Genomic DNA, 57509 nt, shown 5'->3' with positions numbered 1-57509 from the left:
ATACCGGCCTGTTCGCAATCTCCGACGCGGTTTCCGCCGATACGTCCGAGGCCCAGCCGCCGCGTGCCGGGCAGGTTGCCCAGCACGACAAGAGCGCCTACATCCAGCACCTGCTCAGCTATGTCGATGCCAGCAGGCTCAAGCCGCTGAAGCTGGTGGTGAATGCCGGTAACGGCGGCGCGGGCGCGATCGTCGACCTGCTGGCCCCGCACCTGCCGTTCGAGTTCATCCGCATCTGCCACGAACCGGACGGCAGCTTCCCCAACGGCATTCCCAACCCGCTGCTGCCGGAGAACCGCGCCGCCACCGCCGATGCGGTGCGTGAACACGGTGCCGATTTCGGCATTGCCTGGGACGGTGACTTCGACCGCTGCTTCTTCTTCGACCACACCGGCCGCTTCATCGAGGGCTACTACCTGGTCGGTCTGCTGGCCAAGGCGATCCTGGCACGCAATCCCGGCGGCAAGGTCGTGCATGACCCGCGCCTGGTCTGGAACACCGTGGATATGGTCGAACAGGCGGGCGGTGTGCCGGTGCAGTGCAAGAGCGGCCATGCCTTCATCAAGGAAAAGATGCGCGCCGAAGACGCCGTGTACGGTGGCGAGATGAGCGCCCACCACTATTTCCGCGAGTTCGCCTATGCCGACTCCGGCATGATCCCGTGGCTGCTGATCGCGCAGCTGATCTCCGAGAGCGGCCGCTCACTGGCCGAGTGGGTCGAAGACCGCATGGCGGCCTATCCGTGCAGTGGCGAGATCAACTTCAAGGTGGCCGATGCCAAGGCTGCCGTGGCCCGCGTGATGGAGCACTTCGCGGCGCAATCACCGGTACTGGATCACACCGACGGCATCAGTGCCGACTTCGGCGGCTGGCGCTTCAACCTGCGCAGCTCCAACACCGAACCGCTGCTGCGCCTGAATGTCGAAGCCCGTGGTGACGCCGCGCTGATGCAGGCGCGTACCGACGAAATTTCCCGCCTAATCCAGCAGTAATCAAGGACGACCATGAGCATCATCCAGCCCGTCATTCTGTCCGGTGGCTCCGGGACCCGCCTGTGGCCGCTGTCGCGCGAGGCGTACCCGAAGCAGTTCCTGCCGTTGGCGGGCGAACTGACGATGCTGCAGGCCACTTGGAAACGGGTGGCGCCGATCGCCGCGCATGGCCCGCTGGTGATCGCCAACGAGGAGCACCGCTTTGTCGCTGCCGAGCAGCTGCAGCAGGTCGGCGCCGAGCCGGCGGCCATCATTCTGGAACCGGTTGGCCGCAACACGGCGCCGGCAATCGCGGTCGCAGCCCTGGAAGCCACCCGCGACGGGGCCGATGCGCTGCTGCTGGTGCTGCCCTCGGACCATGTGATCACCGACGAAGCCGCCTTCCGCAGCGCCGTGCAGGCCGCCGCCAGTGCCGCCGAAACCGGCAAGCTGGTGACCTTCGGCATCGTGCCGACCGGTCCGGAAACCGGCTACGGCTATATCAAGGCCGCCGATGGGCAGGGTCTGCGTGCGGTCGAGCGCTTTGTCGAAAAGCCCGACCTCGAGACCGCCAGCGGTTACGTCAGCAGCGGCCAGTATTACTGGAACAGCGGCATGTTCCTGTTCAAGGCCTCGCGCTACCTGCAGGAACTGGAGCGCTTCCAGCCCGGCATGCTGGCCGGCAGCCGCCAGGCCTGGCAGCAGGCCCGCCGCGATTCGGATTTCACCCGCCTGGACAAGGACGCCTTCGCCGCCGTTCCCTCTGATTCCATCGACTATGCCGTGATGGAAAAAACCGCCGACGCCGTGGTGATTCCGTTGGACGCCGGCTGGAACGATGTCGGCTCGTGGACAGCCCTGCGCGATGTCTCGCAGCAGGACGGCGATGGCAACGCCCACCAGGGCGATGTGATCGCCATCGACTGCCGCAACACCTATGCCTATGCACAGCGCCTGGTGGCACTGGTCGGCCTGGATGACGTGATTGTCGTCGAGACCGACGACGCGGTGCTGGTCGGCAGGGCCGACCGCATGCAGGAGGTCAAGACCGTTGTTGGTCAGCTGAAGTCCGAAGGCCGCAGCGAGGCCACGTGGCATCGCAAGGTCTACCGCCCGTGGGGCGCGTACGATTCAATCGACAATGGTGCACGCTTCCAGGTCAAGCGCATCACGGTCAAGCCCGGCGGCACACTCAGCCTGCAGATGCATCATCACCGCGCCGAGCACTGGATCGTGGTCAGCGGCACCGCAGAAGTGACCCGCGGCGACGAAGTGATCCTGCTCAGCGAAAACCAGAGCACGTACATCCCGCTGGGCGTGACCCATCGCCTGCGCAACCCGGGCAAGCTGCCGCTGGAACTGATCGAAGTGCAGTCCGGCAGCTACCTTGGCGAGGACGACATCGTGCGCTTCGAGGATACCTACGGGCGCAGCTGACCCGGCGCCCGCTGGAGGCGACCGACCGTTGGTCGGGGTGGGTGCCGACCGTTGGTCGGCACGCCGCCTGCCGGGTCAGGCAATCTCCGCCATCACCCGCTTCAGGCCATCCTGCCAACTCGGCAGTACGATGCTGAAATCCTGCTGCAGCTTGCGGTTGTCCAGCACCGACCAGGCCGGGCGCTTGGCCGGGGTCGGATACTCGGAACTGGGAATCGCCTCGACCGCCGGCACCTTCGCCAACACGCCGGTAACCAGCGCTTCGGCGAAGATCGCTTCGGCGAACCCATGCCAGCTGGTCTGGCCGCTGGCGGTCAGGTGCCAGGTACCGGACAGTTGGCCCGGATGCCGCAGCGCCTGCGCAGTAACATCAGCGATCAGCGCGGCCGGCGTCGGCGTACCGACCTGGTCGGCCACCACACGCAGCTGGTCGCGCTCGGCGCCGACGCGCAACATGGTGCGCAGGAAATTTGCCCCATGCGAGGCATACACCCAGGCCGTGCGGAAGATCAGGTGGCGACCGCCGGCTGCGCGTACCGCATCCTCACCATCGCGCTTGCTGGTGCCATACACACCCAGCGGCGCGGTCGGCTCGTCCTCGCGGTACGGCGCGGTGCCCTGGCCATCGAACACGTAGTCGGTGGAGTAATGCACGAACGGCACGCCATGGGCCGCACACCAACGCGCGATCATGCCAGGCGCCTGCGCGTTGGCCGCAAACGCAGCTTCCACATCCTGCTCGGCACGATCAACGGCGGTATAGGCCGCAGCATTCACCACCACCGACGGCTGAAGACGGTCCAGCAGGGCCGGCAGGCTTTCAGGTTGGCCGAAATCGGCGGTTTCGCAGGCGCTGCCATCCGGCAGAGTGCCGCTGCGGGTGGTCGCGACCACCTTGCCCAGCGGCGCCAGCGCGCGCAGCAGCTCCTGGCCGACCTGGCCGTTGCCACCGAACACCAGCACGGTCATGGCGCGCCCTGGGCGGCGGTGTAGACCGGCAGGCGGTCTTCGGCGATGTCCTTCAGGAACGGCGCATTCTCGTCCTTGGCCGACAGGGTCGGTGCACTGACCGGCCAGTCCACGGCGATGTCGGCATCGTTCCAGCGCACGCCGGCGTCGAAGTCCTTCAGGTAGACCTCGGTGCACAGGTAGCTGAACACCGCGCGCTCGGACAGCACTGCAAAGCCGTGGGCGAAGCCTTCCGGAATCCAGAACTGCTTCTTGTTCTCCGCACTCAGCACCACCGCTTCCCACTGGCCGAAGGTCGGCGAGCCGCGACGGATGTCGACGGCCACGTCATAGACCTCGCCTTCCAGCACGCTGACCAGCTTGCCCTGCGGGCGCGGCCACTGGTAATGCAGGCCACGCAGCACACCCTGCGCTGACGTCGACACGTTGCTCTGCACGAAGCGATCCGGCAGGCCCAGCGCGGCAAAGCGCTCGGCATTCCAGGTCTCGAAGAAATAGCCGCGGGCATCGCCAAACACCGCCGGCTCGATCACCACGCAACCGGGCAACTTGGTTTCAATCACTTTCACGGAACAACTCCACGCAATGCGAGCTTGTGCAGGTACTGGCCGTAGCCATTCTTGATCAGCGGCGCCGCCAGCGCTTCGAGCTGTTCGGCGTTGATCCAGCCCTGGCCGAAGGCGATTTCCTCCGGGCAGCAGACCTGCAGGCCCTGCCGGGTCTGGATGGTCTCGATGAAGTTGGACGCTTCCAGCAGCGACTGGTGGGTGCCGGTATCGAGCCAGGCATAGCCGCGGCCCAGTGCTTCCAGATGCAGGTTGCCTTCGGCTAGGTAGCGCTTGTTGAGATCGGTGATCTCCAGTTCGCCACGGGGCGACGGCTTCAGGTCGGCGGCATGCGCGCTGGCATTGCCGTCATAGAAGTACAGGCCGGTCACCGCATAGTTCGAACGCGGATTCTCCGGCTTCTCGACCAGGTCGATGACCTTGCCGCTCTTGTCGAATTCAGCCACGCCGTAGCGTTCCGGATCATTCACCCAGTAGCCGAACACGGTGGCACCGTCGGTGCGCTCATCGGCGCGCTTGAGCACCTCGCGCAGGCCGTGGCCGTGGAAGATGTTGTCACCCAGCACCAGGCAGCTTGGCTTGCCGGCCACGAAGTCGCGGCCGATCAGATACGCCTGGGCCAGCCCATCGGGGCTGGGCTGCACGGCGTACTGGATGTCCATGCCCCACTGCGAGCCATCGCCAAGCAACTGCTGGAACAACGCCTGTTCGTGCGGGGTATTGATGATGAGCACTTCACGGATGCCCGCCAGCATCAGCACGCTGAGCGGGTAGTAGATCATTGGCTTGTCATACACCGGCAACAGCTGTTTGCTGACGCCCTTGGTGATCGGATACAGCCGGGTGCCGGAGCCACCGGCGAGGATGATGCCCTTGCGCTGGGTCATGGTGTCTCCTGGGTTCAGGCCGCGGTGCCGATGCGCTGCAGGCGGTAGCTGCCGTCCAGCACGCCGTTGACCCATTCCTGGTTGTCCAGGTACCAGTCGACGGTGAAGGTGATGCCCTGCTCGAAGGTGTAGGCCGGTTCCCAGCCCAGGTCGTTCTTCAGCTTGGAGGCATCGATCGCATAGCGGCGGTCATGGCCGGGGCGGTCGGCGACGTAGGTGATCTGGCTGCTGCGCGGCTGGCCGTCCGCACGCGGGCGGCGCTGGTCCAGCAGTGCGCAGATGGCCTGCACCACTTCGATGTTCTGCTTTTCCGAGTTGCCGCCCACGTTGTAGGTCTCGCCGACCTGGCCCTTGGCCAGCACGGTGCGGATCGCCTCGCAGTGGTCGGAGACGAACAGCCAGTCGCGAACCTGCTTGCCATCGCCGTACACCGGCAGCGGCTCGCCGGCCAGCGCCTTGGCGATCACCAGCGGGATCAGCTTCTCGGGGAAGTGGTACGGGCCGTAGTTGTTGGAGCAGTTGGTGGTCAGCACCGGCAACCCGTAGGTGTGGTGGAACGCACGGACCAGGTGGTCCGAGGCGGCCTTCGACGCCGAGTACGGGGAATTCGGAGCATACGGCGTGGTTTCGCTGAACTTGCCGGTCTCACCCAAGGTGCCATACACCTCATCGGTGGACACATGCAGGAAGCGGAAGGCCGCGCCCTGCTCGGCCGGCAACGCCTTCCAGTAATCGCGGACCGCTTCAAGCAGCCCCAGGGTGCCCACCACGTTGGTCTGGATGAAGGCGCCCGGGCCGTCGATGGAACGATCGACATGGCTTTCGGCAGCGAAATTCAGCACGGCGTCCGGCTGGTGCTCGGCCAGCAGGCGGGCGACCAGATCACGGTCGCCGATGTCGCCCTGCACGAACACGTGGTTGGGGTTGCCGTCCAGGCTGGACAGGGTCTTCAGGTTGCCGGCATAGGTCAGCACATCGAGGTTGATGACCTTGACGCCGCGCGCGACGGCCTCGAGAACGAAGTTACCGCCAATGAATCCGGCGCCGCCGGTGACAAGCCATGTGGGCACTACCTGTTCTCCTGATCGAAATTCATCCAAGGGGCGCTATGAAGCGCCCGACACAGCGGCACAGGATACATGTGGTTCGTCTTCACGACTGCCTGCGTGACGTGAACGACGCACTCGATTCACACGAGCCATGCCGCACCGCAGCATAACCATACGCATTCGCATGGTCCGCTCAAGCCAGCTAGAATCGGGATCCCACCCCCGAACCGGTTGCTGTGCGAGGACCGGACGTTCTCCCCAGTTATTGAAGGACCCCGTACCAGATGAAAATCCTCGTCGCGTACAAGCGCGTGGTGGACTACAACGTCCGCATTCAGGTCAAGCCGGACGGTTCCGGCGTGGTCACCGACGGCGTCAAGCTGTCCCCCAATCCCTTCGATGAAATCGCCCTGGAAGAAGCCCTGCGCCTGCGCGACAAGGGCATTGCCAGCGAAGTGGTGGTCGCCACCATCGCCCCGGCCGATGCCCAGGCGCACCTGCGCAACGGCCTGGCCATGGGCGCCAATCGCGCCATTCACGTCGTTACCGACCAGGCCATCCAGCCGCTGACAGCCGCACGCACCCTGCTCAAGCTGATCGAGAAGGAACAGCCGGACCTGGTGATCCTGGGCAAGCAGGCCATCGACGACGACGCCAACCAGACTGGCCAGATGCTGGCCACGCTGTGGGGCCGCCCGCAGGCGACCTTCGCCAGCAAGCTGGAGATTGCTGATGGCAAGGCCACGGTGACCCGCGAAGTCGACGCCGGCCTGGAAACGCTGGAAGTGGACCTGCCGGCAGTGGTCACCACCGATCTGCGCCTGAACGAGCCGCGCTTCATCAAGCTGCCGGACATCATGAAGGCCAAGGCCAAGCCGCTGGAGACCCTGCAGCTGGCCGATCTGGGCGTTGAAGCCGCCGATACCTTCAAGACCACCCAGTATGCCGCGCCGTCCAAGCGCAGCAAGGGTGTGATGGTCAAGGACGCGGCTGAACTGGTGGCCGCACTCAAGCAGAAGGGGTTGCTGTAATGAGCAGGATTCTCGTCATCGCCGAACACCACGACGGCAAGCTCAACGCCGCCACCGCCAAGACCGTAAGCGCTGCTGCCGCCATCAGCGGTGCCAGCATCGACGTGCTGGTGCTGGCCGCCGACCCGGCCGCCGTTGCCGCTGAGGCCGCGAAGATCGCTGGCGTCGCCAAGGTTCTGACCGTGGCCAACGCTGCCAACGCGCAGGCCATCGCCCAGGTGCTGGCGCCGCAGATCGCGCAGCTGGCCAAGGGCTACACCCACGTGTTCGGCCCGTCGACCACCTTCGGCAAGGACCTGATGCCCTGCGTGGCCGCCCTGCTGGGCGTCAACCAGGTCTCCGACCTGATGACCGTCGAAGGCAGCCACACCTTCAAGCGCCCGATCTACGCCGGCAACGCGATCATCACCGTGGAAGCCCCCGCCGACCAGATCGTGGTCGCCACCGTACGCGCCGCGTCGTGGCCGGAAGCCGCCCAGGGCGGCAGTGCCGCCATTGAAGCGGCCAGCGTCGATGCTGCCCTGCCGAGCCACACCCGCTTCATCGGCCTGGCCGCCGCTGCCAGCGACCGCCCGGACCTGCAGAGCGCCAAGCGCGTGGTCTCCGGTGGCCGCGGCGTCGGTTCGGAAGAGAACTTCAAGGTCATCTTCCAGCTGGCCGACAAGCTCGGCGCCGCCGTCGGTGCCTCGCGCGCCGCGGTCGATGCCGGCTACGTGCCCAGCGACCTGCAGGTGGGCCAGACCGGCAAGATCATCGCCCCGGAGCTGTATGTGGCGGTGGGCATCAGCGGTGCGATCCAGCATCTGACCGGCATCAAGGACGCCGGTACGATCGTGGCGATCAACAAGGATCCGGATTCGCCGATCTTTGAGATTGCCGATATTGGGTTGGTGGGGGATCTGTTTGCGATCCTGCCGGAGCTGGAAAAGGCGCTTTGATATCCTTGGGCGGCGACACCGCCCAAGCCATACCGCCCCGTATCCGGATGTTCAAGGACATCCGGGTATCTGCAGACCTCCATGAACCAGCGACTGCTTCGCTTCGTGATCTCCGGCGGTTCCGCCGCCGGAGTCGAATACGCCACTTTCATCGCTCTGCAGCTCACGCTTGGCAGTAGCTGGCTGCTGGCAAGCCAGTCGATAAGCTTCGGCTGCGGGTTCATCGTCAGCTTCGCGCTGAACCGACGCTGGGTTTTTCAAAGCTCGGGGCACCTCGGCAGCGAGCTGGCCACCTATGGTCTCGTTGCAGCAATCAACCTGGGCCTGGGCAACCTCGCCATCTACCTGCTGACAGGCCCTGCAGGAGTGCATCCCCTGCTCGCCAAATTCGCGGTGATGGGCATGATCGCGGGTTGGAACTACCTAGTCTTCTCCCGCTTCGTATTCAGGGAATCGGCGTAGTTCGTCCGTGCTCCTGGTGTGCCCTGAGTAGCGCTATCCTATCGTTGTAGTTGGCGATACACTGCCGGTTTGACTGAATGCGTCAGATCTCGACGCATTGCACCGGCGGGGGCCGTATGTCAGCACCAATTCCAGCGTTCATTTCGGTTGTCTACGTACTTCATAATCAAGCGTCCCGCTTGGAAGTTCTGCTGTCGCACGCATGCACTGAACTGGCCAACCTCGCCACGGATTATGAAATCATCGTAGTCGACAACGGGTCTTCAGATGAGAGCGTGGCATTGCTTCGCCGCCTCACCTCGGAAGACGGACTACCAAACGTTCAAGTGTACGTACTTACGAAAACAGTTGCCTGGGAGACGGCGGCTTGGGCAGGTGCGGAAGGGGCGTTGGGCGATTTCGTGGCCGTGCTTGACCCGCTGACTGATGATGTCGGTTTCCTGCGCAGCATGCTGGAACCTGCGACGGCCGGCATTGACGTGGTCTTTGCCAGCAATCAGATGAAACCACGGCTTTCGGCCAGCTACCGCGTCGCAAACGCGGCGTTCAATCTCGTTTTCCGGTGGCTCAACGGTGTCAACCCAGGAACCGAAGCGCCCCAGTATCGGGTGCTGAGCAAGAAGGTCATCAATTACATCCTCCAGCACCCTCGACCTGCTGCCATCTACCGGCTGCTCCCGGTAACCGCTGGCTTTACCCGCGCCAACCTGAATTACCGTCACGCACCGACAGCCAACCCGCCGAAAAAGCTAGGGCAAAGCATCGATCGCGGAATGCGGCTGCTTGTGTCGAACACGCGCCTGCCCATGCGACTGGTTACCATACTCTCCACTTTCGGCGCTGCGGCCAATTTACTGTATTCGATTTACGTGATCGCCGTGGCCGCATTCAAACCTGATGTGGCACCGGGCTGGGTCAGCCTTTCACTGCAGCAGTCGGGCATGTTCCTGTTGGTTTCGCTGGTCCTGCTTGTGCTTGGTGAATACATCCTTCACATGGCATCCCTCACCAGCGAGGGCCCCTCTTACCACGTCGCCCAAGAGTTCACCAGTGCCCGTCTGGATCGCCTGGAAAGGATCAACGTAGACCATTCGCCGCTCCGTCGTGAGAATGTCTGACACCTCTTTGCCAGCCCAAATGGATGCCGACGCCGTCGTCATTGGTGGCGGATTCTATGGCGCGGTGATTGCCAGCTATCTGGCCAGTGAGCGCGACATGCGGCGTGTGATCCTGATCGAGCGTGAACGCAGCCTCATGCAGCGCGCATCGTTTTCGAACCAGGCACGCGTACACAACGGCTATCACTACCCGCGCAGCTTCACTACCGCCTACCGCAGCCGGGTAAACCTGCCGCGCTTCATGCGGGAATGGGACTCGGCGGTCCAGACCAACTTCGTCAAACTGTACGCGATCGCGCGCCGCAACTCAAAGGTGACTTCCGCGCAGTTCGTGCGTTTCTGCCAGTCCATCTCAGCCCCTCTTGAACCTGCTCCGCCGGCGTACCAAGCACTGTTCGACAGCCAGCTGATCGAACGGGCATTCATCACAGAGGAGTACGGATTCAACACGGACGTGATCCGCCAAATGATCGAACAACGGCTGCAAGCCAGCGACGTCCGCACCGAGCTCGGGTGCGAAGTCGTCTCGGTTGCTCCACTCGGCGACGGCGCGATCCAGGTGAATCTACAGAAGACCGGTGGCGGCGATGAAAGCCTCCTCCGCGCACCATACGTATTCAATTGCACCTATGCAGGATTGAACCTGATCAACGGTCCCCATGGCGGAACCGAAGCCAGGTTGAAGCATGAGATCACCGAGATGGCCCTTATCCAGCTGCCCGGCGCACTGGAGGGGATGGCGATCACGGTAATGGATGGTCCATTCTTCTCAATCATGCCGTTCCCCGCGCGCAAGGCAAGCACCCTTTCACATGTGCGCTATACGCCGCACAAATCGTGGATGGATGACGCCTCCCGTGATCCTTACATCGAACTGTCCGACTACCCCAAGGCCAGTCGCTATGACCGCATGCTGAGGGATGTAGCGCGCTACGTTCCGGCGATGTCGTCGGCAGTCCATCTCGAATCTCTCTTTGAAGTGAAGACGATTCTGATGAAGAACGAGGGAGACGATGGCCGTCCGATCTTGTTCGAAACCTATCCTGCCCTGCCCGGTTTCGCATCAATCCTCGGCGGCAAGCTCGACAACATCTATGACGTCATCGCTCATCTGGACACCGTTTCGTTCAAGATTTCGACCACTGTCTAGGGCCTAGCCGCCCGCAGTACAGTCGCCTTCCCATGGTCGCCTCATCCAGCGAGGCTCATCCAGGATTCCAGGAGATTCCATTCATGTCACTCGCGCTGATCGGCCACACCGGGTTCGTGGGTTCAACACTGAAGCGCCAGACGGCCTTCGACCACCTGTTCAATTCCAGCAACATCCAGGATATCGATTCCAATACGTATGACACGGTGATCTGCTCGGCTGCCCCGGCACAGAAATGGATCGCCAACCGCGAACCGGAAGCAGACTGGGCCAATATCCAGAAGCTGATCGGATCGCTGGAAAAGGTCAAGTGCAGGCACTTCATCCTGATCAGCACGGTGGATGTATTCGCATCACCAATCGCCGTGGATGAATCGACGGTCGTGCAGACCGAAGGCCTCCATCCTTATGGGTTGCATCGCCGCCGGCTCGAAGAGTTCGTCGAGTCACGCTTTGCTTCGCGGCTGATCGTTCGCCTACCCGGCCTGGTCGGACCCGGCCTGCGCAAGAACATCCTGTTCGATTTCCACAATGACAACAATGTCAGCGCGATCGACAGCCGTTCTCGCTTCCAGTTCTACCCGATGGTGAATCTGTACGGAGACCTGATCGCTGCGGAAAAGGCGCAGATAGATCTACTCCATCTAACCAGCGTGCCGGTCAGCGTCGCAGAAGTAGCGCGTGAAGCCTTCGGCGTGGCATTCGACCATGCACCCGAAACGTTGCCGGCGCTTTACGACATGCGCAGCCAGCATGCACTGGATGGCGCAGGAGCGCCAGGATACCAGTACGACAGGCGGGCCACCCTTACCGCGATCCGGGCATATCACCAGTCCGAGCCTCGCAAGGCAGCGCTGGAATGAGCATTTCGATTTCCAACATCGCCTGGGACCGCGATCAGGACAGTGCCGTCGCGGACTTGCTTGGAAGGCATGGCGTGCACCACATCGACGTCGCACACAGCAAGTATTTTCCGGCGCCTTCAGAGACAGCCGATGCCAGCATTGACTACGTGCGCAGATGGTGGGCTGACCGTGGCGTAAGCATTGCGGGAATGCAAGCCCTTCTGTTTGGAACCCAGGGGCTGAATGTGTTTGCCGACCAATGCGTGCAGCAGCAACTGCTGGAGCATCTGCGCCATGTGTTCAGGATCGCTGCCCGGCTTGGGGCTGGCCGCCTTGTGTTTGGCTCGCCACGCAACAGAGATCGTGGCGATCTGTCGGTAGAGGCCGCCAACCAGATCGGGGCCACCTTCTTCCACCAGGCGGGCGATCTGGCCCAAGCAGAAGGTGTCGTACTTTGCCTTGAGCCGAATCCCGAGCATTACGGAGCCAACTTCATGACGACCACGGCCTCGACAGCCGAGGTGGTTGCACTGACCGGCCACAGGCACATCCAGATGCAACTCGATACCGGGGCAGTCTTCATGAATGGAGAAGAACCCGCACACCTACTACCACGCTATGCCCCGATCATCGGCCACGTCCACCTCAGTGAACCAAACCTGGCCGAATTGGGCTCGATGACCAGCGATCATGATCCGCTGGCCGCACTGATAGGGAAGCACCTCGGCACGAGGCCTCTTACCATCGAGATGCTGCCGCCCAACGATGGTATCGCCGGAATCGAGCGCGCGCTGGTCTTCGCGCTCGGGCAGTACGGTGCCGCCCAGAGCGGAGAGCATGCATGAACAAGTGGCTGATCCTCCTCCTGGCCATCTTGTGCAACGCCGCTGCCAGTGCATTGGTCAAGGTCGCGGTAAGTGCTCCACGCCAGTTCCCGTCGCTGGAAGATCCCGTCGGGGCACTCCGCAACTGGCCCTTCTGGGCCGGCCTGTCGCTCTATGGTGGCGCCTTCGTGCTTTATTCAATGTCATTGGGGAGGCTTCCGCTCAATGTCGCCCATCCGATCTCGACGGCAGGGGCCATCGCTGTCGTTGCCTGCATTTCAGTGGTTGTGTTCCGCGAAGCCATGCCTTGGACGACATTGGCTGGCATCGTGCTGATTCTGTCCGGCGTGATCCTGATTACCTTCCACGCTCCCCGCTGACTTCATTACCTACGAATCCGAAATGAGCACATCCCTACCCGAAGCACAGCATTCATCACCGCCCCGCCTGCGCCAGGTTCCCATCTACCGGTGTACCGTGTTGGCTCCGAAGCATCGGAATCATGCCGTGGTCATTCCGGTGATCAACGAAGGCGAACGCATCCGCTCGCTGTTGATGCGCATGAAGGAAGTCGGCATCGCCGATATTGCCGATATCATCATCGTCGATGGCGGAAGCACGGACGGCTCCTTGGCCGAATCTTTCCTGAAGCAACACGACGTCAGCGCGCTATTGGTCAAGACCGGGCCAGGGAAACTCAGTGCACAGTTGCGTTGCGCCTACGATTTCTGCCTGGACGCCGGCTACACCGGAATAGTCACCATTGATGGAAACAACAAGGACGATCCCGCACCCATCCCTGCGTTCATCGAAGCGCTCGAACGGGGAGTCGACTTCGTGCAGGCGTCGCGTTTCAAATCAGGCGGCTTTGCCGAGAATACGCCTTTGTCCCGTTACATCGCGATCCGCCTGATTCATGCACCACTGCTGAGTCTTTTCTCCGGATTCGGCTGGACCGATACAACACAGGGATTTCGTGCGTACAGCCGCAGCCTCCTGGTGGACCCTGGCATCGACGTATTCCGCGATGTATTCGACGGTTACGAGCTGTTGGCCTATCTGTCCTACCGTGCCCCGAAGCTCGGCTTCCGCTGCGTTGAGCTGCCGACTGCACGTTGCTACCCCAAGGGTGAAGTACCCACCAAGATCAGCAGCTTCCGCGGCAATCTGAAGGTCATGCAGGTGCTGCTGGCAACCATCGCCGGCCGCTACAACCCTGCGCACCGGAGCAAGGCATGAATCCGTTGCGGATATCTGATGACCGTGAACGCGACTGGACGGCGGTAGCTGCCATCGCGCTGGGCATGTTGGGATTGCTTGCGGTTCTGGCTTATCAATATCGGCTGCTGCATTTCATCGAATGGGGTGATGAATCGGAAACCATCGTCGCGGCCAAGATGATGGTGGCTGGCAGCTCACTCTATCGCGACATCTTCAACCACCACGGGCCGCTTACCTTCCTACCTGGGATGGTCGTTGAACTGGTGGGCGGTCATTCCATCCCCGCACATCGCGTATTCATTGCACTGCTGCAACTTGGCGCTCTGGCGAGCCTGTTCTTCTCTCCACTGATCCGCGACAAGCATGTCAGCGCCCGTGTCACCTACGTACTGCTGGTAGCCACCGTCTACGTCGGCTTCCTGCCATCGAGTTTCGGCCATTCCTACATCTATCAGGTGATGTGTGGGCTGATGCTCAGCCTTGCATTGTCCAGCTGGCTTCTGCCGCTTCTGGTTGACGTCCGCACTTGCGGCAAGGTGGGAACAGTACTCGGCAGCGCACTCGTCGCCTCGCTGCCATTCCTTGCTGTGACGTATGTTCCCGCTGCAGCGCTGCTGCTGCTGGCGTCGTTGCGACGGGACAACTGGCGCAGCGTGATGATTGGGGCAGCGGCGGGCGTCGCATTCAACCTAGTCTTCCTTGTAATGGTGGGCTCGGTGAAGGGCTTCATCGCCTTCCACCTGTACATGAATTCAACGCTGCTGTCGCAGTATGGAGGTGGACAAACCAGCTGGCAGTACATCGCGTCGGCGTTCTCCACTGCCACTTCCGACCTTGGCAACCTTACCCTGCTCACACTCATCGTCGTGTCACTGACAGCTGCAGCCACCAGGGTGGCGGGCTTTCCGTGGCGGCATGTACTTGTGGCATTGGCCCTGGGCTCGCTGCTGGTACGGGGTGGCGGTTTCCATGGCCTCAGCTACGCATATGCTGCGTTGGCGGTCCCCCTGCTGCTGGTCGCCAGCGCACCTGCCCAGGCGCCACGCAAGCGTAGTCTTCTGCTGGTGCTGTGCTGTGTCCTGCTGGCGCGCCTTGTCGTTGGCGGCCCCGGTGAAAAGCAGCTGATGAAGGAGCGCCGCATACCGGAGACCACCGAGTTCGCCGAGGTTGCCCGAGCCCTGACCGAGCCTGGAGACAAGGTACTGGCCTATTCGTTCCAGAACTTCCAGTACATCGCCTCGAACCGGCTTCCTGCTTCCGGCTACTACTTCTATTTGCCTTGGCAGCGCGACTACCTCGACAAGCCGATTCTGGATATCCGCATTGATCCCTGCAAGGACATCCAGACCGGCAAACCCAAGCTGATCATGCTGGACGAATGGAACGTTTGGGATCGCTACGCCTGGTCGACTTACGGTGGTTGCGTCATCGACATTGTCGCCCGCGAATATGTGCGCCTGCCAGGTACCCCCTACTATGCGCGTCGGGATCTCGCCGAGAATATCGGACTGGCCCCATCGGTTCCTGTCGAGCTGATCCCAAGCGCTCCGGTGCAGCCGGGTGATCGATTCGACCTGCCCGATCCCGCTCCTTCCAACAAGGGCGCGACGCTACGGGTCGGATTCATGCTCGGGACACACGCCCGCCGTAATGAGGGGATTGCCACCCTGACCACCACGGATGCGGCCGGCTCGAAGTCGACACTGGGAAATCTGCCGCTGGCGGATGTAAAGGACAACGCATTCGCCTACTTCACTGTTCCTGCCGGTATCAGTGGTGATCTGGCCATCGACATCCAGGAAGGCGGCGGGGTCAGCGTATGGGAGGCCCGCAGCAGCGATGGCGCCACACAGCCCTGCATTGCCATCCAGTTCGAGCATGGCCCCCCTAGCTTCACACCAGGTTGTCCGGTGGATGTTGGGTTGCTGCTCGGACCGACGCACCATTAACTCATTAATCCGCCCAAGCCGGCCAGATTTCTCTCTGGCCGGTTCTGCCGCCGCCTCGAGGTCTTCCATGCCGTAAGAAGGGCATTAACTGCTGGGTGCGAACATCAGTCATCCCAGATCCAGCATCGAACGACCGGTGGTCATCTGCGCGCTGCGAATCGAAGCAAACTCAACCGCGCCGAAGTACCCCACGATGCCATGCACGGTTTGGTTCTCCAGTGCGCAACGGAACACCAGGCGTTCGCACGCCATACCCATGCCCGCATCGGCGCTCCCTTTGAGGAAGCTCCGCCTCGTGTCCATCAGCCGGTACTGCAGCGATCAGCGTTGAGTGGAGATCATCCAGCGAGAACCAGATTCCTGCGGACAAGTTGTCCGGGCAGGCATGGAAGACCGCATGAAGCGTAACCATCACCCATTGCTAGCTGATGGCTTGCCGCGCTTCCTTGCTCGACAAATGCACATGTGCAGCGGGCAGTGGGTATCGACACGCTCGCGGCCGTCGACCACCTTACTTATCCACAATGCTAAGCAGCGCCATGCGATTAGACATGGGGCGGAATTCCCCCGATCGAGCGCGCCGCAGCACACGACTCCACCCTCGGTGCATACTTCTCTGGCAGCCTCCAACGAGCAGACGTGCAGGCTGCTGACGCGGCAGGTCAGCGCCGAAGTCCAAGCAGAGATCGATGAATCGGCGTCACCGGCTGATTGGCGATGTCGTAGCTGAGGAAGGCGAGCAGGAACTGCAGTCCGCTGACCACGGCGATCGAAGGGAGCACCACCGTTCCCACAGGCGCAGAAATACCTTCGCCTGCGGCTACAATCCAATGCCAGCCGCCGTAAAGTACGCCTCCGGCGAGCAGTGCCAGTGCGGCAACCAGTTCCAGCGAGGCGATGGTGAGATCGCGAAGGTAATAGCGATAGGCGATGCGCTTGCAGAAGTTGCGGGCATGCTTGAGCGCGAACTCGCCGAGTACCTGACTGATCTTCAGGTTGCTCACTTCATCGCCATAGCGCGCATCCATCGGGACATCCTGCACCACAGCCTGCATGGCATTGAGCCTGAACAGGAGATCCGTTTCAAAGAAGTAACGCGTGCTGATCGCCTCCATCGGCAACCGTTGTGCAACAGCGGCGTGAATGGCGGTGTAGCCGTTGGTTGGATCGAACAACCGCCAGTATCCACTGGACGCTTTGGCCAGGAAGGAAAGCCCCAGGTTGCCGACGCGCCTCAGCATCGGCATCCGGCTGATGTGTGAAAGATCCCAGAAGCGGTTTCCCTTGGTGTAGTCGGCCTCGCCGCTGAGGATCGGTGCCACGAACAGGGGCAGCAGTGCCGGGTCCATCTGGCCATCGCCATCGATCTTCACAATCACGTCCATGCCATCGGCGACGGCCTGCCGGTAGCCGGTCATGGTGGCGCCCCCCACCCCCTGGTTGACTTCGTGGTAGAGCACGCGCACCCGCGGGTCGGTATTGTTCGCCTCGATGTAACGCCCGGACTGTTCCGGGCACGCATCATCCACGCAATAGATGGCAGTGACTTCCGGGCCGATGGTGGCGATCACTTCCAGGATATGCCGGATGACCTTGTAGCTGGGAACCACGACTGCGATCGCCTGTGACCGAGCGTGCTGTGTGATGTCCGTCTGTCCGAGCATTGCCCTCTCCAATTCGTTGTTGTCCATCACCGCTTCACGGATCCAACCTGTAGAACACCAGCCCGTCCGGGCCCACGGCGACCGGCTCTTCGCTGGCGCCCAGTTGGCGGTAACCGGTCAGACAGTACTGCCCATCCATGACCCGCGCATCACTCTGTCCCGGCCAGCGGTGTGCCAGCAGATGGGTGACGCCCGCTCGACGGAGCATCGCACGGGTCTGCTCCGCCTGCGAACGGCAGAACATTGAACGCAGGTCCCTAGCGAAGTAGCCGTAGCCCGAACCCAGCCTGACGTTGAACAGGTAATCACGCTGGGCGAACGGCAGATAGGGAGTGACATACATCGACGGCAGCACCCAGTCCTCGCGTCCGTTAAGCACGATCGCATAGGCAGGCGCCAACACGACCGCGTCGTCTGGCAGTTGGCTCTCCGCGCGCCGGAACGCACGCACGTCCGCCTCGGTGATCGGGAACGTCCAGCCCTGATCGGCCGGGGTTACTCCCTTGATATCCACCAGGACGAAGGCTGCAACCAGCACCACCGCCACGCCACCCGCAAGCACGTTTATCGGCACGCGAACCCAGCGCCGCGCTGGGAACCCCGGGCAGCGCCACTGCAGCAGCGCATCTGCAGTCATCACCAGCGTCGCCAGCAGCAGGGACCAGTGCAGGAGCACCGCGTACATGCTCAGCAGGCCGATGTAGCGCTGCGTGTACGTGCTCAGCAGGCTGGCTTCAAGCGTTTCGTGCCCCAATGCAAGCGTGGTGATGTTCGACACGCGAAGTGCCACGGCCACGGCAATGATCAACGCGATCTGGGCAGCCAGCAGCAGCGAGAATGCGCGGCGGCGCCGGATCGCCTCAGGCGCGATCGTCAGCATGGCCACCCCAAGCACGGAGGTGATCGCAATCAGCAGGCGCGTCACCGGCAACAGCCGCTGCCCCATCAGCTGCTGTGACTCGGGCAGATACTGCATGCCGAAGCCGGGTTGGGGCCCATACCACAGCTCCCAGCGCAGCACCTGCATGATGTGCTCGAGGAACGCATCAGAGGTGCGGCTGAGTTCGGTCGGGATGGCCAGCATGTGCAGCCCCAGTGTCTGCTCCACGAACTGGCGTACCGGTGGCAGCGCTTCCGCTATCAGTTGCAGGTAGTAGGGATCGGTGACCAGCAACAGGCCGCCGAGCAAGCCGCCGCCGACCATGCCCAGCAGCGGAACGGCAATCTTGCCGCGCATCGCCCGGGCACGCCACCACAACGGGGCCATCAGCAGCAGCCAGGCCGGCAGACTGAAACTGAGAAAGGCAATCGCCAGCGATGGATTGAGCTTGGCCGCCATGGCGCCGGCCAGCGGCAGGCTCAGCCAGGCCAGCAACCACGAACGAAGCGAACGGGCAGGCTCGAGCCAGGCGAACATCGCGCACAGGACCGGCAACAACAGAGTCGAGAAGGCCGCCAGCCGCCCGGTGCTGTTGAGATCGTCCACCGGGTACAGGAACATCGTGCCGCGCATGATGGCGTAGCCCAGAACCACCGCGAGCAGGGCCGACCACATGCCCTGCGCAGGGTGGGACAGCGCCCGCGCCCGCATCCACAGGAAGATCACTTCCACGAACGCGAACACGGCCAGTGTCGCCTGCAGCACCGGCTGGATCTTCAGGAACGGGCCAATGTGCGCACCCAGCCCTGGCCAGGCCCACAGTGCTGCGAACAGGTGCAGCATTTTCGGGTACTTTTCCAGCCAATCTGTATGGCCTGCAGTCAGCTTCGGATAGCCCGCATTGAACAGATCGAGGGCGAATGCAATGTGCTGATGCGTATCCAGGCCCAAGGCACCGGCGCGCAGGGAATAGTGCGTCGCCGACTTGAGCAGCACCAGCGCAGCCAACAGAGCGAGAAGCAGCCATGCCGGGCCGCCGAGGCGGCGCGCCTGGCTTGCCTCCGGCGCGCACGGCTTCCGCCATATGACGGTGACGGAAGCTGCGACCACGGCCAGGCACATCAGGGAAAGACCAAGAGGCAGGCCCAATACCCGCCCCCAAACCCAGGTCAACGGTGCCAGCAGCAGCCAGAGCACCACCAAGCCTGTCTGGCCCAGCAACACGCGCACGAAGATCGCCGGCGACTGCAGCACTGCATCCAGCCGGAACATCCGGGCGACCAGCTCGCCGAGGCCCACCATGCCGGCAAAACCAACGGCAAGCAGCAGCAGGAACTGCGCCTGCGCACCACTGTGCACAAACGGCACGGCGAGCAGGGCCAGGATCACGACCGGCAACAGGTAGGCGCGCAGAGTCTGGCCGCGCACCGGCCACAGAGGGGCATCATTCACAATCAAGATTCCATCCTCAACCTCACGCCTCAAGGCGCACGACGCAAGGCGTCTATTACATCTTCGGCGATTCTGTCGAAGCTCCCCGCGCGCAGCAGCGGATGTTCCAGGCACGCAATCGAACCCGGCATCATCTGCCTCCGTTCGCATGCATCGACCTGGGCCATCAATGCCGTACAGATCGCCTCCGGAGTCATCGATTCCAGCGAGACGATGTTCTCTGTCGTCTCGTCCAGGCGTTTGTTGTCATAGCGATTGGTGACCACGCCCATTCCGAACGCGGCCATCTCCAGCGGTGGATAGCTGGGGTGTGGCGACACCATCAAGGACAGTCCCAAGGCCGAAGTGGACAAGAGCTCAGCGTAGGCATCGATGTTCAACTTGCCCAGTGCCTTCAGACTGAACGGTCCCAGGTCCAGGTCGGACTGCAGCTCACCGGGCGCGGCGACTTCCCACTGGGCTGCCCGTGCGTCCTTCCATCCCCACAGGCGCAATCCTTCACAGATCAACTCGAACGCATTTCGCGGCGTACCAGGGCGCGCATAGACCACGATGCGGCGATTACGCGCAGCCGGCGCATTGCGGACCTGTTGCAGGGCCGGCCGAAGGCCGTCATGCAGCACCGGCTCGAACACCGAGCGCTGCGCGTAGCGCAGATCGTGCTGTTCAAAGAAGTCGGCAAGCAGGCCCGTATTGAAAATTCCGATGTCACGATCGCAGCGGTAGGTACTCAAAGCCAATGCGTACTGGCTGGACCATGGATAGAACCCTGGCTCGAAATCCTGGATCAGGTAGACCATCGGGCGGTCAACGCCGCCATTGTTGCCCTGCCATTGCAACATCCGCTGGGCCGCGTATGCGGTCCACCATGCGGTTGCCACCCAGATGTCCTCGCCGGCCACCGGCAGGGTCTTCTGGTAGCGATCGCTGAACGGCACGATCTGCCGCATCGCCGTGGAGGTCTGGTCTGCAGGCACCAGTACGTGGTCGGAGAAGCGCGAAAGCGCTTCTTCATCCGGTGAACTGTCGACCAGGATGATCCGCGATGCAGGGAAGAACCGGCACAGCTCGCGGTAGATCAGCACAGCGGTATGGATGCCGCCGAAGTAATGTTGCTTGTTGATCGACGGCAGCACCAGGTTCAGCCGCCGCCCCTCCCAGGGGTCGTGCCGGGGGGTACAGGGAGTGATCTCGGCAACGTGGGTATTGGGCGTGGGCGCACCGGGAGCGCTTGCATCCAGGCGCGCGGCGACGCGCCGCAACAGGTTACCCAGGCGGCTCATTGCACGGCCCCGCGCAGACGGGGCGATGAAGCCATGTAGTCCAGGTTCGGGCTGAAGAACGGATCGCCCTCTTCGCGATACGGCGAGTACGCTTCGGCCGAGCGCACGAAGTCGCTCTCGGGGATTGCACGCGGATCACGCGTCTTGGACTCGTGATGGATCATCACCGCACGTGCGACGTAAACGGTGGCAAGGCCGCGTGCATGCGCACGCAGGCACAGCTCCACATCGCTGCCGCAGACAATGAAGGATTCATCGAACCCGCCCAGCGACTCGAACGTGTCACGTGCCACCACCATGCAGGCGCCCGTCACGGCCAGCACCTGGCGCTGCAGCACCGGGGAAACGAACAGGTTCTGGTTGTGCACCGGCGCTTCACCCTTGAATACATGGTCGGCCCAGCCGCCCATGCCGATCACCACGCCGGCGTGCTGGATGGTGCGATCGCCGTACAGCAGCAACGGGCCGCACACGCCCACGTCCGGCCGCAGCGCGTTCTCGGCAAGCCGTTGCAGCCACTGCCCATCGATGATCTCGGTGTCGTTGTTGAGGAACACCAGCACCTCGCCACGCGCTTGCCGCGCAGCCAGGTTGTTCAGTGCCGACCAGTTGAACGGCACATCGGCACGGATCACCCGGAAGCTCTCGCGGCGGGACATCGCCTCCAGCCACTGCAGGGTCTCGGCCTGGGTTGAACCGTTGTCGACGACGATGATCTCGAATGCACGGTAGTCGGTCTTGGCGTACAGCGATTCAACACAGGTCCGCAGCAGGTCCAGGCCATCGCGGGTGGGAATGATGATGCTGGCCAAGGGGCCCTTGTCCGCGTATGGGTAGCGCACGTCGTAGCAGAACAGCTGCTCGCCGTCGTCAACCTGCGCGCCGGGGTGGGTTGCCTGCACATGCTGCTGCAGCGCGCGACGACCGGCGTGATGCGCGTAGGGCTTGGAGCCGGCATTGGCCGCGGTGGAACCGGCGTGCGCGCGCCAGTGGTAGAGCACCTTGGGCACATGCGCGATGGTGGCGCCGGCGGCGGCACAGCGAAGCACCAGATCGTAGTCCTGCGAGCCATCGCAGTCGCTGCGCAGCCCCCCCAGCTGCGCCACCAGCGCAGCATCGAAGCTGACCAGGTGACCCAGGTACATCTGCGACAGGAACAGGTCCAGATTCCAGTCGGGCTTGAAGTACGGATGGCGGAGGCGGCCGTCTTCGCCCAGCACATCGTGGTCGGTGTACACGACCCCTGCCGAGGTGGCCACATGACAGGCAACCACCGCAGCCAGTGCATCCGGCTCCAGCAGGTCGTCATGGTCCAGGAAGGTGATCCAGCGCCCCTTGGCCAGTGCGACCGCAGCGTTGGTGGTGGCCGCAATGCCCTGCCGCTCACTTGAGCGCGAAACACGCAGGTTCGGCAACCGCCGCGCCAGTTCTTCCAGCACGCGTGCCACATGCGGTTGATCGGACGCATCGTCGTGGATGCACAGTTCCCAGTTCAGGTACGTCTGTGCTTCGACGCTGGCCACGGCCTCGCGCAGGAACACTTCCGGCGTGTTGCAGACAGGCATCACGATGCTGATCAGGCCAGCGTCCGCCGGAATTGCGGCCGGCGCCTGCTGGCGCAGCCATTCGGCGTAGACGTCCGGCGGCGTGGTCGCTGCTGCCGTGTGCGATCCATTGGCATAGGCCAGAATCGCCCGGGCCAGATGCTTCGGCCCCTTGCGTGCGGCGCGGGCCAAGGCAGAGAGGATGGTGCCGAAAGAGACACCCTGCCCCTGTGCGCGACGAATGCTCCAGTAGATTCCGCGAAGCAGATTACCCATCTTGGACATCAGGCATTACCTCGTTGATTCAGTACGGTCACTTCCCGCTTGCCCCATCGCTTCAAGACACGCCCCAACCCACCAGCGCGCCAATGACCAGGCCGCCCAGCGTCAACCCCACCATTGCGGCTTGCCACTTGCGGCGCGAGCGCTGGTAGTCCGCCGCGCGCTGCTGCAGGCGCTGCTCGAGCTCGCGCTCCACATCCAGTGCCTGCAAGCGGGCGGCCTCCGCGGCCTCCGCGGCCTCCACCAGTTCAGCCATGCGTGCCTGGGCGCTCTGCAACTGCTGCAGCTCATCGGCCACACGCGCCTTCAGCTCCTGCTCGCGCTGCTGCCAATCCAGCTCGGCCTGCTGCCACTGGTCGCGCCTTCGCAGCCACCCGGCATCGGCCTCGTCCTTGGCCTGCTGCAGCTGCTGCGCATAGGCGGCGGTGGCGCCCCACTCGCGCTTGGCCACGGCAAGATCGGCGATGTAGGCGTCCAGCAGCCGCGCCGTGGATTTCCATTCCTTCTCGGAGTTGGCGGTACGCACCGCCAGCTCACGCAGGCCGCCGGCGAGACCGCTCAGCAGCGCAGTCGCCTCCGCATCGAGATCGGCACGGAACGGCGGGTTGGCCTGCAGGCGCGCCGCGTCGCTGGGCAGGCGCACCGCCACGCAGTACTCGCGATAGGGCTGGTCGCTGTGATCGCCGGCGAACACCCGGCTGTTGTAGAGACGGTCGGCGGCGCTGACCAGCGGCTCCAGCTCGGGGAACTTCACCTTGATGAAATGCGCACCCATCAGGCTGGACCACAATGCGGCATTGCCCTGCCCGAAACGCAGCACCGTCATGCCGGCGCTTTCAAACGCGGCCACGATCTCGGCGGTGTCCACCAGGCCGAATTCCTTGTGCTCCTGCAGCCAGACATAGTCCTCGCCGAACAGCTCATGCCAGCGCCCATTCGCATCGACTTCAGCGTCACGCACCCACGGCTGATCCGGCGGGAAGCCGACGATGACCGCACGGCTGGCGACACGCGCCATTTCGGCCGCGGCCTTGGCACGCAGGGGCGCGGGAATATGCTCGAGCACATCCAGCGAGACCACCGCGTCGAAGCCCTGCTCGGGGAACGGCAGCGCGGTGGCGTCAGCCACCACGAAGTCCTTCTCGTCCCCTTCGGCATGCAGGTCGGTGTACAGGAACGTTGCCTGTGGCAGGAACTGCCCGAGCAGACGCTGACGGTTGGCCCCTACTTCCAGCACCCGCGGCGCGGGCAGATCCAGCGCCTGCAGCAGATGCGTCGCCGCAGCGTAGCGCTGGTAATGGTCAAAGGGAATTTCAAGCAGCGTCGGGGTCATGGACCTTCCACTCATGCGGGATATAGACCACGCCCTCACTGAAGTAGGGCGCAGCCACGGTGAAGACACTGGCTTCGGACAGATAATCCAGGCAGACCAGGCCCTTGTCGGTGAACAGTCCCACATCAACGCGGTAGCTGCCGGTCAGCAGGGTCATCGACGGGATGCAGTAGCTGACGCGGTGCGAGCCGCGGGAGGTGGGAATCACCACCCGCTCAAGATAGGTGTTGGGGCCAAAGATATGCAGGCCGTCCATGCCCTTGATCGCTACGCCGAGCAGCAGGCCATCGACCACCTCATCGCCGACGGTATAACTGATGTCCACCGTCAGCGGCTCGAACGGGGCCAGCATGTCGGTGCTCAGTGCAACCGTTTCAAGATGCGCGGGGATGCTGCCCGGGGCGGGTGCCTGGCGCACTTCGGCATCCTGCGCCACGGCCAGGTCCTTGCCCAGTTCGTAGTCGCGGAAACGGTCGGCCACGAAGCTGGCTTCACCGTGCAGCTTGACCTTGCCACCTTCCAGCCACAGCGCGGTCTGGCAGAAGCGCTTGACCTGCTCCAGCGAATGCGACACGAACAGGATGGTGGCGCCGCGTGCACGGATCTGTTCGATGCGCGCAAGGCATTTCATCTGGAAGCGGATGTCACCCACCGACAGTGCTTCGTCGATGATCAGCACATCCGGTTCGGTGTGGATGGCCACCGAGAACGCCAGGCGCACGTACATGCCGCTGGAATAGGTCTTGACCGGCCGGTCGAAGAAATCGCCGATATCGGCGAAGTCGATGATCGACTGCAGCTTGTCGTCCACTTCCTTGCGGCTCAGGCCCAGCAACGAGGCGCTCAGGTACACGTTGTCGCGGCCGGAGAAATCCGGATTGAAACCGGCCCCCAGTTCTAGCAGCGCGGCAAAGCGCCCGCGGATGCTGACCGAGCCGGAGGTCGGGCGCACCGTGCCGCACAGGATCTGCAGCAGGGTCGACTTGCCGGCGCCGTTACGGCCTATGATGCCGACGGTCTCGCCCTTCGGCACGACCAGGTTGATGCCGTCCAACGCGCGGAAGGTGCGGCTGGCCCGGTCGCCGGAAGGCTTGAGCAGCGACAGCAGGCGGTCGCGCGGGTTGGCGTAGACCGGATAGTCCTTGGTCACGCCCAGCACTTCGATGGCCGCGTCAGCTGAGGCCTGCAACGTGGTGGTCTGGGGGTTGTTCATAGGACGTCCGAGAAGCCGCGCGAGAGGCGACGGAAGAGCGCGAAGGCCAGCATCGCCGCCACTACCGAAAGCAGGAAGTGGGGCAGCAGCGCGGCCAGATCAGGCGCCGAATTCTGCACCGTCACCGCGCGCAGCTGTTCGATGGGCGTGACCAGCGGGTTGAAAAGCACCAGGCCCCGCGCCGCCTCGGGCATTGCATGCGCCGGGAAGAAGATCGGGCTGAGGAACAGCAGCACGCTGCTGAGGATGCCGACGAACTGGCCGATGTCGCGCAGATAGACCCCCAGCGCCGACAGCGACCATGCAATCGCAAGCAGCATGGGGGTCATTTCCAGCAGGATCAGCGGCGAGGCCAGCGCCCATGCCGACGGCAGCCCCGACTGCCAGGTCTGCGCGACCAGCAGGATGGTCAGGCCGATGCCGGCGGTGGTCAGCGCTGCGGCCACCTTTACCATCGACAGGACCGGCAACGGGAATACCACCTTCTTCACGAAGTTGGGCTGCCCGGCGATGATACCCGGTGCGGTGATCAGCACTTCCGACAGCAGCGTAAACGGTACCAGGCCTGCAAACAGCATCAGGGCGAAGTCGCCGGTGGATTCGGCCCCCGCCCATCGCGCCTTGAACACGCCACTGAACACCAGCGTGTACACGCATAGCATCAGCAAAGGTTGCAGCACCAGCCACAGAACACCCAACGTGGTGGTGCGGTACCGTGCTGCCAACTCACGCCCCAGCAGCTGGCGGAACAGGAACAGGAGATTGGCGTGCTTCTGCATGAATCAGCGGTTCCCTGCCAATGCCCGCTCCAGATCCACCTGCAGATCCCCCAACTCCTCAACACCCACGCTCAGCCGCACCAGCGCATCGCTGATGCCCAGCTGCTCCCGGCGTGCGACCGGGATCGAGGCATGCGTCATCACCGCCGGGTGGTTGACCAGGCTTTCCACACCGCCCAGCGACTCGGCCAGGGTGAACAGCTCGGTCTTCTCGCAGAAGCGCTTGGCCGCCTCGAACCCACCCTTGAGTACGATCGAGACGATGCCGCCGTAGCTGGCCATCTGCTTGCCGGCCAGCTCATGCTGCGGGTGCGAGGCCAGGCCGGGGTAGATCACCTTCTCCACCGCCGGGTGCTTTTCCAGCCACTGGGCCAGGGCCAGCGCGTTGGCGCAATGTGCCTTCATGCGCAGCGGCAGGGTCTTCAGGCCGCGCAGGGCCAGGAAGCTGTCAAACGGGCCCTGCACGCCACCCACCGAGTTTTGCAGGAACGCCATCTGCTCGGCCAGTTCGGCGTTGTCACCAACCACCACCATGCCGCCGACCATGTCCGAGTGACCGTTGAGGTACTTGGTGGCCGAATGCAGGACCAGGTCCGCGCCCAGTTCCAGCGGGCGCTGCAGCATCGGCGAGGCGAAGGTGTTGTCGACCACCACGATCAGGCCATGGCGCTTGGCGATGGCAGCGACCGCGGCGATGTCCACGATCTTCAGCATCGGGTTGGTCGGGGTCTCGATCCACACCATCTTCGTCTTCGGCGTGATCGAGGCTTCGAACGCCGCCAGATCGGTCAGGTCGACGAAACTGAAATCCAGCCCGGCGGTGCGGCGACGCACGCGCTCGAACAGGCGGAAGCTGCCGCCGTAGATATCGTCCATCGCCACCACGTGGCTGCCGGCGTCCAGCAGCTCGATCACCGTCGAGCTGGCCGCCATGCCCGAAGCGAACGCAAAGCCACGGGTACCGCCTTCCAGCGACGCCACGCAACGCTCATAGGCGAAACGGGTCGGGTTGTGCGTGCGCGAGTACTCGAAGCCCTGGTGCTCGCCCGGGCTGGACTGGGCATAGGTCGAGGTGGCGTAGATCGGCGGCATCACCGCACCGGTACTGGGGTCGGGCGACTGGCCACCGTGGATGGCCAGCGTGGCCAGGGCCAGCGCACGGTCGGGCGAAGAGGAGTTGGACATGTCGTTTCCTGAATGGCGCCGACGTGCGGCGCCGTCAAAGGATCGGGAGTCTATCAGCGCAGCCTTAACGAGCTTTGACGCGAATAAACCGGAATTCAGCGGTAAACTGCCGTGATCGGCGGCTTACTGCACGCGACGGCGCAGGTAGTTCAGCAGGTCGATACGGGTGATCAGGCCCAGGAAAGCATCGCCGTCCATCACGATCGCCACCTGGCCGCGGTCGAACACCGGCAGCAGGGCCTCGATCGGCGACTTCACGTCCAGCCGGTCCAGCTTGCTGACCATCGCCGTGGCAACCGTGTCGCGGAAGCGCGCTTCGTCGCCATAGACATGCAGCAGGACGTCGCTTTCATCGACGATGCCGACCAGCTGGTCACCGTCCATCACCGGCAGCTGCGACACGTCATACAGCTTCATGCGCTGGTAGGCGGTGGTCAGCAGGTCGTTCGGGCCAATAACGACAGTGTCGCGCTGGCCGTACGGACGCAGGATCAGGTCGCGCAGGTCGCCGTGCTGCGGGCGCTGCAGGAAGCCGTTGTCCAGCATCCAGTAGTCGTTGTACATCTTCGACAGGTACTTGTTGCCGGTATCGCAGACCAGTACGAGCACCTTCTTCGGCGTGGTCTGCTCCTTGCAGTACTTCAGCGCTGCGGCCAGCAGGGTGCCGGTGGACGAACCGCCGAGGATGCCTTCCTTGCCCAGCAGCTCGCGCGCGGTGTGGAAGCTCTCGGCGTCGCTGATTGCATAGGCTTTCTTGACACGGCTGAAATCGGAGATCGACGGCAGGAAGTCCTCGCCGATGCCCTCCACCAGCCAGCTGCCCGACTTGTCGTTGAGCACGCCGTCGTTGATGTATTCGGCCAGGATCGAGCCGACCGGATCGGCCAGCACCAGCTCGGTCTTGGGCGACAGCTTGGCGAACGCGCGCGACAGGCCGGTCATGGTGCCGGAGCTGCCGCAGCCGAACACGATGGCGTCGAGGTCACCCCCCATCTGCTCCAGGATCTCCGGGCCGGTACCGAATTCGTGCGCTGCCGGATTGTCCGGGTTGCCGAACTGGTTGATGAAGTAGGCGCCCGGGGTCTGCTCGGCGATGGTCTTGGCCAGGTCCTGGTAGTACTCCGGATGGCCCTTGGCCACGTCCGAGCGGGTCAGGCGGACTTCGGCGCCCATCGCCTTCAGGTTGAAGATCTTCTCGCGGCTCATCTTGTCGGGAACGACGAGGATCAGCTTGTAGCCCTTCTGCTGTGCCACCAGCGCCAGGCCCAGGCCGGTGTTGCCGGCGGTACCTTCAACCAGGGTCGCGCCCGGCTTCAGGTCGCCACGCTGCTCCGCCGCCTCGATCATCGACAGGCCGATGCGATCCTTGATCGATCCGCCCGGGTTGGCGCTCTCCAGCTTCAGGTAGAGCTCGCAGACGCCGGTGTCCAGGCGCTGGGCCTTGACGATCGGGGTCTGGCCGATGAGTTCGAGGACGGAAGAATGAATGGGCATTCGGAGGACTTTCGATTCGCGCCGCGCAGGGCCGGACCGATGATTATCCGTCGGATGGCGATGAATGTCAGGTCGTTGCGCCGCGGGGCCGGAAGCCCGCAAAAAAGGGATGCGGACGGCCCCGGATCGACGAGGAGACCGGTGCCGCCCGCATCGGTGAGTTGTGCCTGAAGGCCAAGGCACCACCGCCTGTGGTGCCTTGGCGCGGCCGCCTCATCGGCGCGGCCGCGATGCCAGGGCAGGAGCCCCCGGCAGGGCCATCGATGGCCGGGTCACGCCGTTCCGGGCGCGACGATGTGCGTCAAAGCGTGGGGGACGTCGTTGGGAGCGGTGTTTCGTACATTCGCAGAAGACGTTGCTTGGCCAGCAGCTTCTCGCGCTTCATGCGACCCAGGGTGACATCATCGATCGGGAGTACACCCAACTCCGCGTCCATGCACTTCTTGTTCAACTTGCGGTGCTGGTCATGGAGTGCCCTGAACTCCGGATCACGCGCGCGACGTGCGTCGATCTCGCTCTGGGGCTGATCTTCAAACATGATGGACCTCCTTCGACAGATACACGAACGCCCCGGCCGAAAGGCACGGGGCGTTGTTCATGGAGGAGCGCCGGTCGATGGCCACCTGGACGCCTGCAACGACCTGCGGCACTGGCCTGCGCACGTCGATCTGCTGCGGTTCGCGCCCTGCTTGCATCGGCCCGGCCCTCCCATCGTCCGGTCCGCGGCATTGCGTCCCGGACGATTGACCCTACGCCTGCTCAAGGCGGGGTACAAGACCCCTGCGTCAAAAAGACCGAACCCCGCCGGGCGGGGTTCAGGCTGAATGCTCATCACAACGAAAAACAAACAATATCAATGCATTACGGGGCAATGATGACCTCGGCCGAGCGCGCCCGGGTGGACGCAGCCTTCTTGCCGCTGACCTGGATGCGGTTGCTGGCGACACCACCCGCGACCAGGGCGTCGCGCAGCGCTTCGGCACGCTTCTGGCCCACGCCGTTGGCACTGTCGTAGGCCTCGATGCGCAGGCGGCCCTTCTTGCCGATGTTCAGGTACTCGGCCAGGGCCTTGGCCTGATTGCGGGCCCCACTGGACAGGCTTGACGCGCCGACGGCGAATGCGTCACCAGCGAAGGTGAAAACTTCGCCACGGCCATCGAACTTCGAGCCCGGCAGTTTCTGCCCGGACACCAGTTCGGCTTCCTCGCGGGCCAGCTTGGCGGCGTTCTGCTGTGCGGCGCTCAGACGCTGCTGCTGCTTGCCGGCCACGCTGGTCAGGGCGTTCTCGGCGTCCTGGCGGGCCAGGGTCTCGGCTTCGGCGGCCTGGCGCAACCGTTCGGCCTCCTCGGCCTGCATCTGCGCCTGCATGCGCAGCTGCTCGGCTTCCTGGCGGGCACGGGCCGCATCGCGGCGGCTGGCCTCGATCAGCAGGTCGCTGCGGGTCCGATCCAGGCGGTCCACCTCGCGCGCGGCCAGTGCGGTGCGCACGGCGGTCTCGGCGATCTCGACCCGGCGCTCGGCCAGGTAGGTGGCCAGCTCCTGATCGCGGCGCTTGGCCTTGTCCAGGGTGGCGATGGCCTGCTGGGCCTGCATGCGCTCGAAGGCGCCCAGCTCAGCGGTATCCGGGTTGGCCTGGATGGCCATCAGGCGCTGGCTCAGCTGCGCCACCATCGGGTTGTCGGCGGCCATGGCCAGGGTCGGCAGCGCCAGCAGCGCGGCCAGGGTTGCGGCGGTCATCGGCTTCACCGGCGGTCCTCCCCGGTCGACAGCTGGCGTTGCAGCTGGTTGACCTCGTTGCGGCGCAGCTGCAGCTGCGCGCTGACGGTGGCTTCCTCGCTGCGGACGCGGGCCAGGTCGGCATCGGCGGCGGCGCGCAGGGCCATTGCCGGCGCATTCTTGCGCTCGCGGCGGTCGCCTGCGGCGCGCTGGGCCTGCTCCAGCCCCTGCCGGGCCAGCCCGATCAGGTCCGGGGCGTACTGGTCGGCATCGGCCTGGGTGGCCTTGTCGACCGCCTGCCGGGCCTGCGCCAGTTCCAGGGCGGCGTCCTGCGCCCAGGCGGGGGCAGACAGTGCGAATGCAAACGCCATCACATACAGGCCATGGCGCATTCGTGCGAAGCTAAGTCGTTTCATTGGGGAGGCCGTACCGGTTGTCGGTTCACGGCCATTGTCGTCAAGCCGACACCGTGCTGGCAACGGGCGTCGGCCGTTTCGTTGGGGAAAATTCGCAATGGATATCGGCTACTTCCTGAAGCTGATGACCGAAAAGAACGCTTCGGACATGTTTTTGACCACCGGGGCACCGGTCTACATCAAGATCGAGGGGAAGCTCTATCCGCTGGGCAACACCGGCCTGCCGCCGGGCATGGTGAAGAAGATTGCCTACTCGCTGATGGACGAGGGCCAGGTGCCGCAGTTCGAGCGCGAACTCGAGCTCAACATGGCCATCGCCCTGCCCGACGCCGGGCGCTTCCGCGTCAACGTGTTCAAGCAGCGGGGCGAGGTCGGCATGGTCATCCGCGCCATCCGCAGCCGCATCCCGAGCATCGAGGAGCTGAACCTTCCGCAGGTGCTGAAGGACGTCATCATGACCCCGCGCGGGCTGGTGCTGGTGGTGGGGTCCACCGGCTCCGGCAAGTCCACCTCGCTGGCGTCGATGATCGACCACCGCAACAGCACCACCACCGGTCACATCCTCACCATCGAGGACCCGATCGAGTACCTGCACAAGCACAAGATGTCGATCGTCAACCAGCGCGAGGTCGGCCTGGACACCCATGCCTTCCACAACGCGCTGAAGAACGCGATGCGTGAAGCGCCGGACGTGATCCTGATCGGCGAGATCCTGGATGCGGAAACGATGGAGGCGGCGATCGCCTTCGCCGAGACCGGCCACCTGTGCCTGGCCACCCTGCACTCCAACAACGCCGACCAGACCATCGAGCGCATCCTCAACTTCTTCCCGGAAAGCGCGCACAAGAACGTGCTGATGAACCTGGCGCTGAACCTGCGCGCGGTGATCAGCCAGCGCCTGGTGAAGAACAAGGAGGGCCGACGCCTGCCGGCCACCGAGGTGCTGATCAACACGCCGATGATCCGCGACCTGCTGCGCCGCGGCCAGGTGCACGAAATCAAGGCGGCGATGGAAGCCTCGCTGGAGGAAGGCATGGAGAGCTTCGACCAGTGCCTGTTCCGGTTGGCCAAGGCTGGCACCATCGAGCAGGAGGAGGCCCTGCGCGCGGCCGACTCGCGCGATGGCCTGGCCCTGAAGTTCCGCCTGTCCGAGGGCAGCAGCGGCGAGCATGACCCGTACGCCGATTTCTCGGCGGGCGCGCCCAGCATCACCCACGGGTTCTGATCCGCGCAGCTCTTTCGACACCGGTAGCGCCGGGCCATGCCCGGCGCAAGCCTGAAGGATTCAGGGCCGGTCTCATCCATTGAGACCGCTCATCCGTAGGTTTCCGCAATGGAAACCATCCGCAAGCTTGCCATCCTGGCTGACGCCGCCAAATACGATGCCTCCTGCGCCTCCAGCGGCTCGGGCAAGCGCGACTCACGCGCCAGCGGCGGTATCGGCAGCACCGAGGGCATGGGCATCTGCCACAGCTATACACCGGATGGCCGCTGCGTTTCGCTGCTGAAAATCCTGCTGACCAATTTCTGCGTCTACGACTGCGCCTACTGCGTGAACCGGGTCTCCAGCAACGTGCCCCGTGCACGTTTCAGCGTGGATGAGGTGGTCACGCTCACCCTGGACTTCTACAAGCGCAACTACATCGAGGGCCTGTTCCTGTCCAGCGGCATCATCCGCAATGCGGACTACACCATGGAACAGATGGTGGAAGTAGCCCGGCAACTGCGCGAAGAACACCGCTACGCCGGCTACATCCACCTCAAGACCATTCCCGAGGCCTCGCCGGAACTGCTGGCCAGTGCCGGGCGCTATGCCGACCGCCTGTCCATCAACGTGGAACTGCCGACCGAAGCCGGCCTGAGCGCCTTGGCGCCGGAGAAGACGGTTCATTCCATCCGTGGCGCGATGGGCGAACTGCGTTGGCGCATCGAGGAAGCCAAGGAGGCGCGCAAGGCCCCCGCAGCGGTGGCGCCGACGGCCAGCCGCAGCGCACGCCCGCGCCCTCCCCGTTTCGCCCCGGCCGGGCAGAGCACGCAGATGATCGTCGGCGCGGACGGGGCCAACGACCAGCAGATCCTGGCCAGCGCCGACAGCCTGTACGGCAGTTACCGCATGCGCCGGGTGTACTACTCCGCCTTCAGCCCGATTCCGGATGCCAGCCGGCAGCTGCCGCTGCAGCCGCCGCCCCTGCAGCGCGAGCACCGCCTGTACCAGGCCGACTGGCTGCTGCGCTTCTACGGCTACGGCGTGGATGAGATTACCGATACCACCCAGGACGGCATGCTCGACCTGGATATCGACCCGAAGATGGCCTGGGCGATCCGCCACCCCGAGCGCTTTCCGGTCGATCTGAACCGGGCACCGAAGGAAATGCTGCTGCGCGTGCCCGGCCTGGGCGTGCGCAACGTCAAGCGCGTGCTGATGGCGCGCCGTCACGGGCGGCTGCGCGTGGCCGACATCGCGCGCCTGAAGGCACCGATGAGCAAGCTGCTGCCGTTCGTGCTGCTGGCCGACCATCACCCGCGCAAAGCGCTGGACGATCCGGCGGCGCTGCGCGCGCAGCTGGCCCCGCCGCCGCGCCAGGGTTCGCTGTTCGATGCCCCGCCCGCAGCCTGACGCGCAGCGCTGGTCGCTGCGGGTGGATCCGCCGTGGTCGCTGGACGCCTGGCGCAGCGGTGCGCGCGAAGCCCTGCTGCGCGGCGTCGCGCCGGAGCAGCTGGACTGGCTCGAGGGTAGCGACGCATCACTGCTGGACGCGCCAGCGGTCACCTCGGCGCCCGCACAGGCCGATGCTGGCGCACCGACGGTACCGCGCGACTTCCTGGAGCTGGCGGCCACCTGCCTGTGCCATCGCGACGGACAGCGCATGGCCCTCCTGTACCGGTTGCTGTGGCGCCTCACCCATGACGAACGCTCGGTGCTGTCAAACCCCGCCGATGCCGACGTACTGCGGGCGTTGGCCATGGCACAGGCGGTCCGCCGTGACACGCACAAGATGAAGGCATTCGTGCGCTTCCGCGAGGTGCCTGGCCAGCCTGATGCGTTCATCGCCTGGTTCGAGCCACAGCACCACATCGTCGACCGGGTCGCGCCCTTCTTCGCGCGCCGCTTCACCGGCATGCGCTGGGCCATCCTCACGCCTTCGCGCAGCGTCGCCTGGGATGGGCAGGCGCTTGCCTTCGGCCCCGGTGCACGGCGTGAGGATGCCCCGCCCGAGGATGCACGCGAGTCGCTGTGGCAGACCTACTACGCCAGCATCTTCAATCCGGCCCGGCTCAACACGCGGATGATGATGCAGGAAATGCCGGCCAAGTACTGGCGCCATCTGCCTGAAGCACAGTTGCTGCCACGCCTGGTGCGCGATGCGGCCGACCGCGTGCAGGAGATGCATGACCGGCCGGCGCAGGCGCCGCGACGCAGGATTCGCCCACGTGCGAACGCTGCGGCGCCGGCAACCGATGCCAGCAGTCTGGACAATCTGCGCGGACAGGCCAGCGCCTGCCGCCAGTGCCCGTTGTGGGAGCAGGCCACGCAGACCGTGTTCGGCCAGGGGCCGGCAGGGGCCGAGGTGATGCTGGTCGGAGAACAACCCGGCGACACCGAGGATCTGCGCGGGCAGCCGTTCGCAGGACCCGCCGGCCAGGTGCTGGACCGCGCACTGGCGGAGCTGGGAATCGATCGCGCCCAGCTGTACCTCACCAACGCGGTGAAGCACTTCCACCATGAGCGGCGCGGCAAGGTGCGGCTGCACAAGCGACCGGAAAGCCGTCACATCCAGGCCTGCCGGCCCTGGCTGATGGGTGAGATCGCGCGCGTGCGGCCGCAGGTGATTGTGTGCCTGGGCGCGACAGCGGCAGCCTCTGTATTCGGTCGTGACTTCGACCTCTCACGCGACCGCGGACGCTGGCACACCCTCGAAGATGGCACGCGCGGCTACGCCACTGTGCACCCGGCGTGGGTGCTGCGACAGACCGACGATGCCCGCCGCGAGGAGGCCTACCGGTTGTTCCGCGATGACCTGGCCCGATTGCAACAGAAAGGGGACGGAGGGGATTAAGTCGTAAATGCACTTACGACGTGATCCGTTCCGCCCCCTCTGCTTTCAGGCGGCGTCGGGCTGGTTTTCCGGGCGTGCGCGGTCGAAGGCGTCCAGCGCCTGGCAGGCCGCTTCGATGCGGCGCAGGGTCGGGTACGGTGCCAGGTCCAGGCCGAAACGGTGGGCGTTGTACAGCTGCGGCAACAGGGAGATGTCGGCCAGGCCAGGGCGGTCGCCGTGGCAGAAGGTGCCGGTGTCGCGGCTGTTGGCCAGCATCGCTTCCATCGCGTCAAAGCCTTCGGCGATCCAGTGCAGGGTCCACTGCGTGCGGGTGTCGGCAGGCAGCTGCAGGTCGCGTTCCAGGTACTGCATCACCCGCAGGTTGTTGATCGGATGGATATCGCAGGCCACAAGCTGCGCCAGCGCCCGCACCCGTGCGCGGCCCGCAGCATCGGCAGGCAGCAGCGGCACCTGTGGGAAGCGCTCTTCCAGGTACTCGAGGATCGCCAGCGACTGGGTCAGCGTGTGCCCCTCATGCAGCAGGGTCGGCACCAGCTGCTGCGGATTGAGCGCGCGATAAGCCTCATGGTGCTGCTCGCCACCGTCGCGCACCAGATGCACCGGCCGCGCCTCCCAGGCCAGGCCCTTCAGCTCCAGGCCGATGCGCACGCGGTAGGCGGCGCTGGATCGCCAGTAGGTGTACAGCACGATGCCGTCGTCGACCGGAATCTCCATCGCCGCCTCCATGCTCAGGGCTTGGCCGCCTGTTCGATGCGCTGCTCGATCGCACCGAAGATGCTGTTGCCGGCAGCGTCGAGCATCTCGATCCGGACCACGTCGCCGAAGGACATGAACGGCGTGCTCGGCTTGCCGTCACGCAGGGTCTCGACCACGCGCTGCTCGGCGAAGCACGAGGCACCCTTGCTGGTGTCTTCGTTGGCGATGGTGCCCGAGCCGACGATGGTGCCGGCACCCAGCGGGCGGGTCTTGGCCGCATGCGCGACCAGCTGGGCGAAGTTGAACTGCATGTCCACGCCCGCCTCCGGCGCACCGAACCACTGGCCGTTGATGTGGGTCAGCAGCGGCAGGTGCACCTTGCTGTCCTGCCACGCAGCACCCAGCTCATCGGGGGTGACGAACACCGGCGACAGCGCCGAACGCGGCTTGGACTGCAGGAAGCCGAAGCCCTTGGCCAGCTCGCCCGGGATCAGGTTGCGCAGCGAGACATCGTTGACCAGGCCGACCAGCTGGATGTGGCTGGCGGCCTGTTCCGGGGTGGCCGCCATCGGCACGTCGTCGGTGATCACCACGATCTCCGCTTCCAGGTCGATGCCGTAGTCCTCGCTGACCACCTTGACCGCATCGCGCGGGCCGTAGAAGCCCGCACTGGTGGCCTGGTACATCAGCGGGTCGGTGTAGAAGCTCTCGGGCACCTCGGCACCGCGGGCGCGGCGCACGCGCTCGACGTGCGGCAGGTAGGCGCTGCCATCGACGAACTCATAGGCACGCGGCATCGGTGCGGCCAGCGCCTGCGGATCGAGGTCGAACACGCCATCGGCGTCGCCAGCGTTGAGCGATTCGTACAAGGCGTTCAGGCGCGGCGCGATGTGGCTCCAGTCCTCCAGGGCCTGCTGCAGGGTGGCGGCAATGCCGGTGGCGCGCACGCCGTGGCGCAGGTCACGCGAGACGACGATAAGGGTGCCGTCGCGGCCGCCTTCCTTCAAGGAACCAAGCTTCATGGTGGGTGTCCGGAGTCGTGGGCAAACAAGTTTCAAGTGTAATCAAATCTGCGACGACGCCAAGCTGCAGCGCGGCATCGGCCCACCCTACCGTAGTGGGGGCTTCGGCAGGGCTTGCAGCCCTGCACCTGCTCAATGCAACGGCAACGGCAACGGCAACGGCAACAGCTGGCTTTCCGTGGGTTGCCGGGGCGGTGTCGGATTGCGGGGACGCCGCAAGTACGTCCCTGTAGGCTTGGCCGCGGCATCCATGCCGCGGACACCCCGCAATCCGACACCGCCCGCCCTCGACACATTCCGGCGACTGCTGGTGGATGTCGACCTTGGTCGACACATTGGTCAGATATCGAATGGAATTCCGGGGGACAGATCCGTTTCCCAAAGGAAAGCGGATCTGACACCAAGAGACGTCCCAGCAGCTCGCGGGAAACTGTCGAAGGCGGGGTGGGCCCGGTGGCGGGAGTGTCCGCGGCATGGATGCCGCGGCCAAGCCCCCATGGACGGGTTTACGGCGTCTCCCGCCACCGGACCCACCCCGCCATCCCTCAGGAAACCCGCTTTTGACGTTGACGTCGCTTTGGCCTCTGCGGGTACAGGGCGCAGCCCTGCAGCGAGCCCCTTACCTGAACAGGCCTTTTTGCGCGAGGTCTCAGCCATCGGTTAGACTAGGCAGGTCTGCAGCGGCCGTCCGTTTCCCTCCGGGACCGCCGGCGACCAGGGTCCGCCCTCTTCGCCCGCCCCCACTCCGACGCCGTTCGTCACGCATTCCAGCCGGCGCTTCGTGCCGGCTGCACCCAACTTCTCGCAGCGCGGTTCACGGGAACGCTCCGAGTCAGCCGATCACTTTGATCTGCCCCCGTCTGTCCATTTGGACAGGCGTTTCTTGTACTTGGAGCAATCTCAATGTCTTTTGAATCGCTGGGCCTGGCGCCCTTCCTGCTGCGTGCGCTTGCCGAGCAGGGCTACGAAAACCCGACCCCGATCCAGCAGCAGGCGATCCCGCTGGCGCTGGCCGGTCGCGACCTGCTGGCCGGCGCACAGACCGGTACCGGCAAAACTGCCGCGTTCGGCCTGCCGTTGCTGCAGCACCTGGGCACCGCCTCGCAGGAAGTGCGTGCCGGCCCGCGCAAGCCGCGTGCGCTGATCCTGGCCCCGACCCGCGAACTGGCCACCCAGGTGCATGACAGCCTGCGCGGCTACAGCAAGTACCTGCGTATCCCCAGCGCCTGCATCTACGGCGGTGTCGGCATGGGCAACCAGCTGGACATCCTGCGCCGTGGCGTGGACCTGCTGGTGGCCTGCCCGGGCCGCCTGATCGACCACCTGGAGCGTCGCAGCGTCGACCTGTCCGGCATTGAACTGCTGGTGCTGGACGAAGCCGACCGCATGCTCGACATGGGCTTCCTGCCGTCGATCAAGCGCATCCTGGCCAAGCTGCCGAAGCAGAACCGCCAGACCCTGCTGTTCTCGGCCACCTTCGAGGACAACATCCGCCAGCTGGCGCTGGAGTTCATGCGCAACCCGGAACAGATCCAGGTGACGCCGAAGAACACCGTGGCCGAAACCATCACCCACCGCGTGCACCCGGTCGATGCCGGCCGCAAGCGCGACCTGCTGCTGCACCTGCTGGCGCAGGACAGCCGCGAGCAGACCCTGGTGTTCGCCCGTACCAAGCACGGCAGCGACAAGCTGGCCACGTTCCTGGAAAAGTCGGGCATCAAGACCGCGGCGATCCATGGCAACAAGAGCCAGGGCCAGCGCCTGCGTGCGCTGGGCGACTTCAAGGCCGGCCGCGTGACCGTGCTGGTGGCCACCGACATCGCTGCGCGCGGCATCGACATCAACGAGCTGCCGAAGGTGATCAACTTCGACCTGCCGATGGTGGCCGAGGACTACGTGCACCGCATCGGTCGTACCGGCCGCAACGGCGCGACCGGCCAGGCGATTTCGCTGGTGGCGCAGGATGAAGTGAAGCTGCTGCGCGCGATCGTGCGCCTGCTGGGCCGCGACATGGACATCCGCGATGTACCGGGCTTCGAACTGCAGGTTCCGATCCGCTGGGGCAACAGTGCGCCGGGCAAGGCCGAGCACGATACCGGTGAGCGCGCACCGCGCAAGAGCCACGCGCGCCGTCCGCACGGTGATGCGCCGCGCCATGCGCATGCCGGCCCGAAGAAGGCCGGCGGTGGCCGCCGCGAAGGCGGTGGAAATGGCCAGCAGCGTGCAGGTGCCGGCCAGGGCCAGCGCCGTGGCGGTGGTGGCAATGGTGGCGGCCGTGGTCGTGGCCAGGGTGGCGGCGGTGGTCGCGCTGGCTGATCCCAGCTGACATGGAGGGTGCTTCCCGCTGCGCGGGGGGCTATCGAAGGACGGCGCTGACGCGCCGTCCTTTTTTGTTGCCGGCTACCGGGTGACAAAGCACGCGGTGGCAGTACCGAGGGCGGATGGGCATGGGGGCAGCGCAGAACACGCTGTAAATACGTCCATGTAAGCTCGATGGCGCCATCCATGGCGCCAACGGTTCTGCGCTGCCCCCATGCCCATCCGCTTCAAGCATTGCCGGCGCCTTCTTCTCCCGCCGGGTAGCCGGGAGAAGAAAGATCAAATTCAAATTCAAAGTCAAAAGCCGAAGCCGCAATTCCTGGCTTTGCCTTTGCTTTTGCTTTTGCCCTTGCTCCCGCCTTGGGGTCTGATGCGTCAGCGCCCGCAGGAAACTGTCATGGGAGGCAGGGGGCCTCAGCCAGGACCGTTGGCGCCAAGGATGGCGCCATCGAGCCCCCATGGATGGGTTCACGGCGTGTCCTGGCTGAGGCCCCCTGCCTCCCAAGCACAACAACGACTCGGCGCCAAACGCCTCAACCCCGCGCCTTACCCGGATTCACCAGATTCCCGAAGAAGATCGCGTTGATCAACAACCGGTCCGTGCCGTGCCAGTACTTGCGGTGCGCCGGGTCATCGGCAAACAGCACCACGTTGCCCTGCCCCTGCGCCGACACCAGCACCCACGCGCTGCCCGCCACCCGCGCACGGTTGCGCTCGGAAAGATAGCCATTCACCTGCGGCGGTGTGTCGATGCGTACCACCGTCGAGAACGGATTCGTGCTCGGCTGCAGCGTCACCGTGCTCTCCTTGTTGATCGCCAGTTGCCGGCGCGGCACGCCAAACGCCAGCGGATGACTGGTGTCCACATCGGCGCTCAGGATGTTGCCGCTGACCCGCTCGATCGCGGCGATGTCGCGCTGGTCACCGAATGCACGGCGGCTCTCGTCGGCAGTCTCTTCTTCCTTGCCGAGCTTCTCGCCGTCGGCCAACTTCTGCTCGATCGCCCACTTCGATGCACTGCCGTAGGTAACCAGCGAGCCACCCGCCTGCACCCAGCGCTTCAGCGCAGCCACCGCCGTGGTATCGACGCCGGTGTAGGTACCCCCGGACAGCACGATCGTGGTGTAGCGGTCCAGGGACACTTTGCCCAGCTGCTGCGGGTCCAGCTTGCTGGCAGGCAAATGCAACTGCTGGTCGAGCAGGAACCAGGCCGAGCCGATCTCGGTGGCGGCCACGCCCTCACCCATCACCAGCGCAACCGCGGGTTTGCGCAGCGCCTTGACGCCGTCACTGCCCAGATCGATGCCTTCGCGGCTGCGGCCACTGGACAGCGCGTGCACCTGCACACCTGCCTCGCGCGCGGCCGATGTCACTGCCTCAAGCAGCGCCGCGCCCTGCAGCGCTTGCCCGGCAACCGGAATCACCAGGCTGCCGGCGGCGAAGCTGACGTCGCCCTGCGCGGTCGCGGTGGTGAACGGCTGGAATGCTGCACGTGCGCTCACGCCTTTGCCCTGCAGCGCGGCCAGCGCGCGCCCGGCGTTGTAGTCGCGCCAGTCGATCGCGTAGGCGAACCCGGCCTGGCCACCCAGCACCGCGCCCTGCTGCGCCGGCAACGCTGTCACCCGTGCGCCGCCTTCGATACGGCTGCGGCTGCCGGCGAAGGCCACGCCGTAGGCCGGTGCGATTGCATAGCTGGTGCTGCCGTAGAACACGTCGCCCTTGATCGGCGGCGTCTCGGCAAAGATCGAATGCACCAGGCGGAACTGCGCCTGCTGCACCTGCACCACGTAGGCGCTGCCGGCATCGAAGCGCTGCCCATCGACGGTGACTGCACGCTCCAGCGCACGTACCTCGATGCGATGCAGCAGCAACAGTTCCAGCAGGCGACGGGTCAGTGCCGGATCGTGCGCGTCGCCGAACACGAAGCTCTTCACCGGCTGCTGTGCGGCCTGCTTCAACGCGCTCTGGAAGAACTGCTTCTGCAGGTCGAACAGGCCACTGCGCTCGGCCACTGCACCACGCACCGTGCCCAGCCCGGTGGCGACCTGGTTGCGGACGGTGAACGGGAAGGTCAGCAGGCCATTCACCGATTCCTGCACGCGGCCACGTGAACTGGCCTGCTCGACGGTGACGCCGACCGCGCCGTGGAAGTCCGGATAGGTCGAGCCGTACACCGGCGAGAAGTTGTCGAAATTCTCGCCGGTGTAGTACAGCGAACCCAAGGCATCCAGCGCCTGCGCGTGGTACTTGGCCAGGGTCTTGTTGAACTCGTACGACGGCGCCGGAATCAACGGGCTGTGCATGCTCTTCGGCGAAGGCTCGAAGTAGTAGGTGCTGTCCTTGCCCATTTCGTGGAAGTCGATCTGCACGTTCGGGTACCACTGGTGGAACACCTCCACCTTCGGCCGCGAGTCCTGCTGGGTCAGGGCCAGCCAGTCGCGGTTGAGATCGGTGAAGTAGTGGTTGGTGCGGCCCTGCGGGAACGGCTCGACGTGCTCCTTGTCAGCCGGGTCGGCCGAGGCCGGATCGGAGGCCCACGCGTTGTGCCAGTTGGCGGCGCGATCGCGACCGTCCGGATTCTGCGCCGGGTCGAACAGCACCACCGCCTGCTGCAGCCATTGCTGGGTCTCGGCACTGCGGTTGGCCACCAGGTAGTAGGCGGTCAGCATCGCCGCCTCGGCGCTGGAGGTCTCGTTGCCATGCACGCTGTAACCCAGCCACACCACCACCGGGCTGTCGCCCGCCGCACTGCGCGGCTGCGCCGGATCGACCAGGGTCGCGTGCTGCTGGCGGATCTGTTCCAACCGCGCGTGGTTGCCGGCAGCGGTTACCGTGGCGATCAGCAACGGGCGGCCCTCGTAACTGCGGCCGATCTCGCGCACGCTGATCTTGTCCGAGCGTTTCGCCAGTTCCTGGAAGTACGCCACCAGCTGGTCGTGCCGGGTGTAACGGCTGCCGATCGGGTAGCCGAGGAACTGCTCGGGTGTGGGAATGGACGTATCGAACGCGGCCGCGTCGACGGCCTGCGGGAAGAAGTACGCACTCTGTGCCTGCGCTGGCTGCGGGCAGGACAGTGCGGTGGCGGCGGCGATCAGCAACGGAAGAACGGCACGACGATGCAAGGACACGGTGACTCCCCAGGACACAACGGCAGACGGTCGCGCGGCCGGCTCCCTGAAGAAACCGGCCGCAGCGGATGGATCAGAAGCGGTAATCGAAGCCCAGCGTGAAGTAGCGGCCGCGCAGGTCGTACTGGCTGAAGTCGTATGGCGCGCGGATGCCCGGGAACGAAGCGTCGTACGGCGGCGTCTTGTCAGCCAGGTTCTGCACCTTGGCATACAGCGTCAGCTTGTCGATGCCGGTGTAGCCCAGGTACAGGTCGTACTGGCTATAGCTGCCGACGCGCTGCTGCACGGCCTTGGCTGCGGTGCTGGCTTCCTGGCGGTAGCTGCTGGTGTAGTACCAGGTTACTGCGGCGTTGAAATCACCGTACTTCCAGTCCAGCGTGGTGGTGGCCTTGTCCTTGGGCAGGGTCGCGCCCAGGTTGCTGCCGGCGTAGTCCACCAGCGGGCCACCGACCACGGTCGGGCGACGGTAGTCGCGCACGTGGGTGTAGGCCGAGGACACGGTGAAGTCACCCAGCGCCGCGGTCGGGATGCGCTGGCGCAGTTCGACGTCGATACCCGAGGTCTTCAGCTCGCTCAGGTTCTGGTAGCGGTTGTAGACCGCCTGCAGCTTGCCGCGCTCATCGCGCTGCACCGCGCCAGCCACGTTGTCGTTGACCAGGGTCTGGGTATTGTTGGTGCCGACCAGGTTGTCCAGCTGGATGCGGTAATAGTCCACGCTCAGGTTGGTGTTGGCCCACGGTGACAGCACCACGCCGAAGTTCACGCTCTTGGTTCGCTCCGGCTTCAGTGCGTTGTTACCGACGGTGAAGAAGGTCGGGTTCTGGCGCGAGCCCGGCACGTCCGGATCACGCGGATCAACCACGCTGCCGTAGGCGATGCTGGTGCTGTTGGAGTTTTCCGACAGCGACGGTGCGCGGAAGCCCTTCGAAGCGGACGCACGCACCAGCAGGACATCCAGGGGCTGCCAGCGCAGGCCGATCTTCGGCGAGAACGCATCGCCGAAATCGTCGTAGTGGTCGGCGCGCGCGGCGGCGGACAGCTCCAGCGTCGAGGCCAGCGGCACGTTCACTTCGGCGTAGGCCGCACTGACCTGGCGCTTGCCGTGTACTTCGGCAATGGCCGGGCGCACCTGCAGGCCGGCATCGATCTGCCACGGGTTGTTGGAGTCGAGCTTTTCGCGGCGCCACTCGGCACCGGCCGCGAAGCCGATCTCACCCGCCCAGGTATGGCCCAGGCTGCCGGAAATCTTCGCATCGATACCCTGCAGCTTGGATTCGGCCGGACGCAGCGTGGCGATGTTGATCGAATCGCGCACCGACTGCGGCGTGGCCGCCGGGTTGAGCAGGTTGTAGCTGCCGGTGGCCAGCGCGTCGGCCAGCGCCCAGCGATTGGCGAAGCCGCCGGACACGCTCTCGCGCTCGCTGCTGCGCGCACCGAATGCAGCCACTTCCCAGTCCCAGTTGGCGGTGGTGCCGCGCAGGCCGAACACGCCGCGATAGGCCGTGGATCGGTTGGTCTTGATGGTGCCACCAAGGTCGAAGAACGTGTACTCGATCGGGATCGCACGGCCGTACGGGTTGTACGGATTGTTGGCCGGCAGCAGCGACGACACCGGCTCGGCCAGGCCGCTGTTGGCGTTCAACGCGAAGCGGCCGCTTTCCAGGGTGAAGAACGGGCTGCTGCCGAACCACGCGGCGCTCTTGATCTGGCTGTACAGCACTTCGCCGAAGGCCTCGACGTTGTCGTTCAGGCGGAAGGTGCCGTTGGCATAGGCCTGGTAACGCTTGGTCGAGGGGATCAGCGTGGTGAACGGCGCCTGGTTGAAGCCGCAGGTGTCACCGGACAGGCCATCAATCGGCGCGCTGGCAACGCGGGTGGTGCCGGCCGGGCAGTTGCCGTTGGCGTCGAGCATCGGCACCGACACGCCGTTGATGAGGTAGCGCGCGCCCTTGGCCGACCAGCCGTTCCAGCGGCCACCCGGCTTGTCGGTGTAGATGCCGCTCCTGGTCAGGTTGCGTTCGTCCTGGTCCAGGCGCTCACGGTTGTACCCCTGCAGACTGAAGAGGATGTTGTAGCCATCGGTGTCGAGATCACCCAGGCCGCCGACGAACTTCAGGTTCTGCTCGTGCAGGCCGCCCTGGTCGGCACCGCCGAAGCTGCCGCCGATCTCGGCGCCTTCGAAGTTCTGCCGGGTGATGATGTTGACCACGCCGGCCACGGCGTCGGAGCCGTACACCGCCGAGGCGCCGTCCTTGAGCACCTCAATGCGCTCGACCGCGACCAGCGGCAGCGCATTGAGATCGACGAAGGTGTCGGACAGGCCACCGGCCGGGAAGCCATAGTTGGCCAGCCGGCGGCCGTTGAGCAGCACCAGCGTGTTCTTCTGCGACAGGCCACGCAGGCCGATGCCGGCCGAGCCGGACGCCCAGCCATTGTTGGTGGTTTCGTTGGCAGCGTTGCCGGTGTTGGCCGAGATCGAGCGCAGCACGTCGGCGACGGTGGCCTTGCCGGTCTGTTCCAACTGCTGGCGGCCGATCACCTGCACCGGGTTGGAGGCCTCGGTATCGGTGCGCTTGATGTTGGAACCGGTGACGCGCACGGCGGCCAGGGTGCTGGCTTCGCCACTGGCGTCGGCGGAGGTTTCGGCGGCGGCGGACAAAGGCGCGGCCAGAGCGACGGCCAGGGCCGCCACGAGCAGGGTGTGCTTGGGCATGACGATGTGGGGGAGGTGGAAAGGGCGACGTAGTTCCGCAGTAGTCCATGCCAAGCCGGGGTCCGGCCAATAACATCTCTTCATACGGATATAAGAGAAACTATCATCTCTTCATCCGGATGGAAAGAATTACCTCACTAAAGTCCAACAATCGCTCAGGATGGCCGGCCACCTGCGGCGTACAATCGCGCCATGGAAATCTTCAAAGTCTTCATGCTCGAGGCGGCGCACCGCCTCCCCAACGTGCCGCCGGGGCACAAGTGCGCGCGCCTGCACGGCCACTCGTTCCGGGTGGAACTGAAGGTCGAGGGCGAGCCGGGTGCGCAGACCGGCTGGATCATGGACTTCGGCGACGTGAAGGCGGCTTTCCAGCCGATCTATGACCGCCTGGACCATCACTACCTCAACGACATCCCCGGCCTGGAGAACCCGACCAGCGAGAACCTGGCGGTGTGGATCTGGAACGAACTCAAGCCCAGCCTGCCGGCGCTGAGCGAGATCACCGTGCACGAAACCTGCACCTCCGGCTGTCGCTACCGCGGCCCGACGGCCTGATCAACTCATTGATCTGAAAGGATTTTCAAAGGCGCCCTGAGCGCCTTTGTTATTTTTGTTGCATTGCCGCATCAACGGCGTATGCTGCAATGCATCAAGCCACTCCCTGATGCCCCCCATGGCCGCCGCCTTCAGCGATCGCTTCAGTGATGCCACCCGCCAGTTCGCCGCCGCCGCAACGCGCGCAAACCGATTGGCGTTGGAGAACGCGGAAAGCATGTTCGGCGTGCAGTTGAAGGTGATGGAGCGCAACCTGACCGCGACCGGCGGCTGGCTGGGCGAACTGGCCCGCAGCGACGACGCGGCCGGGATGCTCAACAAGGGCGCACAGCTGTGGCAGGACAACCTGCAGCGGCTGGGCCAGGCCCAGCAGGACGTGGTCGGTCTCGGCCTGGTGGCCAGCAAGGCGTGGTCCGAACTGGTGCAGGGTTACAACGAATCAACGGCGGACGCGAGCAACCACTGACGCGACGCAACGCTCATTGCGTGGGTCCCTCCCCCCATGCAATCCGGACCCGGCAGATCCCTCCCTCTGCCGGGTCTTTTTTTGCCTGGCGTCCGGATTCCGGAGTGCGTCTTCGTCCGATGTCTCTGCGAACTGAGGGGCCCCGCAGGGACAGGCAGGGGCCTGGGCAAATGTCCCGGCGCCGGCCGTTGGCCGCCACCTCCTCCTTTACTTTGCCCAGCCCCCCGCCCGCCCCGACGAGACTCGGCTTACGGCAGGTAAAGCGCAGCGCTCGTGGCGCCTTTCAACGAGGCGCCGACGAACTCCGAACGCAGGGCGGAGGCCCTTGCGTACGAAGTAAAGGGGGAGGTGACGGCCAACGGCCGGCGCCGGAGGACATTCGTACGCAAGGGCCTCCGCCCTGCGCCGCGCAGGACAACCCGCGAAGGAACCTCAGCGCCCGCGACCACCATGCCAATGCTGGTGCCACGCCTGGAACATCAGCACGTTCCACAGGTGCGTGTGCCACTTGCGCTCGCCGCGCAGGAACGCTTCCCAGATGCCGCGCACGCGTGCCGCATCGAAGCAGCCCTGGTTGCGAAGCAGCTGCGGGTCCAGCAGCGCCTCCGCCCAATCGCGCAACGGACCGGCCAGCCAGCGCGCCATGGGCGGGCCAAAGCCACGCTTGGGACGGTACACCAGCGGCTCGGGCAGGTAGCGTGCCAACAGATTCTTCAGAATGAGTTTGTGTTCGCCATCGTGGTACTTCAGGTGCTGCGGCAGGCGCCAGGCCAGGCGCACCACCTCCATGTCCAGCAATGGCGCACGGGTTTCAACGCCCGCCGCCATGCCCGCGCGATCAACCTTGGCAAGGATGCCCTCGGCCAGGTCCATGCGGAAATCCAGCAGCTGGATGCGCGCCTCGGCCGGCAGCGCGGTGTCCTGCTGCTGGAAGATCGTCATCGGCTCGCGTGCACCCAGCACCACCTGCGCCGGCTGCCGCCAGCGCGTCACGCGCTGCAGGTAGTGGCCTTCCACGTCGTTGGCGGCGACTTCCGCCACCAGCGCACGCCAGCCGCCGAGGCGGCCTCGCTCCACGTTCATCCGGTTGCCGCTGCGCCGTGCCAGGTCACGCACCCAGTCCGGCAGGCCGCCGCACAGGCGTGCATTGCGCAGCGCGCGGCCGTAGCTGGGGTGACCGAAGAACAGTTCATCGCCGCCATCACCGGTCAGTGCGACCGGCTTGCGAGCGCCCAGCAGTTCGCTGGCGAGCAGGGTCGGCAGCTGCGAGGCATCGGCGAACGGCTCGCACCAGACCTGCGGCAGGCGCTGCAGCAGGTCCAGGCCCTGGCGCGCGTCCATGCGGTGCAGGTGATGCTGCACGCCCAGGTGACGCGCGACCTGCGAGGCCCAGTCGCTCTCATCATGGCCGGGATCGTCGAAACCGACCGTCCAGGCTTCGATCGGCAGAGTCGACTGCGCCTGCATCATTGCGGTTACCAATGAGGAATCGGTGCCTCCGGACAGGAACGCGCCGCAGGCCAGCGGCGAGTGCATGCGTGCGGCAATGGCCTTCTGCAGTACCGCTTCCAGCTGGTCGGTGGCCTGCTCCAGGCTGGGTGCCGGCTGCAGTGGTTCCTGCAGCGCGCTCTGCATCGCATCGCGTGCACACCAGTAGCGTGAGCCGCCCTGTGTGGCCTGGCTGGAACCGCCAGCCGCATGGTCATTCAGATCGATGCGCAGCATCGCGCCGGCCACCAGCTTGTGGATACCGCGGTAGATGGTGTGTGGTGCCGGCACATAGTCATGGCGCAACAGCAGGCTCAGCGCATCCTGGTCGATGCCAGGGGCAAATCCGGCGAAGGCCTGGAGCGCCTTCAACTCCGAGGCAAACAAGAACTGGCCCTGGTACCAACCGTAGTACAGCGGCCGCTCGCCGACCCGGTCGCGGGCCAGCCACAGTTCGCGCGCCTCCCGGTCCCACACACTGAAACCGAACGCGCCCTCGATGCGCGACAGCGCCCGCTCCACGCCCCATTCGACGATCGCCTGCAGCAGCAGCCGCGCATCGCTGCAACTGCGTGGCAGGTCGCGCAGCTGCGCCTGCAGGTCACTGCGGTTGTACAGGCGGCCGTCCAGGCACAGCACGTAGCGACCGCAGTCCGAGCTCAGCGGCTGTAACGGCGTATCGGTGGGCGCCCGGCAGTGGCCCAGTGCCAGGCCGGCCCCGGCGTCGGTCCAGTAGCCAATGCGGCCCCGGCCGCGCTGCTGCAGGGCGCGCAGCATCGGTGCCAGGCGCTGCAGCAGGTGTTCGTCCTCGGCAGGTGGCAGCCAGGCCCCGACCACGCCACTCATCGGGCACCTCTGCAGCGGCAGCGGCGGGACGGGTTCAGCAGGTAGAGGACGGGCGACATGGGAACGGCACGCGGAGCGGAGGAGACTCCATGCTCTGCGCCCTGACGGCCCCGCGTCAGTCGCGTTGCTGTCAGCGATGGTCACCAGACGTATCACGAAGGTAACGCTTTGTAACAACCTCAGGCTATGCTCAACGCCAAGCTGTTGCCAGGCCTGGAGTGCGGCCCCAGCGCCAGCAACCCCGGCTGAATGGCGCCCACCCGCTGGACCCGGGCGGCCCGCAGGCTGGGATAGCATCGCCGCGCTCGTGCCGTGGCGGTACGTTTGCGTCCACGGAGGCCTTGGAAATGCTGGATATCGTACTGGTCGAAGACGATGCCCGCCTGGGAACGATGGTCAGTGACTACCTGCAGCGGCATGGCTACCAGGTCGCCCATGAACGCAGCGGCGAGCGGGCAGTGGCCCGGATCCTGGCGGAAAAGCCGGCGCTGGTCCTGCTCGATGTCGGCCTGCCCGACCAGGATGGTTTCGAAGTGTGTCGGCAGATCCGGCCCCACTATGACGGCATCATCTGCGTGCTGACCGCCCGCACCGACAACATCGACCAGGTGCTGGGCCTGGAACTGGGGGCCGACGATTACATCGGCAAACCGATCGAACCGAGGGTGCTGCTGGCCCGGCTGCGTGCCCACCTGCGCCGCCACCGCCGGGTCGAGCCACGTGACGGCAGCCTGCGCTTCGGCGAGCTGAACATCGACCCTTCCACCCGCAACGTACACCTGGAGGGCGGCCTGCTGGAGCTCACCACGGCCGAGTTCGACCTGCTGTTCCTGCTGGCCAGCAACGCCGGCCAGATCCTGGACCGCGATGCGCTGCTGCGCGGACTGCGCGGGATCGCCTTCGACGGCCTGGACCGCTCGATCGATGCCCGCATCTCGCGCCTGCGCCGCAAGCTGGGCGACAACCCGGAGCAGCCAGAACGGATCAAGACCGTTCGCGGCCGCGGCTACCTGTTCAGCCGCTCGGCATGGGGATGACGCGCACGCCGTCGGCGATGCGCGGCCACGCCTTCCATTTCCTGCGCTACGGCATCGGCTTCCTGCTCGCCCATCTGTTGCTGATCGTGCTGGGCCTGTGGGCCTGGGATGCCCTGCTGGAAGACCGCACCGAAGCCGGCCTGCAGGCCGAGATGCGCGGCACGCACGCGCTGCTGCAGCATCGCTTCGCCGAAACCCCGCGTGAACAGTGGCCGGCGCTGGCCCGCGAACTCGACGCTGATTTCGCCTATGCCCTACGCCTGGTTCCTTTGGCCGAGGCGGTGAAGGCGCTGCAGTCCAGCCAGCGACCGCCATTCAACAACGGCCGGGTGCAGATCGACCTGGAGCACATGCGCAGCCTGCAGCGCATCGGTGACAGCGGCTACGCGCTGATGCTGGGGCCGCTGGACGAAGCGCTGCCTGACGAAAGCTGGCAGGACAGCGAAGTCTCCGGCGTGGCGATCCTGCTGCTGATCCTGATGGTGGCGGTGGCACTGCCGATGTACGTGATGGTCTACCGGCTGTGGCGCGACGTCTCGCAGCTGGCCCAGGCGGCGCGGCGGATGCGCGACGGCCAGCTGGACACGCGTGCGCCGCGCGCCGGCACCGCACTGGTGCGGCCGCTGGCCAATGCCTTCAACCACATGGCCGAGCAGCTGCAGCAACTGCTGGAAAGCCAGCGGGTGCTCGCGCAGGCGGTGGCGCACGAAGTCCGCACGCCGTTGGCACGGATGCGTTTCGGCCTGGCCGAGCTGGAAGACAGCGCACTCGACGACGTGCAGCGCGATGCGCTGGGCGGCCTGCGCACCGATGTGGATCGGCTGCAGCACCTGACCGACGCCGGCGTCGAGTACGCCGCACTGGGTCGCTGCCATCAGCTGACCCGCCAGCGCCTGCAGCTGGCGGCGCTGGTGCGCGGCGTGGTCGCCCAGTTCGCGCCGCTGCCGGTGCCGGTGCAGCAGGCGCTGTCGCCGGTGGGCCTGGTCAACGTCAACCGGCACATGCTGGAGCTGGCACTGCGCAACCTGCTCGGCAATGCACTGCGTTACGCGCGCCGGCAGATCCGTATTGCCAGCACCGTCAATGACGGCTGGCTGTGCCTGCAGGTGGAGGACGACGGCCCCGGCATCGCACCCGAACTGCGCGGCCAGGTACTGCAACCCTACGTGCGGCTGGACCCGGGCAGCCCGGGCTTCGGCCTCGGCCTGGCGCTGGTGCAGGTGGTCGCCGACAAGCACGGCGGCCACGTTGAAGTGACCGACTCCGAACTGGGAGGTGCGTGCATCCGCCTGAAACTGCCGCTGGAAAGCGGCGGTGCGGTGACGGGCGAACCGGCCTGCTAGGCCGCCGGTTCGGCGCGTGGCAGGGCAAACACGAACAACGCGCCGCTCGCGCTGTCACGCAGTTCGATCCTGCGCCCATGCAGCTGCACGATGCGCTGCACGATCAGCAGGCCCAGCCCGCCGTTGTCGCCACGCCGAGCGCCGAGCGCGGCCGGTGCCTGGAACAGGTGGGTGCGCAGCGCTGGCGCCACCCCGGGGCCATCATCGGCCACGCTCACCTCCACGCTGTCATCGGTTGCGCGCAGGCGCACCTCGATCTGCCCACCATCGGGTGCATGCCGCAGCGCGTTGTCGAGCAGGTTGGTCAGCACCCGCTCGACCAGGCCCAGATCGGCACGCACCAGCGGCAGGCCGGGCGGGAACTCGGCGTGCAGGTGCTGGTTGCGCGCCTGCGCCGCCAGCTCGAATTTCTGCAGCACATCCTGCAGCAGTTCCGGCAGCGCGAACACTTCCCACTCCAGGCGCACTTCGCCATGTTCCAGCCGCGCCAGCTCGAACAGCGCGCGTGCCAGCCGGCCGACCTTGGCACTCTGTGCCAGCGCGATGCCGAGATAACGGCGCCGCTCGTCCGGCGACAGCGTGGCGTCCTTCAACGCCAGTGTTTCCAGGTAGCCATGCAGCGACGACAACGGCGTACGCAGGTCATGCGAGATGTTGGCGACCAGCTCGCGGCGCTGCAGATCCTGCTGGCGCAGCTGCTGCCACTGCTCGCCCAACCGTTGCGCCATCTGCGCATGCGCATGTTCGAGGATCACCAGTTCATCGCGCTCACCCGGGTGCAGCGGCTCCGCCGGCGGCAGTGGCGTGGGTGCATCGATGTCGAAGGCCTGGATGCGCCGGGTCAGCCGCCGCAGCGGGCGTGTCACCCAGTAGAAGGCCACCAGCCCGGCCAGCAGGCCGAGGCCACCAACGAGTGCCACCGACCACAGCGTGGTGTTCCACTGGCTGCCGGCGGCGAGGTCGTCGGCCAGCATCTGCCGGTGCTCGCCCACCAGCACCACGTACACATAGCCGGCCTGGCGGCCCTGCACGATCAACGGTGCGGCACTGAACACCTTGCGGCCATCGGCGCTGCGCGGATCATCACCGAGGATCGGCAACGGTGCTCCCGCCAGCAGACGGCGCAGCGGCGCCACGTCCACCCGGGTGCGCACCAGGTGCCCACTCGGCGCATCGTGGCCAAGGATGCGGCCCTGGTCGTCCAGCAGGTAGACCTCGACGCTGGGGTTGACCGCCATCAGCTGGCCGAACAGCGCGCGCACGGCGGCATCGCGCATGCCGCTGGTATCCATCAGCTCGCTGCGCTGGGCAATGTGCTCGGCCAGGCCCAGCGACAGCCGCTGTACCACCTCCTGCTCGTGGCGGGTGTTGGCCCGCATCTGCAGTGCAAGCAGCGCCATGCAGCACGCCAGCATCAGCGCAGCGGTCACCACCGCCAGCTTCTGCCACAGGTTCGGCTTGATCATGCCGCCGCCCCGGCCGGATCGACCAGCTTGTAGCCGCGGCCCCACACCGTCAGCAACCGCCGTGGGTTGGCCGGGTCCGGCTCGATCTTGCTGCGCAGGCGATTGATATGGGTGTTGACCGTGTGTTCGTAGCCATCGTGCTGGTAGCCCCAGACCTGGTTGAGCAGTTCCATGCGCGCGAACACCTGGTCCGGATGACGGGCGAAGAACAGCAGCAGGTCGAACTCGCGCGGGGTCAGCTCCAGCGCGTTGCCATCCACCGAGGCGGTGCGCGCGACCGGATCCAGCTGCAGGCCGCCCAGTTCGATCGCGCCGGCATCGATGCGTGCGCTCTGCGCCATCGCTTCGGCGCGGCGCAGCAATGCGCGCACCCGCGCTACCAGTTCCGGCATCGAGAAGGGCTTTGCCAGATAATCGTCCGCGCCCAGTTCCAGGCCGACGATGCGCTGGGTTTCGCTGCCGCGCGCGCTGATGATGATGATCGGCACATAGCGCGCCATCGCGCGTGCACGCTGGCAGACCTGCAGGCCATCCACGCCGGGCAGCATCACGTCCAGCACCAATGCATCCCACGGACCTTCCTGCTCCAGCAGGCGCAGGCCGGCATCGCCGCTGGCGGCATGGGCCACGTCGTAGCCCTCATCGCCCAGGTGCATGCGCAGCAGGTCGGCGATGTGGGCATCGTCTTCAACGATCAGCACGCGTTTGGTCGACATCGGCAGCTCGGGGCCAGTGGGGAGGCTGGCAGCATTGTGGCGCGGGGCGGCCGCCGATACCTCACGAAAAATTGAATCCTGCGTGAGGATTCGTTGACCCGGGCGGGCGCAGCATGGCCCCGTCGCCCCTTCCCGGAGTCCGCCATGTCCCTGTCCCGCCGCCATCTGCTGGGCCTGGGTGGTGTTGCCACCGCTGCCGGCCTGCTCGGTCTGGGGGCCTGCAGCCGCGCCGCCCCGGCGGCCGCTGAAGCGCGCCCGCCGCGACAGTTCGAGGTCATGCACAGCGATGCGCAATGGCGCCAGCGGTTGACCCCGGCGCAGTACGCGGTGCTGCGCCAGCAGGGCACCGAACGCCCCTGGAGCAGCCCGCTCAACAAGGAACACCGGCAAGGCACCTTCGCCTGCGCCGGCTGTGCACTGCCGCTGTTCTCCTCCTCCACCAAGTTCGAGAGCGGCACCGGCTGGCCCAGCTTCTGGGCACCGCTGCACAACGCCATCGGCGAAGACCGCGACGTGACCTTCGGGATGCTGCGGGTAGAGGTGCACTGCCGCCGCTGTGGTGGCCACCTTGGACACGTGTTCAACGACGGCCCGCGCCCGACGGGGCTGCGCTACTGCATGAACGGTGCGGCGATGGTGTTCGTTCCCGGCGCCACGGACGGTACCGCCGACGGCTGGCGGGTGCCGGTCGGTTCTTCCCCTGCTTCCGGAGCCTGACGATGCTGCTGTTGCTGCTTGCCTACCTCGGCGGCGCGCTGACCCTGCTCAGCCCGTGCATCCTGCCGGTGCTGCCGTTCGTGTTCGCGCGTGCCGACCGCCCCTTCCTGCGCAGCACGCTGCCGTTGCTGCTGGGCATGGCGCTCACCTTCACCGTGGTCGCCAGCCTGGCTGCGGTGGGCAGCCAATGGGTGGCGCAGGCCAACCAGGTCGGACGCTGGGTCGCCCTGCTGCTGATGGCGCTGTTCGCGCTGGCACTGTTGTGGCCGCGACTGGCCGACCATCTGCTGGCGCCATTCCAGCGCGTCGGCGCACGGCTGAGCGCGCGTGCCGATGCGGCGGATGCCGCGGGGCACGGCGGCGCGTGGACCTCGCTGCTGATCGGCGTCGCCACCGGCCTGCTGTGGGCGCCCTGCGCGGGGCCGATCCTCGGCCTGGTGCTGACCGGTGCCGCCCTGCATGGCGCCAGTGCCGGTACCAGTGCGCTGCTGCTGGCGTATGCGCTGGGTGCGATCAGCGCGCTGGCGCTGGCGGTATGGGTAGGTGGCCGCGTGTTCCGCGCGCTGCAGGCGCGGCTTGGGCTGGGCGACGTACTGCGCAAGGTGCTGGGCGTAGCCGCGCTGCTGGCGGTGGTGGCGATTGGTCTGGGCTGGGATACCGGCCTGCTCACCCGTCTTTCGACGGTCAGCACCGCACGCATCGAGCAGGGCCTGCTGGATGCGGTACCCGGTGCGCAGCCGGCGGCACCGCCGATGATGATGATGGCCGGTGCCAACGCCGCAGCCGATGCACCGCTACCGGTGGAAGGCACCCTGCCCGCGCTGGACGGCGCCACCGGCTGGCTCAACAGCCCACCGCTGACGGCCCAGCAGCTGCGCGGCAAGGTGGTACTGGTCGATTTCTGGACGTACTCCTGCATCAACTGCCTGCGCGCGATGCCGTTCGTGCACGAATGGGAACGCCGCTACCGTGACCACGGCCTGGTGGTGGTCGGCGTGCACACGCCGGAGTTCGCCTTCGAGCGTGACCCACGCAACGTGATGAAGGCGGTGCAGCAGCTGAAGGTCGAGTACCCGGTGGCGCTCGACAACCAGTACACGATCTGGCGCGCGTTCAACAACCGCTACTGGCCGGCGCAGTACTTCGTCGATGCGCAGGGCAACATCCGCGGCCACCAGTTCGGCGAAGGCAACTACGCGCGCTCGGAACAGGTGATCCGTCGCCTGCTGGCCGAAGCCGGGCAGACGAACCTGCCGCCACCGGCCGATCCCGCTGCCGCCGACCTGAAGGGCGTGGCCGTGCAGGCCGACATGGGCAACCTGCGCTCGCCGGAAACCTACCTCGGCCACGCCCGTGCCGAGCAGTTCGCCTCACCCGGCGGACAGCGCAGCGACAGCGCGTTCGACTACACGCTGCCGACCACCCTGGCGTTGAACCAGTGGGGACTGTCCGGCCACTGGACCATTACCGACGAGGCCGCAGAGCTGCAGCGGGCCGGTGGCCGCATTGCCTTCCAGTTCCATGCGCGCGACCTGCACCTGGTGCTGGCACCGACCCGCGACGGCACGCCGGTGCGCTTTCGCGTCTGGCTGGACGGCAAGCCGCTGCCCTCCGCCGATGCCGGCAGCGATGTCGATGCCGATGGCAGTGGCGTGGTCGACGAGCACCGCCTGTACCAGCTGGTGCGCCAGCGCGGCACGGTCGGTCCGCACCGCTTCGAGATCGAATTCCTCGATGCGGGCGTGCAGGCCTATGCCTTCACTTTTGGTTGAAACGGGAGGACATGATGAAACTCTCCTTTGAACAGGGCATCGCCGCCGGTGTCGCCGGACTGGTGGCCACCGCATTGATCGCCGGTGTGCTGCTGGTCGACCACGGCGCGGCTGCGGCGCCGGTCGAAGCCAGCGCGCAGACCCAGGCAGTACCGGCACCTACGGGCGATGCGGCGTTCCGCGATGACGCGACCCACGCCAGCGTGGTGTTCGCCGGCGGTTGCTTCTGGGGCGTGCAGGGCGTGTTCCAGCACGTCAAGGGCGTGAGCAATGCGGTGTCCGGCTACATCGGCGGCAGCGCCGCCGACGCGCGTTACGAGCGGGTCAGCAGCGGCCAGACCGGCCACGCCGAAGCAGTGAAGATCGACTACGACCCGCGCCAGGTCAGCTACGGGCAGTTGATGCAGGTGTTCTTCTCGGTGGCACACGACCCGACCCAGTTCAACCGCCAGGGGCCGGACCACGGCAGCCAGTATCGATCGGCAATCTTCACCGATGACGCCCGCCAGCAGGCAGCCAGCCGCGCCTACATCGCCCAGCTCGGCCAGGCCGGCAGCTACCGCGCACCGATCGTCACCCAGCTGGTCAGCGGCCAGCGCTTCTACCCGGCCGAAAGCTACCACCAGAACTACATGGCGAACTACCCGCAGGCCGCCTACATCCGCTACTACGACGCACCGAAGCTTGCGGCGCTGGGCAAGCAGTTCCCGGCGCTGTACCGGCGCGAGGCGGCGCTGGTGCCGATGCGGTAGCCGGCATTCCCCCTTGGCCTGACCGACGCTCGGCGGTGCTCTCTGTAGAGCCGAGCCCACGCTCGGCTGCTGTTGGCGGAAGTGCAGCCGAGCATGGGCTCGGCTCTACACACAAAAAAAGACGCACGGCCATCCAGCCGTGCGTTTGGGAAGTATCGGCCGTGCCCCGATCAGGCCCGGCCGACAACGACATGCTAGGCTCGCCATCATCATGGGTACAGCACCAGATGGCGGGATATTCGATGGATACAGATGACCAGGCCTCGATGATTCCCCCCCGCTATCAACGGCTGTCGGATGAGTTGGCCGAAGCCATTCATGGTGGCCGCCTTCCGGTCGGCAGCCGCCTGCCTTCGCTGCGGCAGATGGCCCTGCAGCGCAGGCTCAGCCTGAACACGGTGATTGCCGCCTATCGCCAGCTGGAAGATGCCGGACTGGTGATTCCGCGGCCGAAGGCGGGCTTCGAAGTTGCGCCGCGGCTGTCGGTGCCGGAGCGTTCGCTGCGCGACACCCCATCCGCGCCCACCGCGCCGCTGCAGCAGGTCCTGATGGCCCGGGTACTGGAAGCACAGCGCCGCCCGGGTGTGGTCGATCTGGCCTTCGCCGGCCCACGTGGTCGCCAGTTCTATCCCGGCGCGCAGCTGGCCCGGCATACCGCGCAGGTGCTGCGCCACGGCCAGCAGACGGTGGAGACCTATGCGAGACCCAACGGCTCCCCCCGGCTGCTGGCACAGATCGTGCGCCGCAGTCCGCGCATGGGACTGCACACCCACGCCGAGCGACTCCTGCTGACCCATGGTGCGATGGAAGCCCTGCAGCTGGCGTTGCGCGCGGTCACCCAGCCCGGTGACGCGGTGGGCATCGAGGCGCCGTCCTACTTCAACCTGTATCCGTTGCTGGCCAACCTCGGCCTGCAGGCCATCGAGTTGCCCACCCACCCGCAGCACGGACTGGACGTGGATGCACTGGATGCGCTGCTGGAGCACAGGCCGCTGGCCGCACTGGTGGTGATGCCGACCGTGCACAACCCGCTCGGCTGCACCATGCCGACCGCCGCCAAACAACACCTGGCCGAACTGGTCAACGCACGGCAGCTGCCGCTGATCGAGGATGCGGTGTACGCCGAGCTGCAGTTCTGCGAACCGCCGGCACCCTTGCTGAAAGCCTTCGATCGCGATGGCTGGGTGATGGTGGTCGGTGGCTTCTCAAAGACACTGGCGCCGGATTACCGCATCGGCTGGCTGGATGGCGGCCGCTTCGCAGAGCGCATCGCACTGCTGAAGTTCCAGTCCACCGGCGGCGAGCCGCAGCTGCTCGGCGATGCGGTGGCCGCGTATCTGGAAGCAGGCAGCTACGAGCACCATCTGCACCGCATGCGCCGCCTGTACCGCGAACAGGTCGGGCGGCTGCGCCAGCTGGTGGCCGAACACTTCCCGGCCGGCACCCGCGCCACCGAACCGCAGGGCGGCTTCCTGCTGTGGCTGGAACTGCCGGGCGTGGACACGCGCGAGCTGTTCGAGCGAGCGCTGCTGGAGGACATCGTGTTCATGCCGGGCCAGGTGTACTCGCGCGGCGCACGCTACCGCCACTGCCTGCGGCTGTCGTGCTGCCAGAGCCTGGATGCGCGCTTCATCGGTGCGGTGGAGCGGCTGGGTGCGATTGCGCGGGAGCTGGCGGCTGCAGCACGGTAGTGCCGGCCGCTGGCCGGCAACTGCATGGACGTGATTCATCGTGGCCAGCGCCGGGGTGTACACGCG

The 57509-nt window shown here is 65.5% G+C and carries 47 protein-coding genes (1 of these 47 running past the window's edge); 24 read left to right on the top strand and 23 right to left on the bottom strand.

The window, feature by feature from the left end:
• On the top strand, window positions 1-992 hold the 3' portion of the coding sequence (locus tag ACTXG9_RS16325) for a phosphohexomutase domain-containing protein (protein ID WP_019660974.1). It extends 355 nt beyond the left edge of the window; 992 of the gene's 1347 nt are visible here — the last part of the coding sequence; its start codon lies off the left edge, out of view; the stop codon is at window positions 990-992.
• A 12-nt stretch (window positions 993-1004) separates the two neighbouring features.
• Window positions 1005-2408, top strand: a complete 1404-nt coding sequence (locus ACTXG9_RS16320) for a mannose-1-phosphate guanylyltransferase/mannose-6-phosphate isomerase (RefSeq protein ID WP_111103793.1) — start codon at window positions 1005-1007, stop codon at window positions 2406-2408.
• 75 nt (window positions 2409-2483) lie between these two features.
• Here ACTXG9_RS16320 and rfbD read toward each other — a convergent pair whose 3' ends face one another.
• Genes rfbD through rfbB form a run of 4 tightly spaced genes read right to left on the bottom strand, consistent with a single transcriptional unit; the run spans window position 2484 to window position 5900 of the window.
• Entirely contained in the window at window positions 2484-3377 is an 894-nt protein-coding gene (gene rfbD, locus ACTXG9_RS16315) for a dTDP-4-dehydrorhamnose reductase (protein ID WP_019660972.1), read from the bottom strand.
• Window positions 3374-3946 (bottom strand): dTDP-4-dehydrorhamnose 3,5-epimerase, encoded by a 573-nt coding sequence (gene rfbC / locus ACTXG9_RS16310; protein WP_057496705.1) that lies wholly within the window; start codon window positions 3944-3946, stop codon window positions 3374-3376. The genes rfbD and rfbC overlap by 4 nt, the downstream gene beginning before the upstream one ends.
• Complete coding sequence (gene rfbA / locus ACTXG9_RS16305; protein ID WP_021202693.1) at window positions 3943-4830, bottom strand: glucose-1-phosphate thymidylyltransferase RfbA; 888 nt, start codon at window positions 4828-4830, stop codon at window positions 3943-3945. Before rfbA ends, rfbC begins: the two co-directional genes overlap by 4 nt.
• A 14-nt stretch (window positions 4831-4844) precedes the next feature.
• Window positions 4845-5900 (bottom strand): dTDP-glucose 4,6-dehydratase, encoded by a 1056-nt coding sequence (gene rfbB, locus ACTXG9_RS16300; protein ID WP_057496706.1) that lies wholly within the window; start codon window positions 5898-5900, stop codon window positions 4845-4847.
• Window positions 5901-6163: 263 nt separating this feature from the next.
• Between rfbB and ACTXG9_RS16295 the strand changes: the two genes are divergently transcribed.
• The 10 genes from ACTXG9_RS16295 (at window position 6164) to ACTXG9_RS16250 (ending at window position 15417) form a co-directional block, all read left to right on the top strand.
• Window positions 6164-6910 (top strand): electron transfer flavoprotein subunit beta/FixA family protein, encoded by a 747-nt coding sequence (locus ACTXG9_RS16295; protein WP_019660968.1) that lies wholly within the window; start codon window positions 6164-6166, stop codon window positions 6908-6910.
• Window positions 6910-7848 carry an electron transfer flavoprotein subunit alpha/FixB family protein gene (locus tag ACTXG9_RS16290; RefSeq protein ID WP_111103795.1) on the top strand — a complete coding sequence of 313 codons (939 nt, stop codon included), beginning with the start codon at window positions 6910-6912 and terminating at the stop codon, window positions 7846-7848. Before ACTXG9_RS16295 ends, ACTXG9_RS16290 begins: the two co-directional genes overlap by 1 nt.
• Before the next feature lie 81 nt (window positions 7849-7929).
• Window positions 7930-8310 carry a GtrA family protein gene (locus tag ACTXG9_RS16285; RefSeq protein WP_308305550.1) on the top strand — a complete coding sequence of 127 codons (381 nt, stop codon included), beginning with the start codon at window positions 7930-7932 and terminating at the stop codon, window positions 8308-8310.
• A gap of 77 nt (window positions 8311-8387) precedes the next feature.
• A complete protein-coding gene (locus ACTXG9_RS16280; RefSeq protein WP_456115500.1) occupies window positions 8388-9428 on the top strand; it encodes a glycosyltransferase family 2 protein in 1041 nt (346 codons plus the stop codon).
• Window positions 9421-10578 (top strand): FAD-dependent oxidoreductase, encoded by a 1158-nt coding sequence (locus tag ACTXG9_RS16275; protein WP_155028921.1) that lies wholly within the window; start codon window positions 9421-9423, stop codon window positions 10576-10578. The genes ACTXG9_RS16280 and ACTXG9_RS16275 overlap by 8 nt, the downstream gene beginning before the upstream one ends.
• A gap of 83 nt (window positions 10579-10661) precedes the next feature.
• On the top strand, window positions 10662-11441 hold the full coding sequence (locus tag ACTXG9_RS16270; protein ID WP_155028920.1) for an NAD-dependent epimerase/dehydratase family protein: 780 nt from the start codon (window positions 10662-10664) through the stop codon (window positions 11439-11441).
• A complete protein-coding gene (locus ACTXG9_RS16265) occupies window positions 11438-12268 on the top strand; it encodes a sugar phosphate isomerase/epimerase family protein (protein WP_155028919.1) in 831 nt (276 codons plus the stop codon). Before ACTXG9_RS16270 ends, ACTXG9_RS16265 begins: the two co-directional genes overlap by 4 nt.
• Complete coding sequence (locus ACTXG9_RS16260) at window positions 12265-12627, top strand: DMT family transporter (RefSeq protein WP_155028918.1); 363 nt, start codon at window positions 12265-12267, stop codon at window positions 12625-12627. Before ACTXG9_RS16265 ends, ACTXG9_RS16260 begins: the two co-directional genes overlap by 4 nt.
• 22 nt (window positions 12628-12649) lie before the next feature.
• Window positions 12650-13486 carry a glycosyltransferase family 2 protein gene (locus tag ACTXG9_RS16255; RefSeq protein WP_456115499.1) on the top strand — a complete coding sequence of 279 codons (837 nt, stop codon included), beginning with the start codon at window positions 12650-12652 and terminating at the stop codon, window positions 13484-13486.
• Window positions 13483-15417: a hypothetical protein gene (locus tag ACTXG9_RS16250; protein ID WP_155028916.1), complete on the top strand. Its 1935-nt coding sequence runs from the start codon at window positions 13483-13485 to the stop codon at window positions 15415-15417. The genes ACTXG9_RS16255 and ACTXG9_RS16250 overlap by 4 nt, the downstream gene beginning before the upstream one ends.
• Before the next feature lie 108 nt (window positions 15418-15525).
• Here the strand turns inward: ACTXG9_RS16250 and ACTXG9_RS16245 are convergent, their stop codons facing one another.
• The 12 genes from ACTXG9_RS16245 to ACTXG9_RS16190 all read right to left on the bottom strand — a co-directional run bounded on the left by ACTXG9_RS16245 (window position 15526) and on the right by ACTXG9_RS16190 (window position 30634).
• Window positions 15526-15720 (bottom strand): hypothetical protein, encoded by a 195-nt coding sequence (locus ACTXG9_RS16245; RefSeq protein WP_155028915.1) that lies wholly within the window; start codon window positions 15718-15720, stop codon window positions 15526-15528.
• A gap of 359 nt (window positions 15721-16079) precedes the next feature.
• Complete coding sequence (locus tag ACTXG9_RS16240) at window positions 16080-17081, bottom strand: glycosyltransferase family 2 protein (protein ID WP_155030406.1); 1002 nt, start codon at window positions 17079-17081, stop codon at window positions 16080-16082.
• 2361 nt (window positions 17082-19442) lie between these two features.
• Complete coding sequence (locus ACTXG9_RS16235; protein ID WP_456115498.1) at window positions 19443-20696, bottom strand: rhamnosyltransferase WsaF family glycosyltransferase; 1254 nt, start codon at window positions 20694-20696, stop codon at window positions 19443-19445.
• The gene (locus ACTXG9_RS16230) at window positions 20693-22261 is read right to left on the bottom strand and encodes a glycosyltransferase family 2 protein (protein WP_321186250.1); all 1569 of its coding nucleotides are present in this window, start codon (window positions 22259-22261) and stop codon (window positions 20693-20695) included. Before ACTXG9_RS16230 ends, ACTXG9_RS16235 begins: the two co-directional genes overlap by 4 nt.
• A gap of 316 nt (window positions 22262-22577) precedes the next feature.
• Entirely contained in the window at window positions 22578-23855 is a 1278-nt protein-coding gene (locus tag ACTXG9_RS16225; RefSeq protein ID WP_206621854.1) for a methyltransferase domain-containing protein, read from the bottom strand.
• Window positions 23836-25068, bottom strand: a complete 1233-nt coding sequence (locus ACTXG9_RS16220; RefSeq protein WP_227852416.1) for an ABC transporter ATP-binding protein — start codon at window positions 25066-25068, stop codon at window positions 23836-23838. The genes ACTXG9_RS16225 and ACTXG9_RS16220 overlap by 20 nt, the downstream gene beginning before the upstream one ends.
• Complete coding sequence (locus tag ACTXG9_RS16215; protein ID WP_111103833.1) at window positions 25065-25847, bottom strand: ABC transporter permease; 783 nt, start codon at window positions 25845-25847, stop codon at window positions 25065-25067. The genes ACTXG9_RS16220 and ACTXG9_RS16215 overlap by 4 nt, the downstream gene beginning before the upstream one ends.
• 3 nt (window positions 25848-25850) lie before the next feature.
• Complete coding sequence (locus ACTXG9_RS16210; RefSeq protein WP_456115497.1) at window positions 25851-27032, bottom strand: cystathionine gamma-synthase; 1182 nt, start codon at window positions 27030-27032, stop codon at window positions 25851-25853.
• 123 nt (window positions 27033-27155) lie between these two features.
• Window positions 27156-28526 carry a pyridoxal-phosphate dependent enzyme gene (locus ACTXG9_RS16205; RefSeq protein WP_021202680.1) on the bottom strand — a complete coding sequence of 457 codons (1371 nt, stop codon included), beginning with the start codon at window positions 28524-28526 and terminating at the stop codon, window positions 27156-27158.
• Between the two features lie 301 nt (window positions 28527-28827).
• Complete coding sequence (locus ACTXG9_RS16200; RefSeq protein WP_005407964.1) at window positions 28828-29064, bottom strand: YdcH family protein; 237 nt, start codon at window positions 29062-29064, stop codon at window positions 28828-28830.
• 323 nt (window positions 29065-29387) lie between these two features.
• Window positions 29388-30272: an OmpA family protein gene (locus ACTXG9_RS16195; protein ID WP_019660955.1), complete on the bottom strand. Its 885-nt coding sequence runs from the start codon at window positions 30270-30272 to the stop codon at window positions 29388-29390.
• Complete coding sequence (locus ACTXG9_RS16190; RefSeq protein WP_019660954.1) at window positions 30269-30634, bottom strand: DUF4398 domain-containing protein; 366 nt, start codon at window positions 30632-30634, stop codon at window positions 30269-30271. Before ACTXG9_RS16190 ends, ACTXG9_RS16195 begins: the two co-directional genes overlap by 4 nt.
• A gap of 121 nt (window positions 30635-30755) precedes the next feature.
• Between ACTXG9_RS16190 and ACTXG9_RS16185 the strand changes: the two genes are divergently transcribed.
• From ACTXG9_RS16185 to ACTXG9_RS16175, 3 genes are all read left to right on the top strand, one after another.
• Window positions 30756-31883: a PilT/PilU family type 4a pilus ATPase gene (locus ACTXG9_RS16185; RefSeq protein WP_049416904.1), complete on the top strand. Its 1128-nt coding sequence runs from the start codon at window positions 30756-30758 to the stop codon at window positions 31881-31883.
• A 108-nt stretch (window positions 31884-31991) separates the two neighbouring features.
• Window positions 31992-33275 carry a putative DNA modification/repair radical SAM protein gene (locus ACTXG9_RS16180; RefSeq protein ID WP_111103838.1) on the top strand — a complete coding sequence of 428 codons (1284 nt, stop codon included), beginning with the start codon at window positions 31992-31994 and terminating at the stop codon, window positions 33273-33275.
• Window positions 33256-34716, top strand: a complete 1461-nt coding sequence (locus ACTXG9_RS16175) for a UdgX family uracil-DNA binding protein (protein ID WP_456115496.1) — start codon at window positions 33256-33258, stop codon at window positions 34714-34716. Before ACTXG9_RS16180 ends, ACTXG9_RS16175 begins: the two co-directional genes overlap by 20 nt.
• 45 nt (window positions 34717-34761) lie before the next feature.
• Here the strand turns inward: ACTXG9_RS16175 and maiA are convergent, their stop codons facing one another.
• Together maiA and ACTXG9_RS16165 are read right to left on the bottom strand one after the other, a co-directional pair.
• A complete protein-coding gene (maiA, locus tag ACTXG9_RS16170) occupies window positions 34762-35430 on the bottom strand; it encodes a maleylacetoacetate isomerase (protein ID WP_188250027.1) in 669 nt (222 codons plus the stop codon).
• Between the two features lie 14 nt (window positions 35431-35444).
• Window positions 35445-36434, bottom strand: a complete 990-nt coding sequence (locus ACTXG9_RS16165) for a fumarylacetoacetate hydrolase family protein (protein ID WP_005415155.1) — start codon at window positions 36432-36434, stop codon at window positions 35445-35447.
• Window positions 36435-37337: 903 nt separating this feature from the next.
• On the opposite strand from ACTXG9_RS16165, the gene ACTXG9_RS16160 reads away from it, so the two are divergent.
• On the top strand, window positions 37338-38750 hold the full coding sequence (locus tag ACTXG9_RS16160; RefSeq protein WP_019660948.1) for a DEAD/DEAH box helicase: 1413 nt from the start codon (window positions 37338-37340) through the stop codon (window positions 38748-38750).
• Between the two features lie 536 nt (window positions 38751-39286).
• Here the strand turns inward: ACTXG9_RS16160 and ACTXG9_RS16155 are convergent.
• Both ACTXG9_RS16155 and ACTXG9_RS16150 read right to left on the bottom strand, forming a co-directional pair.
• On the bottom strand, window positions 39287-41881 hold the full coding sequence (locus ACTXG9_RS16155) for a M14 family zinc carboxypeptidase (RefSeq protein ID WP_456115495.1): 2595 nt from the start codon (window positions 41879-41881) through the stop codon (window positions 39287-39289).
• A 73-nt stretch (window positions 41882-41954) separates the two neighbouring features.
• Entirely contained in the window at window positions 41955-44594 is a 2640-nt protein-coding gene (locus tag ACTXG9_RS16150) for a TonB-dependent receptor plug domain-containing protein (RefSeq protein ID WP_111099285.1), read from the bottom strand.
• A 192-nt stretch (window positions 44595-44786) separates the two neighbouring features.
• Between ACTXG9_RS16150 and queD the strand changes: the two genes are divergently transcribed.
• Complete coding sequence (gene queD, locus ACTXG9_RS16145; protein ID WP_005407953.1) at window positions 44787-45149, top strand: 6-carboxytetrahydropterin synthase QueD; 363 nt, start codon at window positions 44787-44789, stop codon at window positions 45147-45149.
• 118 nt (window positions 45150-45267) lie between these two features.
• Window positions 45268-45615: a phasin family protein gene (locus ACTXG9_RS16140; RefSeq protein WP_019660945.1), complete on the top strand. Its 348-nt coding sequence runs from the start codon at window positions 45268-45270 to the stop codon at window positions 45613-45615.
• A gap of 432 nt (window positions 45616-46047) precedes the next feature.
• Here the strand turns inward: ACTXG9_RS16140 and asnB are convergent, their stop codons facing one another.
• Window positions 46048-47949 carry an asparagine synthase (glutamine-hydrolyzing) gene (gene asnB, locus ACTXG9_RS16135; RefSeq protein ID WP_188250025.1) on the bottom strand — a complete coding sequence of 634 codons (1902 nt, stop codon included), beginning with the start codon at window positions 47947-47949 and terminating at the stop codon, window positions 46048-46050.
• A 347-nt stretch (window positions 47950-48296) separates the two neighbouring features.
• Here asnB and ACTXG9_RS16130 point away from each other — a divergent pair, with 347 nt between their 5' ends.
• Both ACTXG9_RS16130 and ACTXG9_RS16125 read left to right on the top strand, forming a co-directional pair.
• On the top strand, window positions 48297-48986 hold the full coding sequence (locus ACTXG9_RS16130; RefSeq protein WP_456115494.1) for a winged helix-turn-helix domain-containing protein: 690 nt from the start codon (window positions 48297-48299) through the stop codon (window positions 48984-48986).
• The gene (locus ACTXG9_RS16125; protein WP_111102060.1) at window positions 48983-50329 is read left to right on the top strand and encodes an ATP-binding protein; all 1347 of its coding nucleotides are present in this window, start codon (window positions 48983-48985) and stop codon (window positions 50327-50329) included. Before ACTXG9_RS16130 ends, ACTXG9_RS16125 begins: the two co-directional genes overlap by 4 nt.
• Here ACTXG9_RS16125 and ACTXG9_RS16120 read toward each other — a convergent pair.
• Together ACTXG9_RS16120 and ACTXG9_RS16115 are read right to left on the bottom strand one after the other, a co-directional pair.
• A complete protein-coding gene (locus tag ACTXG9_RS16120; protein ID WP_329842753.1) occupies window positions 50326-51795 on the bottom strand; it encodes a sensor histidine kinase in 1470 nt (489 codons plus the stop codon). The two genes, ACTXG9_RS16125 and ACTXG9_RS16120, sit on opposite strands and share 4 nt — an antisense overlap.
• On the bottom strand, window positions 51792-52511 hold the full coding sequence (locus ACTXG9_RS16115) for a response regulator transcription factor (RefSeq protein ID WP_005407947.1): 720 nt from the start codon (window positions 52509-52511) through the stop codon (window positions 51792-51794). Before ACTXG9_RS16115 ends, ACTXG9_RS16120 begins: the two co-directional genes overlap by 4 nt.
• Window positions 52512-52655: 144 nt before the next feature.
• Between ACTXG9_RS16115 and msrB the strand changes: the two genes are divergently transcribed.
• The 4 genes from msrB (at window position 52656) to ACTXG9_RS16095 (ending at window position 57443) form a co-directional block, all read left to right on the top strand.
• Entirely contained in the window at window positions 52656-53228 is a 573-nt protein-coding gene (gene msrB, locus ACTXG9_RS16110; protein WP_111097713.1) for a peptide-methionine (R)-S-oxide reductase MsrB, read from the top strand.
• A 2-nt stretch (window positions 53229-53230) separates the two neighbouring features.
• Window positions 53231-55000, top strand: a complete 1770-nt coding sequence (locus ACTXG9_RS16105; RefSeq protein ID WP_197575642.1) for a cytochrome c biogenesis protein DipZ — start codon at window positions 53231-53233, stop codon at window positions 54998-55000.
• A 14-nt stretch (window positions 55001-55014) separates the two neighbouring features.
• Complete coding sequence (gene msrA, locus ACTXG9_RS16100) at window positions 55015-55752, top strand: peptide-methionine (S)-S-oxide reductase MsrA (protein ID WP_188250021.1); 738 nt, start codon at window positions 55015-55017, stop codon at window positions 55750-55752.
• A gap of 242 nt (window positions 55753-55994) precedes the next feature.
• A complete protein-coding gene (locus ACTXG9_RS16095) occupies window positions 55995-57443 on the top strand; it encodes an aminotransferase-like domain-containing protein (protein WP_111097715.1) in 1449 nt (482 codons plus the stop codon).
• The last annotated feature ends 66 nt before the right edge of the window (window positions 57444-57509 follow it).

It is taken from the genome of Stenotrophomonas maltophilia group sp. LNF247, from assembly GCF_054083135.1.
Note: the sequence above shows the minus strand (reverse complement) of the source record. Positions and strands in the feature narration are given on the sequence as shown.

What these genes read in the sequence shown, in the direction of transcription:
- ACTXG9_RS16320 (WP_111103793.1), top strand. Translation starts at nt 1,005, where the DNA reads ATGAGCATCATCCAGCCCGTCATTCTGTCCGGTGGCTCCGGGACCCGC.
- rfbD (WP_019660972.1), bottom strand. Translation starts at nt 3,377, where the DNA reads ATGACCGTGCTGGTGTTCGGTGGCAACGGCCAGGTCGGCCAGGAGCTG.
- rfbA (WP_021202693.1), bottom strand. Translation starts at nt 4,830, where the DNA reads ATGACCCAGCGCAAGGGCATCATCCTCGCCGGTGGCTCCGGCACCCGG.
- ACTXG9_RS16295 (WP_019660968.1), top strand. Translation starts at nt 6,164, where the DNA reads ATGAAAATCCTCGTCGCGTACAAGCGCGTGGTGGACTACAACGTCCGC.
- ACTXG9_RS16290 (WP_111103795.1), top strand. Translation starts at nt 6,910, where the DNA reads ATGAGCAGGATTCTCGTCATCGCCGAACACCACGACGGCAAGCTCAAC.
- ACTXG9_RS16285 (WP_308305550.1), top strand. Translation starts at nt 7,930, where the DNA reads ATGAACCAGCGACTGCTTCGCTTCGTGATCTCCGGCGGTTCCGCCGCC.
- ACTXG9_RS16280 (WP_456115500.1), top strand. Translation starts at nt 8,388, where the DNA reads ATGCGTCAGATCTCGACGCATTGCACCGGCGGGGGCCGTATGTCAGCA.
- ACTXG9_RS16275 (WP_155028921.1), top strand. Translation starts at nt 9,421, where the DNA reads ATGTCTGACACCTCTTTGCCAGCCCAAATGGATGCCGACGCCGTCGTC.
- ACTXG9_RS16270 (WP_155028920.1), top strand. Translation starts at nt 10,662, where the DNA reads ATGTCACTCGCGCTGATCGGCCACACCGGGTTCGTGGGTTCAACACTG.
- ACTXG9_RS16265 (WP_155028919.1), top strand. Translation starts at nt 11,438, where the DNA reads ATGAGCATTTCGATTTCCAACATCGCCTGGGACCGCGATCAGGACAGT.
- ACTXG9_RS16260 (WP_155028918.1), top strand. Translation starts at nt 12,265, where the DNA reads ATGAACAAGTGGCTGATCCTCCTCCTGGCCATCTTGTGCAACGCCGCT.
- ACTXG9_RS16255 (WP_456115499.1), top strand. Translation starts at nt 12,650, where the DNA reads ATGAGCACATCCCTACCCGAAGCACAGCATTCATCACCGCCCCGCCTG.
- ACTXG9_RS16250 (WP_155028916.1), top strand. Translation starts at nt 13,483, where the DNA reads ATGAATCCGTTGCGGATATCTGATGACCGTGAACGCGACTGGACGGCG.
- ACTXG9_RS16245 (WP_155028915.1), bottom strand. Translation starts at nt 15,720, where the DNA reads ATGGACACGAGGCGGAGCTTCCTCAAAGGGAGCGCCGATGCGGGCATG.
- ACTXG9_RS16240 (WP_155030406.1), bottom strand. Translation starts at nt 17,081, where the DNA reads ATGCTCGGACAGACGGACATCACACAGCACGCTCGGTCACAGGCGATC.
- ACTXG9_RS16235 (WP_456115498.1), bottom strand. Translation starts at nt 20,696, where the DNA reads ATGAGCCGCCTGGGTAACCTGTTGCGGCGCGTCGCCGCGCGCCTGGAT.
- ACTXG9_RS16230 (WP_321186250.1), bottom strand. Translation starts at nt 22,261, where the DNA reads ATGCCTGTCTGCAACACGCCGGAAGTGTTCCTGCGCGAGGCCGTGGCC.
- ACTXG9_RS16225 (WP_206621854.1), bottom strand. Translation starts at nt 23,855, where the DNA reads ATGACCCCGACGCTGCTTGAAATTCCCTTTGACCATTACCAGCGCTAC.
- ACTXG9_RS16220 (WP_227852416.1), bottom strand. Translation starts at nt 25,068, where the DNA reads ATGAACAACCCCCAGACCACCACGTTGCAGGCCTCAGCTGACGCGGCC.
- ACTXG9_RS16215 (WP_111103833.1), bottom strand. Translation starts at nt 25,847, where the DNA reads ATGCAGAAGCACGCCAATCTCCTGTTCCTGTTCCGCCAGCTGCTGGGG.
- ACTXG9_RS16210 (WP_456115497.1), bottom strand. Translation starts at nt 27,032, where the DNA reads ATGTCCAACTCCTCTTCGCCCGACCGTGCGCTGGCCCTGGCCACGCTG.
- ACTXG9_RS16205 (WP_021202680.1), bottom strand. Translation starts at nt 28,526, where the DNA reads ATGCCCATTCATTCTTCCGTCCTCGAACTCATCGGCCAGACCCCGATC.
- ACTXG9_RS16200 (WP_005407964.1), bottom strand. Translation starts at nt 29,064, where the DNA reads ATGTTTGAAGATCAGCCCCAGAGCGAGATCGACGCACGTCGCGCGCGT.
- ACTXG9_RS16190 (WP_019660954.1), bottom strand. Translation starts at nt 30,634, where the DNA reads ATGCGCCATGGCCTGTATGTGATGGCGTTTGCATTCGCACTGTCTGCC.
- ACTXG9_RS16185 (WP_049416904.1), top strand. Translation starts at nt 30,756, where the DNA reads ATGGATATCGGCTACTTCCTGAAGCTGATGACCGAAAAGAACGCTTCG.
- ACTXG9_RS16180 (WP_111103838.1), top strand. Translation starts at nt 31,992, where the DNA reads ATGGAAACCATCCGCAAGCTTGCCATCCTGGCTGACGCCGCCAAATAC.
- ACTXG9_RS16175 (WP_456115496.1), top strand. Translation starts at nt 33,256, where the DNA reads ATGCCCCGCCCGCAGCCTGACGCGCAGCGCTGGTCGCTGCGGGTGGAT.
- maiA (WP_188250027.1), bottom strand. Translation starts at nt 35,430, where the DNA reads ATGGAGATTCCGGTCGACGACGGCATCGTGCTGTACACCTACTGGCGA.
- ACTXG9_RS16165 (WP_005415155.1), bottom strand. Translation starts at nt 36,434, where the DNA reads ATGAAGCTTGGTTCCTTGAAGGAAGGCGGCCGCGACGGCACCCTTATC.
- ACTXG9_RS16160 (WP_019660948.1), top strand. Translation starts at nt 37,338, where the DNA reads ATGTCTTTTGAATCGCTGGGCCTGGCGCCCTTCCTGCTGCGTGCGCTT.
- ACTXG9_RS16150 (WP_111099285.1), bottom strand. Translation starts at nt 44,594, where the DNA reads ATGCCCAAGCACACCCTGCTCGTGGCGGCCCTGGCCGTCGCTCTGGCC.
- queD (WP_005407953.1), top strand. Translation starts at nt 44,787, where the DNA reads ATGGAAATCTTCAAAGTCTTCATGCTCGAGGCGGCGCACCGCCTCCCC.
- ACTXG9_RS16140 (WP_019660945.1), top strand. Translation starts at nt 45,268, where the DNA reads ATGGCCGCCGCCTTCAGCGATCGCTTCAGTGATGCCACCCGCCAGTTC.
- asnB (WP_188250025.1), bottom strand. Translation starts at nt 47,949, where the DNA reads ATGAGTGGCGTGGTCGGGGCCTGGCTGCCACCTGCCGAGGACGAACAC.
- ACTXG9_RS16130 (WP_456115494.1), top strand. Translation starts at nt 48,297, where the DNA reads ATGCTGGATATCGTACTGGTCGAAGACGATGCCCGCCTGGGAACGATG.
- ACTXG9_RS16125 (WP_111102060.1), top strand. Translation starts at nt 48,983, where the DNA reads ATGACGCGCACGCCGTCGGCGATGCGCGGCCACGCCTTCCATTTCCTG.
- ACTXG9_RS16120 (WP_329842753.1), bottom strand. Translation starts at nt 51,795, where the DNA reads ATGATCAAGCCGAACCTGTGGCAGAAGCTGGCGGTGGTGACCGCTGCG.
- ACTXG9_RS16115 (WP_005407947.1), bottom strand. Translation starts at nt 52,511, where the DNA reads ATGTCGACCAAACGCGTGCTGATCGTTGAAGACGATGCCCACATCGCC.
- msrB (WP_111097713.1), top strand. Translation starts at nt 52,656, where the DNA reads ATGTCCCTGTCCCGCCGCCATCTGCTGGGCCTGGGTGGTGTTGCCACC.
- ACTXG9_RS16105 (WP_197575642.1), top strand. Translation starts at nt 53,231, where the DNA reads ATGCTGCTGTTGCTGCTTGCCTACCTCGGCGGCGCGCTGACCCTGCTC.
- msrA (WP_188250021.1), top strand. Translation starts at nt 55,015, where the DNA reads ATGAAACTCTCCTTTGAACAGGGCATCGCCGCCGGTGTCGCCGGACTG.
- ACTXG9_RS16095 (WP_111097715.1), top strand. Translation starts at nt 55,995, where the DNA reads ATGGATACAGATGACCAGGCCTCGATGATTCCCCCCCGCTATCAACGG.